Origin of the sequence: Paenarthrobacter sp. NPDC058040 (genome assembly GCF_042885775.1) — a bacterium.
Lineage (GTDB): Bacteria > Actinomycetota > Actinomycetes > Actinomycetales > Micrococcaceae > Arthrobacter.
Genome location: NZ_JBHVRN010000013.1, coordinates 111,328 through 167,084, shown reverse-complemented (window position 1 = coordinate 167,084; position 55,757 = coordinate 111,328). Strand labels below are relative to the sequence as shown.

54 protein-coding genes and 1 tRNA gene (2 of these 55 only partly in view) are annotated in these 55,757 nt (G+C 63.7%); 35 read left to right on the top strand and 20 right to left on the bottom strand.

What is annotated here, in order from left to right; translation table 11 throughout:
- The 3 genes in view from ACFVSJ_RS18655 to ACFVSJ_RS18645 are tightly spaced (at most 32 nt apart) and all read right to left on the bottom strand, a layout consistent with a single transcriptional unit that may run on beyond the window.
- On the bottom strand, positions 1-59 hold the 5' end (the start) of the coding sequence (locus tag ACFVSJ_RS18655; protein ID WP_387438447.1) for a heme A synthase. 886 nt of this gene lie to the left of the window's left edge; 59 of the gene's 945 nt are visible here — the first part of the coding sequence; it begins with the start codon at positions 57-59; its stop codon lies off the left edge, out of view.
- A 32-nt stretch (positions 60-91) separates the two neighbouring features.
- Positions 92-856: an ABC transporter permease gene (locus ACFVSJ_RS18650; protein WP_387438445.1), complete on the bottom strand. Its 765-nt coding sequence runs from the start codon at positions 854-856 to the stop codon at positions 92-94.
- The gene (locus tag ACFVSJ_RS18645) at positions 853-1,812 is read right to left on the bottom strand and encodes an ABC transporter ATP-binding protein (protein ID WP_387438444.1); all 960 of its coding nucleotides are present in this window, start codon (positions 1,810-1,812) and stop codon (positions 853-855) included. The genes ACFVSJ_RS18650 and ACFVSJ_RS18645 overlap by 4 nt, the downstream gene beginning before the upstream one ends.
- A gap of 110 nt (positions 1,813-1,922) precedes the next feature.
- Here ACFVSJ_RS18645 and ACFVSJ_RS18640 point away from each other — a divergent pair, with 110 nt between their 5' ends.
- The 6 genes from ACFVSJ_RS18640 to ACFVSJ_RS18615 are packed head-to-tail and all read left to right on the top strand — an operon-like array spanning position 1,923 to position 7,093.
- Positions 1,923-2,744 carry a helix-turn-helix transcriptional regulator gene (locus ACFVSJ_RS18640; protein WP_387438443.1) on the top strand — a complete coding sequence of 274 codons (822 nt, stop codon included), beginning with the start codon at positions 1,923-1,925 and terminating at the stop codon, positions 2,742-2,744.
- Positions 2,744-4,219, top strand: coding sequence for a Fe-S cluster assembly protein SufB (sufB, locus tag ACFVSJ_RS18635; RefSeq protein ID WP_144658782.1), 1,476 nt, complete (start codon positions 2,744-2,746; stop codon positions 4,217-4,219). The genes ACFVSJ_RS18640 and sufB overlap by 1 nt, the downstream gene beginning before the upstream one ends.
- A 2-nt stretch (positions 4,220-4,221) precedes the next feature.
- Positions 4,222-5,523, top strand: coding sequence for a Fe-S cluster assembly protein SufD (sufD, locus tag ACFVSJ_RS18630; RefSeq protein WP_387438441.1), 1,302 nt, complete (start codon positions 4,222-4,224; stop codon positions 5,521-5,523).
- Positions 5,524-5,560: 37 nt separating this feature from the next.
- Positions 5,561-5,917: a non-heme iron oxygenase ferredoxin subunit gene (locus tag ACFVSJ_RS18625; RefSeq protein ID WP_387438439.1), complete on the top strand. Its 357-nt coding sequence runs from the start codon at positions 5,561-5,563 to the stop codon at positions 5,915-5,917.
- A 44-nt stretch (positions 5,918-5,961) separates the two neighbouring features.
- Complete coding sequence (sufC, locus tag ACFVSJ_RS18620; RefSeq protein WP_387438438.1) at positions 5,962-6,747, top strand: Fe-S cluster assembly ATPase SufC; 786 nt, start codon at positions 5,962-5,964, stop codon at positions 6,745-6,747.
- A gap of 13 nt (positions 6,748-6,760) precedes the next feature.
- Positions 6,761-7,093 carry a metal-sulfur cluster assembly factor gene (locus tag ACFVSJ_RS18615; protein WP_144658786.1) on the top strand — a complete coding sequence of 111 codons (333 nt, stop codon included), beginning with the start codon at positions 6,761-6,763 and terminating at the stop codon, positions 7,091-7,093.
- 82 nt (positions 7,094-7,175) lie between these two features.
- Here ACFVSJ_RS18615 and ACFVSJ_RS18610 read toward each other — a convergent pair whose 3' ends face one another.
- Complete coding sequence (locus tag ACFVSJ_RS18610) at positions 7,176-8,081, bottom strand: neutral zinc metallopeptidase (RefSeq protein WP_387438436.1); 906 nt, start codon at positions 8,079-8,081, stop codon at positions 7,176-7,178.
- Positions 8,082-8,142: 61 nt separating this feature from the next.
- On the opposite strand from ACFVSJ_RS18610, the gene ACFVSJ_RS18605 reads away from it, so the two are divergent.
- Positions 8,143-9,534 (top strand): class I adenylate-forming enzyme family protein, encoded by a 1,392-nt coding sequence (locus ACFVSJ_RS18605; RefSeq protein WP_387438435.1) that lies wholly within the window; start codon positions 8,143-8,145, stop codon positions 9,532-9,534.
- Positions 9,527-10,729 carry a thiolase family protein gene (locus ACFVSJ_RS18600; RefSeq protein ID WP_387438434.1) on the top strand — a complete coding sequence of 401 codons (1,203 nt, stop codon included), beginning with the start codon at positions 9,527-9,529 and terminating at the stop codon, positions 10,727-10,729. The genes ACFVSJ_RS18605 and ACFVSJ_RS18600 overlap by 8 nt, the downstream gene beginning before the upstream one ends.
- Here ACFVSJ_RS18600 and ACFVSJ_RS18595 read toward each other — a convergent pair.
- The 3 genes from ACFVSJ_RS18595 to ACFVSJ_RS18585 are packed head-to-tail and all read right to left on the bottom strand — an operon-like array spanning position 10,726 to position 12,736.
- Positions 10,726-11,364 (bottom strand): energy-coupling factor transporter transmembrane component T family protein, encoded by a 639-nt coding sequence (locus ACFVSJ_RS18595; RefSeq protein ID WP_387438432.1) that lies wholly within the window; start codon positions 11,362-11,364, stop codon positions 10,726-10,728. The genes ACFVSJ_RS18600 and ACFVSJ_RS18595 overlap by 4 nt on opposite strands.
- Positions 11,361-12,113, bottom strand: coding sequence for an energy-coupling factor ABC transporter ATP-binding protein (locus ACFVSJ_RS18590; protein ID WP_387438431.1), 753 nt, complete (start codon positions 12,111-12,113; stop codon positions 11,361-11,363). Before ACFVSJ_RS18590 ends, ACFVSJ_RS18595 begins: the two co-directional genes overlap by 4 nt.
- Positions 12,113-12,736 carry a biotin transporter BioY gene (locus tag ACFVSJ_RS18585; RefSeq protein ID WP_387438429.1) on the bottom strand — a complete coding sequence of 208 codons (624 nt, stop codon included), beginning with the start codon at positions 12,734-12,736 and terminating at the stop codon, positions 12,113-12,115. The genes ACFVSJ_RS18590 and ACFVSJ_RS18585 overlap by 1 nt, the downstream gene beginning before the upstream one ends.
- Before the next feature lie 252 nt (positions 12,737-12,988).
- Between ACFVSJ_RS18585 and ACFVSJ_RS18580 the strand changes: the two genes are divergently transcribed.
- Entirely contained in the window at positions 12,989-14,587 is a 1,599-nt protein-coding gene (locus ACFVSJ_RS18580; RefSeq protein WP_387438428.1) for an ABC-F family ATP-binding cassette domain-containing protein, read from the top strand.
- An 88-nt stretch (positions 14,588-14,675) separates the two neighbouring features.
- Here ACFVSJ_RS18580 and ACFVSJ_RS18575 read toward each other — a convergent pair whose 3' ends face one another.
- From ACFVSJ_RS18575 to ACFVSJ_RS18560, 4 genes are read right to left on the bottom strand one after another with little or no spacing between them, the layout of a single operon-like run.
- Positions 14,676-15,188 carry a YbaK/EbsC family protein gene (locus ACFVSJ_RS18575; protein ID WP_387438427.1) on the bottom strand — a complete coding sequence of 171 codons (513 nt, stop codon included), beginning with the start codon at positions 15,186-15,188 and terminating at the stop codon, positions 14,676-14,678.
- Positions 15,172-16,038 (bottom strand): SURF1 family protein, encoded by an 867-nt coding sequence (locus ACFVSJ_RS18570; protein ID WP_387438425.1) that lies wholly within the window; start codon positions 16,036-16,038, stop codon positions 15,172-15,174. Before ACFVSJ_RS18570 ends, ACFVSJ_RS18575 begins: the two co-directional genes overlap by 17 nt.
- On the bottom strand, positions 16,039-16,308 hold the full coding sequence (locus ACFVSJ_RS18565) for a hypothetical protein (protein WP_387438424.1): 270 nt from the start codon (positions 16,306-16,308) through the stop codon (positions 16,039-16,041). It abuts the gene before it with no gap.
- Positions 16,305-16,817 carry a DUF3099 domain-containing protein gene (locus tag ACFVSJ_RS18560; RefSeq protein WP_387438423.1) on the bottom strand — a complete coding sequence of 171 codons (513 nt, stop codon included), beginning with the start codon at positions 16,815-16,817 and terminating at the stop codon, positions 16,305-16,307. Before ACFVSJ_RS18560 ends, ACFVSJ_RS18565 begins: the two co-directional genes overlap by 4 nt.
- Before the next feature lie 154 nt (positions 16,818-16,971).
- Between ACFVSJ_RS18560 and ACFVSJ_RS18555 the strand changes: the two genes are divergently transcribed.
- The 3 genes from ACFVSJ_RS18555 to ACFVSJ_RS18545 all read left to right on the top strand — a co-directional run bounded on the left by ACFVSJ_RS18555 (position 16,972) and on the right by ACFVSJ_RS18545 (position 20,405).
- Positions 16,972-17,697: a beta-ketoacyl-ACP reductase gene (locus ACFVSJ_RS18555; RefSeq protein WP_387438421.1), complete on the top strand. Its 726-nt coding sequence runs from the start codon at positions 16,972-16,974 to the stop codon at positions 17,695-17,697.
- 133 nt (positions 17,698-17,830) lie between these two features.
- Positions 17,831-18,583, top strand: a complete 753-nt coding sequence (locus tag ACFVSJ_RS18550; protein WP_387438420.1) for an SDR family oxidoreductase — start codon at positions 17,831-17,833, stop codon at positions 18,581-18,583.
- 316 nt (positions 18,584-18,899) lie between these two features.
- Positions 18,900-20,405: an ATP-binding cassette domain-containing protein gene (locus tag ACFVSJ_RS18545; RefSeq protein WP_387438419.1), complete on the top strand. Its 1,506-nt coding sequence runs from the start codon at positions 18,900-18,902 to the stop codon at positions 20,403-20,405.
- Positions 20,406-20,471: 66 nt separating this feature from the next.
- Here the strand turns inward: ACFVSJ_RS18545 and ACFVSJ_RS18540 are convergent, their stop codons facing one another.
- Both ACFVSJ_RS18540 and serB read right to left on the bottom strand, forming a co-directional pair.
- Positions 20,472-21,086 carry a hypothetical protein gene (locus ACFVSJ_RS18540; RefSeq protein ID WP_387438417.1) on the bottom strand — a complete coding sequence of 205 codons (615 nt, stop codon included), beginning with the start codon at positions 21,084-21,086 and terminating at the stop codon, positions 20,472-20,474.
- 249 nt (positions 21,087-21,335) lie between these two features.
- On the bottom strand, positions 21,336-22,229 hold the full coding sequence (gene serB, locus ACFVSJ_RS18535) for a phosphoserine phosphatase SerB (protein ID WP_387438416.1): 894 nt from the start codon (positions 22,227-22,229) through the stop codon (positions 21,336-21,338).
- Between the two features lie 110 nt (positions 22,230-22,339).
- On the opposite strand from serB, the gene ACFVSJ_RS18530 reads away from it, so the two are divergent.
- From ACFVSJ_RS18530 to ACFVSJ_RS18510, 5 genes are all read left to right on the top strand, one after another.
- Positions 22,340-23,125, top strand: coding sequence for an ABC transporter ATP-binding protein (locus ACFVSJ_RS18530; RefSeq protein WP_387438415.1), 786 nt, complete (start codon positions 22,340-22,342; stop codon positions 23,123-23,125).
- Positions 23,126-23,144: 19 nt separating this feature from the next.
- Positions 23,145-23,930, top strand: a complete 786-nt coding sequence (locus ACFVSJ_RS18525; protein ID WP_387438414.1) for a sulfite exporter TauE/SafE family protein — start codon at positions 23,145-23,147, stop codon at positions 23,928-23,930.
- Positions 23,931-23,936: 6 nt separating this feature from the next.
- On the top strand, positions 23,937-24,746 hold the full coding sequence (locus ACFVSJ_RS18520; RefSeq protein ID WP_387438413.1) for a TrmH family RNA methyltransferase: 810 nt from the start codon (positions 23,937-23,939) through the stop codon (positions 24,744-24,746).
- A 141-nt stretch (positions 24,747-24,887) separates the two neighbouring features.
- The gene (locus ACFVSJ_RS18515) at positions 24,888-25,145 is read left to right on the top strand and encodes a type B 50S ribosomal protein L31 (RefSeq protein ID WP_009358283.1); all 258 of its coding nucleotides are present in this window, start codon (positions 24,888-24,890) and stop codon (positions 25,143-25,145) included.
- 86 nt (positions 25,146-25,231) lie between these two features.
- A complete protein-coding gene (locus ACFVSJ_RS18510) occupies positions 25,232-26,326 on the top strand; it encodes a biotin/lipoate A/B protein ligase family protein (RefSeq protein WP_387438412.1) in 1,095 nt (364 codons plus the stop codon).
- Between the two features lie 31 nt (positions 26,327-26,357).
- Here ACFVSJ_RS18510 and pepN read toward each other — a convergent pair whose 3' ends face one another.
- Positions 26,358-28,961: an aminopeptidase N gene (gene pepN, locus ACFVSJ_RS18505; protein ID WP_387438411.1), complete on the bottom strand. Its 2,604-nt coding sequence runs from the start codon at positions 28,959-28,961 to the stop codon at positions 26,358-26,360.
- Between the two features lie 111 nt (positions 28,962-29,072).
- On the opposite strand from pepN, the gene ACFVSJ_RS18500 reads away from it, so the two are divergent.
- The 3 genes from ACFVSJ_RS18500 (at position 29,073) to ACFVSJ_RS18490 (ending at position 32,468) form a co-directional block, all read left to right on the top strand.
- Entirely contained in the window at positions 29,073-30,629 is a 1,557-nt protein-coding gene (locus tag ACFVSJ_RS18500; RefSeq protein WP_387438409.1) for a circularly permuted type 2 ATP-grasp protein, read from the top strand.
- A 64-nt stretch (positions 30,630-30,693) separates the two neighbouring features.
- The gene (locus tag ACFVSJ_RS18495) at positions 30,694-31,620 is read left to right on the top strand and encodes an alpha-E domain-containing protein (RefSeq protein WP_387438408.1); all 927 of its coding nucleotides are present in this window, start codon (positions 30,694-30,696) and stop codon (positions 31,618-31,620) included.
- On the top strand, positions 31,617-32,468 hold the full coding sequence (locus ACFVSJ_RS18490) for a transglutaminase N-terminal domain-containing protein (protein ID WP_387438406.1): 852 nt from the start codon (positions 31,617-31,619) through the stop codon (positions 32,466-32,468). Before ACFVSJ_RS18495 ends, ACFVSJ_RS18490 begins: the two co-directional genes overlap by 4 nt.
- Positions 32,469-32,471: 3 nt before the next feature.
- Here the strand turns inward: ACFVSJ_RS18490 and ACFVSJ_RS18485 are convergent, their stop codons facing one another.
- Together ACFVSJ_RS18485 and glgC are read right to left on the bottom strand one after the other, a co-directional pair.
- On the bottom strand, positions 32,472-33,923 hold the full coding sequence (locus ACFVSJ_RS18485; RefSeq protein WP_387438405.1) for an SDR family NAD(P)-dependent oxidoreductase: 1,452 nt from the start codon (positions 33,921-33,923) through the stop codon (positions 32,472-32,474).
- A 60-nt stretch (positions 33,924-33,983) separates the two neighbouring features.
- Positions 33,984-35,390, bottom strand: coding sequence for a glucose-1-phosphate adenylyltransferase (glgC, locus tag ACFVSJ_RS18480; RefSeq protein WP_387438404.1), 1,407 nt, complete (start codon positions 35,388-35,390; stop codon positions 33,984-33,986).
- Positions 35,391-35,489: 99 nt separating this feature from the next.
- On the opposite strand from glgC, the gene glgA reads away from it, so the two are divergent.
- Positions 35,490-36,686, top strand: coding sequence for a glycogen synthase (gene glgA, locus ACFVSJ_RS18475; RefSeq protein WP_387438403.1), 1,197 nt, complete (start codon positions 35,490-35,492; stop codon positions 36,684-36,686).
- Positions 36,687-36,802: 116 nt separating this feature from the next.
- Here glgA and ACFVSJ_RS18470 read toward each other — a convergent pair whose 3' ends face one another.
- Together ACFVSJ_RS18470 and ACFVSJ_RS18465 are read right to left on the bottom strand one after the other, a co-directional pair.
- Complete coding sequence (locus ACFVSJ_RS18470; protein ID WP_387438402.1) at positions 36,803-38,902, bottom strand: acyl-CoA dehydrogenase; 2,100 nt, start codon at positions 38,900-38,902, stop codon at positions 36,803-36,805.
- A 47-nt stretch (positions 38,903-38,949) separates the two neighbouring features.
- Entirely contained in the window at positions 38,950-39,585 is a 636-nt protein-coding gene (locus ACFVSJ_RS18465) for a TetR family transcriptional regulator (protein WP_387438454.1), read from the bottom strand.
- A 162-nt stretch (positions 39,586-39,747) separates the two neighbouring features.
- On the opposite strand from ACFVSJ_RS18465, the gene ACFVSJ_RS18460 reads away from it, so the two are divergent.
- Genes ACFVSJ_RS18460 through ACFVSJ_RS18450 form a run of 3 tightly spaced genes read left to right on the top strand, consistent with a single transcriptional unit; the run spans position 39,748 to position 43,354 of the window.
- Entirely contained in the window at positions 39,748-41,088 is a 1,341-nt protein-coding gene (locus ACFVSJ_RS18460; protein ID WP_387438401.1) for an acetyl-CoA C-acetyltransferase, read from the top strand.
- Between the two features lie 8 nt (positions 41,089-41,096).
- Positions 41,097-42,437 (top strand): 3-oxoacyl-ACP reductase, encoded by a 1,341-nt coding sequence (locus ACFVSJ_RS18455; RefSeq protein WP_387438400.1) that lies wholly within the window; start codon positions 41,097-41,099, stop codon positions 42,435-42,437.
- Positions 42,434-43,354: a MaoC family dehydratase gene (locus tag ACFVSJ_RS18450; protein ID WP_387438399.1), complete on the top strand. Its 921-nt coding sequence runs from the start codon at positions 42,434-42,436 to the stop codon at positions 43,352-43,354. Before ACFVSJ_RS18455 ends, ACFVSJ_RS18450 begins: the two co-directional genes overlap by 4 nt.
- A 200-nt stretch (positions 43,355-43,554) precedes the next feature.
- Here the strand turns inward: ACFVSJ_RS18450 and ACFVSJ_RS18445 are convergent.
- Positions 43,555-43,640 (bottom strand) — tRNA-Leu (locus ACFVSJ_RS18445).
- A gap of 267 nt (positions 43,641-43,907) precedes the next feature.
- On the opposite strand from ACFVSJ_RS18445, the gene ACFVSJ_RS18440 reads away from it, so the two are divergent.
- Complete coding sequence (locus ACFVSJ_RS18440; RefSeq protein ID WP_387438398.1) at positions 43,908-45,212, top strand: M20/M25/M40 family metallo-hydrolase; 1,305 nt, start codon at positions 43,908-43,910, stop codon at positions 45,210-45,212.
- 13 nt (positions 45,213-45,225) lie between these two features.
- Positions 45,226-46,386 (top strand): acyl-CoA dehydrogenase family protein, encoded by a 1,161-nt coding sequence (locus ACFVSJ_RS18435; protein WP_387438397.1) that lies wholly within the window; start codon positions 45,226-45,228, stop codon positions 46,384-46,386.
- Positions 46,387-46,394: 8 nt separating this feature from the next.
- On the opposite strand, the gene ACFVSJ_RS18430 is transcribed toward ACFVSJ_RS18435, so the two are convergent.
- Positions 46,395-46,628, bottom strand: coding sequence for a DUF5703 family protein (locus ACFVSJ_RS18430; protein WP_387438396.1), 234 nt, complete (start codon positions 46,626-46,628; stop codon positions 46,395-46,397).
- Positions 46,629-46,667: 39 nt separating this feature from the next.
- On the opposite strand from ACFVSJ_RS18430, the gene ACFVSJ_RS18425 reads away from it, so the two are divergent.
- The 9 genes from ACFVSJ_RS18425 to ACFVSJ_RS18385 all read left to right on the top strand — a co-directional run.
- Entirely contained in the window at positions 46,668-46,925 is a 258-nt protein-coding gene (locus tag ACFVSJ_RS18425; protein WP_387438395.1) for a hypothetical protein, read from the top strand.
- A gap of 269 nt (positions 46,926-47,194) precedes the next feature.
- Positions 47,195-48,868, top strand: a complete 1,674-nt coding sequence (locus tag ACFVSJ_RS18420; RefSeq protein ID WP_387438394.1) for a sugar transferase — start codon at positions 47,195-47,197, stop codon at positions 48,866-48,868.
- 41 nt (positions 48,869-48,909) lie between these two features.
- Positions 48,910-50,019 (top strand): Gfo/Idh/MocA family protein, encoded by a 1,110-nt coding sequence (locus ACFVSJ_RS18415; RefSeq protein WP_387438393.1) that lies wholly within the window; start codon positions 48,910-48,912, stop codon positions 50,017-50,019.
- The gene (locus ACFVSJ_RS18410; protein ID WP_387438392.1) at positions 50,016-51,035 is read left to right on the top strand and encodes an NAD-dependent epimerase/dehydratase family protein; all 1,020 of its coding nucleotides are present in this window, start codon (positions 50,016-50,018) and stop codon (positions 51,033-51,035) included. Before ACFVSJ_RS18415 ends, ACFVSJ_RS18410 begins: the two co-directional genes overlap by 4 nt.
- Positions 51,032-52,198: a DegT/DnrJ/EryC1/StrS family aminotransferase gene (locus ACFVSJ_RS18405; RefSeq protein ID WP_387438391.1), complete on the top strand. Its 1,167-nt coding sequence runs from the start codon at positions 51,032-51,034 to the stop codon at positions 52,196-52,198. Before ACFVSJ_RS18410 ends, ACFVSJ_RS18405 begins: the two co-directional genes overlap by 4 nt.
- On the top strand, positions 52,195-52,857 hold the full coding sequence (locus tag ACFVSJ_RS18400) for an acetyltransferase (protein WP_387438390.1): 663 nt from the start codon (positions 52,195-52,197) through the stop codon (positions 52,855-52,857). Before ACFVSJ_RS18405 ends, ACFVSJ_RS18400 begins: the two co-directional genes overlap by 4 nt.
- On the top strand, positions 52,854-54,320 hold the full coding sequence (locus ACFVSJ_RS18395) for an oligosaccharide flippase family protein (protein ID WP_387438389.1): 1,467 nt from the start codon (positions 52,854-52,856) through the stop codon (positions 54,318-54,320). Before ACFVSJ_RS18400 ends, ACFVSJ_RS18395 begins: the two co-directional genes overlap by 4 nt.
- Positions 54,317-55,582, top strand: a complete 1,266-nt coding sequence (locus ACFVSJ_RS18390) for a glycosyltransferase family 4 protein (protein WP_387438388.1) — start codon at positions 54,317-54,319, stop codon at positions 55,580-55,582. The genes ACFVSJ_RS18395 and ACFVSJ_RS18390 overlap by 4 nt, the downstream gene beginning before the upstream one ends.
- Positions 55,579-55,757: the start of a glycosyltransferase gene (locus ACFVSJ_RS18385; protein ID WP_387438387.1), read on the top strand. It continues 985 nt past the right edge of the window; only the first 179 of its 1,164 coding nucleotides appear in the window; it begins with the start codon at positions 55,579-55,581; its stop codon lies off the right edge, out of view. Before ACFVSJ_RS18390 ends, ACFVSJ_RS18385 begins: the two co-directional genes overlap by 4 nt.

Genomic DNA, 55,757 nt, shown 5'->3' with positions numbered 1-55,757 from the left:
GTCGGCAGCTTGGCTGTCAGCCGCTGGACGGTCTTGGGGAGGCGCGATGCCGTGCTCACAGGTTTCTCGTTTCTCAGTTCTTGTTGGGTGGTCAGTTCCACTTGAACCAGCGGATGGCGGCGGCGCCTGCTACGAGCGTCCACAGCAGGAGGACCAGGACGGCGGGCCAAGCCACCACGCCTTGGAGGAATGCGTCGCGAAGTGCCTGGCCCAGTGCTCCGGAAGGCAGGAAGTGCACAATGTTCTGCGCCAAGGCGGGCAGGCGTTCAGCCGGAACCACAATGCCCCCAAGGGCACCGAGGAGGATCCACAAGAGGTTTGTAATGGCCAAGGTGGCTTCCGGACGAACCGTTCCCGCCACCAGGAGCCCCAGGGCCGTGAATGACGCTGCCCCCAGGACCAGCAGCAGAAGACCAGGCAGCCAACCCCCGGCGTGGGGATGCCACCCCAGGAAGCCGGCCACCACGGCGACCACCACCACCTGCAGGGAAAGCACCACCAGGACGGCAAGGATCTTCCCGGCGATCAGGCCACCGCGTCCCAGCGGAGTGGTGGACAGGAAGCGCAGCACGCCGTAACGGCGATCGAATCCGGTGGCGATGCCTTGCCCCGTGAAGGCAGTGGACATGGCGCACAGGGCCAGGATGCCCGGTGTGGCGATGTCCACGCGGGAGCCACCAAGGCCGTCCAGCAGGGGAGTTACAGCCAAGCCGATGAGTGCCATGAGCGGCAACACAATGGCGAGGATGAGTTGTTCCCCGTTTCGCAGCATGGTGACGGTCTCGTACTTGCCCTGTTGAAGGATTCGGCGGGACAGGGAGGCCGGACCTGCGTTGGGCGCCAGGAGCTTGCTCATCGGAGGTCCCTTCCGGAGATGTCCAGGAATACATCCTCGAGGCTGCGGGCCTCGAGACGAAGCGAGGCCGGCATGATGTTGCGCTCGGCCCACCAGGCTGTGAGTGCCGCCAGGTCCGCCGGGGTCAGGGCTCCGCTGACCGAATAGCTTCCGGCGCGCGTCTCCGTGACCTGGAGTCCTGCCCGGAGAACTGCGCCGAAATCCAGCCCGGCGGGTCCGTCAAAGAACAGCGTCCTGTCGGCGATGTCCGCCGAATGGTCGTGGGCCAGGAGCTCGGCGACGGTTCCTTCGGCGACGTTGTGGCCGCCGTCGATGATGTAGACGTAATCAGCCAGCCGCTCGGCGTCGTCCATCAGGTGGGTTGTGAGCACGATGCCCATCCCGGCGTCGCGCAGTTCGGCGATGAGGTCGAAGACGATCTGCCGCGACTGCGGATCAAGCCCGGCGCTTGGCTCGTCCAGGAAGAGGATTTCGGGGTTGCCAACCAGCGCCGCAGCCAAAGCCAGGCGCTGCTTCTGCCCGCCGGACAGGCGGCGTACGCTGGTCCGGCTGAACTGGTTGATGCCCAACCGCTCCACCAGCACCTCAAGGTCCATGGGGTTCCGGTACATGCCCGCCACATGGCGCAGCAAGGGAAGGGGACGGGCCGACGGCGGCAGCCCGCCGTCCTGGAGCATCACGCCGACGCGTGAACGCAGCTCCGCGCCTGCGGTATCGGGATCTTCGCCGAGGAGCGAGATGGTTCCCCCGGTCCGCTTCTGGAGACCCTGGGCACACTCGAGGGTGGTGGTCTTGCCGGCACCGTTGGCACCCAGGAGCGCGGTGATTTGTCCGCGCTCCGCCACCAGGGAAAGGCCACTCACAACCCTGAGCATTTTGCCATCAAGGGAGGCCAGGGGGCCCACATCCTTGATGAGTCCGTCTATGGTGAGGACAGGGGAGTCGGTGGATCGCACCAAAGTATTCTACGCGAAGTAGTACGGTCATATGCGGCTGCTAAGGCAAGGTCAGTCTTGCCTTACTGGAGGCCGGAATGAAATTACGACATGATTGTGTTGTGTATTCCATGAGCACTCCAGTTTCCATGCCCTCAAAGCGGCATGCTGCAGCGGCCGAGCCCCTTGCGGCTGTGCCGGCGCTGCCGGATGCTGAAGACAGGACTCGTGACCGCGTCTTGGGTGCAGTCTTGGAAAACGGTCCAGTGAGCGCGGCAGAACTCGGCGATCTGCTTGGATTCACGCCAGCTGCCGTACGCCGGCACTTGGACCACCTTGAACGAAACGGCGTCATCGAAGTCAAACGGGTAGCGAAAGCAGGGGCCGGAGCCGGTCGCCCCGCCCGGAGGTACGTACTTAGCTCCCAGGGGCAGTCCAAGCTCGGCGACGACTATCTGAATATTGCAACTTCCGCCTTGCGGCGCCTCCAGGACATCGCAGGGGAAGACGCCATCCGCGCTTACGCGGAGGAACGCTTCTCCGAATTGGAACAGCGCTACGCACCTGAAGTCTCAGCCGCCGGTGAGGATATCACGGCGCGGGCCGCAGCCCTGTCAAAGGCGTTGAGCCGTGATGGTTACGTCGCCTCCGCCCACTCCATCGAGGCCAAGGCCCCACTGCCTGCGGAATTCTCCAGCGTGCAGCTCTGCCAGGGCCACTGCCCCATCCAGCAACTCGCGGCCGAGTTCCCTGTGTTCTGTGATGCCGAGACCGCAGTGTTCTCCCGGCTGGTGGGCGTCGATGTGCGGCGACTCTCCACCCTGGCGCAAGGCGGCCACGTCTGCACCACCCACATACCTACCGGGCGACCGGCGGCCACGGTGCTCCCAGGCACTGAAGCGCACGCCGGGAACCTGTCCAAGGAATCAAACAACCAGCAAGAAAGGCCGTGATGACGGGTCAATTAGCTGAAGGAACAGCAGAGAAGGCGGTAGCTGACGGCACTGTGATCTCGGAGATTCTGGAAAAGAATCCCGAGCTGCATGGCATCGGCAACTACGAGTACGGCTGGGCCGACAAGAACGACGTTGGCGCCAACGCCCGTCGTGGCCTCGACGAGGAGGTTGTCCGTGACATCTCCGACAAGAAGAGCGAGCCCGAATGGATGCTCGATCTCCGCCTTAAGGGTCTGAAGTACTTCGACCGCAAGCCCATGCCCACGTGGGGTGCAGACCTCTCGGGTATCGACTTCGACAACATCAAGTACTTCGTGCGCTCCACGGAGAAGCAGGCTGCCACGTGGGAAGACCTGCCCGAGGACATCCGGAACACCTACGAAAAGCTGGGTATTCCGGAAGCTGAGCGCAGCCGCCTCGTTTCGGGCGTTGCTGCCCAGTACGAGTCCGAAGTGGTCTACCACCAGATCCGCGAGGACCTCGAAGCCCAGGGCGTGATCTTCCTGGACACGGACACCGCGTTGAAGGAACACCCTGAGATCTTCCAGGAGTACTTCGGCACGGTCATTCCCGTGGGCGACAACAAGTTCGCTTCCCTGAACACGGCCGTATGGTCCGGCGGTTCGTTCGTCTACGTGCCCAAGGGTGTCCACGTGGACATTCCCCTGCAGGCCTACTTCCGTATCAACACGGAAAACATGGGCCAGTTCGAGCGCACGCTGATCATCGCCGACGAAGACTCGTACGTGCACTACATCGAAGGCTGCACGGCTCCGATCTACACCTCGGACTCCCTGCACTCGGCAGTTGTGGAAATCATCGTGAAGAAGGGCGCCCGCGTCCGCTACACCACCATCCAGAACTGGTCCAACAACGTGTACAACCTGGTCACCAAGCGCGCTATCTGCGAAGAGGGCGCCACCATGGAATGGGTCGATGGCAACATCGGTTCCAAGGTGACCATGAAGTACCCGGCCGTCTACCTCGTGGGCGAGCACGCCAAGGGTGAGACGTTGTCCATCGCCTTCGCCGGCGAGGGCCAGCACCAGGACACCGGATCCAAGATGGTGCACATCGCACCGAACACCAAGAGCTCCATCATTTCCAAGTCAGTGGCGCGCGGAGGCGGACGCGCTGCTTACCGCGGCTTGGTCCAGGTCCGTGAAGGTGCCAAGCACTCGGCCAACACGGTCCGCTGTGACGCTCTCCTGGTCGACACCATTTCCCGCTCGGATACGTACCCGTACATCGACATCCGCGAGGATGACGTCGTACTGGGCCACGAGGCTACCGTTTCCCGCGTCAGCGAAGAGCAGCTCTTCTATCTGATGTCCCGCGGCATGCCGGAGGACGAGGCCATGGCCATGATCGTGCGCGGCTTCATCGAGCCGATCGCCCGCGAGCTGCCCATGGAATACGCCCTCGAGCTCAACCGCTTGATTGAACTTCAGATGGAAGGATCCGTCGGTTAACAATGACTGATATCACTACTGAAAAGGCACGCATCGGCGCGCCCTCAGCACAGCCCTTTATCGACGGCTTCACCGAGGAAGGCGAGAACCTTTCGCCGATCAATGCAGGTTCGACGACGGAGCAGCCTTCCGCTGGACCTCTCGCCGGCGCTTCGGCCAAAGGCCACTCGCACGGCGGCGGCGTCGGCGTCCCCGACAGCTCGCGCGCCGGTCGCCTGACCTCATACGACGTTGAGGATTTCAAGGCACTGACGGGCTTGGAAGAGGACTGGCGCTTCACCCCGCTGCGCCGCCTTCGGGGCCTGCACAGCGAAGCCCTGACCGGTGCTGCTCCGTCTGTTTCGGTCAACGCCCCTGCCGGCGTAACGGTTGAGACTGTAGGCCGCGAAGACCAGCGCATCGGCCAGGCGGGTATTCCCGAGGACCGCGTCTCCGCGAACGCCTGGGCGAACTTCAAGGAAGCCACCGTCATCACGGTTCCCTCGGAGACGTCCCTCGAGTCGGAAATCACTGTATCCCTCACGGGTGCCGGCACGGATGCCTCGGCGCAGCACGTGGTTGTTGTGGCGGAGAAGTTCTCCAAGGCCGTCCTGGTCCTCGGTCACGAAGGCACCGCTGTTGTGTCCGAGAACGTGGAGATCATCCTTGAGGACGGCGCAGAGCTCACGGTCGTCTCGCTGCAGGAGTGGAACGACGATTCCGTCCACGCTTCCTCACAGCAGGCAAAGATCGGCCGCGACGCCAAGTTCAAGCACATCGTGGTCAGCCTCGGTGGCGACCTGGTCCGCGTGACGCCGACCGCCCGTTTTGCTGCCCCCGGCGGCGAGGTGGAACTCTTCGGGTTGTACTTCGCCGACGCCGGCCAGCACCTTGAGCACCGCACCTACGTTGACCACGGCCAGCCCAACTGCGTCTCCAACGTGCTTTACAAGGGCGCGCTGCAGGGCAAGGGCGCACACACCGTGTGGGTTGGCGATGTCCTTATCCAGAAGAACGCCGAAGGCACTGACAGCTACGAGAAGAACCAGAACCTGGTGCTGACCGACGGCTGCCGCGCCGACTCCGTGCCGAACCTGGAAATCGAGACTGGCCTTATCGAAGGTGCGGGCCACGCCAGCGCCACGGGCCGTTTCGATGACGAGCACCTGTTCTACCTGATGGCACGCGGTATTCCGGAAGACGTTGCCCGCAGGCTCGTGGTCCGTGGCTTCCTCAACGAGATCATCCAGAAGATCAAGGTTCCGGCCATCGAGGACCGACTGACCGAAGCCGTTGAGCGCGAGCTCGCCGCAACCGACAACTAACGTCTACCAACAACCAGGACAGGCCAACAGGACAACCATGAGTGATCACATCAAGGGCGAACTCGTGTGCAACGCCAACGACATCAAGGTCAAGCAGGCGTTGCGCGTCCTGATCGATGACTACCCCGTAGCCATCGTGAAGGACTCGATGGGCGAAATCCACGCCGTCGGAGACACGTGCTCGCACGCTGACATCTCGTTGTCCGAGGGAGAAATCGAAGGTTGCGCGATCGAATGCTGGGGACACGGTTCCCAGTTCGACCTGCGCAGCGGCCAACCCCTGCAGTTGCCTGCCTATGACCCCGTCCCTGTTTTCGCCGTCACCATCGATGGCGACGACGTCTACGTGGACGTGACCAATGTTGTGAACGGCGCCCCGGTAAACAACTACTGAGCGCCCAGTACCGCCAGACTTTACGAACGGAAAGAAAGAAGAGCATGTCTACTCTTGAGATCAAGGACCTGCACGTCAGCATCGAGACGGAGCAGGGCACCAAGGAGATCCTGAAGGGCGTCAGCCTGACCATCAAGACCGGCGAAACGCACGCCATCATGGGTCCCAACGGCTCGGGCAAGTCCACCCTTGCTTCCACCATTGCCGGCCACCCGCGCTACACGGTGACCAGCGGCAGCATCACCCTGGACGGCGAAGACGTCCTGGAAATGAGCGTCGACGAGCGCGCCCGTGCTGGCGTCTTCCTGGCCATGCAGTACCCGGTAGAGGTTCCGGGTGTCACCATGACCAACTTCCTGCGCACCGCCAAGACGGCCATCGACGGTGAGGCACCCGCCCTCCGCACGTGGACCAAGGACGTCAAGGCAGCCATGCAGCAGCTGCGCATCGATGCCGACTTTGCCCAGCGCAATGTCAACGAGGGCTTCTCCGGTGGCGAAAAGAAGCGGGTGGAGATCCTCCAGCTCGAGCTTTTCAAGCCGAAGTTTGCTGTCCTGGACGAGACCGACTCGGGCCTCGACGTCGACGCACTGAAGGTCGTTTCCGAAGGCGTCAACCGTGCACACGCACAGGGCAACATGGGCACGCTGCTCATCACTCACTACACCCGCATCCTGCGCTACATCAAGCCTGACTTCGTCCACGTTTTCGTTGACGGCAAGGTTGTCGAAGAGGGCGGCCCCGAGCTCGCGGACCGCCTTGAAGAAGAAGGCTACGACCGTTACGCCAGTGGTGCCGGCGTCGCTGTTGCTCCTGCCGCGCAGGCCTAGTTAGGATCACCTTATGACCGAAATCAACGCTGCGCGCACCAGCCTCGAGGATGTCGAGGAAGCGCTCAAGGACGTCATCGACCCCGAGCTTGGGGTCAACGTCGTCGACCTGGGCCTGCTCTACGGGCTGAAGTACTCGGACGACGACGGTGCCCTCCTGATCGACATGACACTCACCACGGCGGCTTGCCCCCTGACGGACGTGTTGGAAGAGCAGGTTGGCAAGTCTTTGGACGGCATCGTCGATGACTGGCGCCTGAACTGGGTATGGATGCCGCCATGGGGTCCGGAACGGATCACCGACGACGGCAAGGACCAGATGAGGGCCCTCGGCTTTAACATCTGATCACGCTTGGCCCCGCGCAAAACGGGGCAAAGATAAATGGTTCCGGACCTTGTGTCCGGAACCATTTTTCGTTAAGCGTTCATCAGGGGGCAGCCACACTGAAGGTGTCGCACTTGTTGATGTCTCCGGTGGAGTATCCCTGCGAGAACCACTTCTGCCGCTGAGCGCTGGATCCGTGGGTCCACGATTCGGGGGAGACGCGGCCGGTGGCAGCCTTCTGGATCCGGTCGTCGCCAACTGCCGATGCTGCAGACAGGGCGTCCTGCAGGTCTTGCTGGGTGATGGGGTCCAGGAACGGCTTGCCCGTGGCCGGGTCGGCTTGGGAAGAGGCGTAGCGCACCCACAGGCCCGCATAGCAGTCCGCCTGCAACTCCACCCTCACACCGCCCGACTCCGGTCCCTGGGGATCCTGCTGCGCGCGGTCAAGGTTGCCCAGGATGTTCTGGATGTGGTGGCCGAATTCGTGGGCCACCACGTACTCCTGTGCCAAGGGTCCACCTGAGGAACCAAAGCGCGTAACGAGTTCGTCAAAGAACCCGGGATCGAAGTAGGCCTTGACGTCGGCCGGGCAGTAGAAGGGGCCAACAGCCGTAGTGGCCTGTCCGCAGCCGGTGTTGGTTGCTTGGTCGAAAATGACCGTTCCCGGACGTGAGTACTTCACGTTGTAATCAGCCAGGTACGCGGGCCAAAACGCATTCAAACTGTTGACCGTTCCCGTGATGCGGCAGTCGAGGCGCTTGTCGGCGTCGGCCCCTGTTTGGCATTCCTGGACGCCGCCACTGGCGCTGCCGCCCCCGACAGCGGGTGGCTGGCTGCCGCCCCCGGTGAGGTCTCCGAGGATGTTGGGATTCACGCCGAGCAGCACGAGAAGCAGTGCGACGATGCCACCGCCGATCCCGCCACCGATCTTGGTTCCACGGCCCAATCCGCTACCGCGCCGGTCTTCTACTTGGGATGGGTCAAGTTGCGCACCGTCATTGAAACTCATACAGCCAGAATAGACGTCACCATTGATGCCCGCGTGCGAACACTGCCGTAAAATTGCGGGGATGCCTTTCCTGGACAAACTTCAGCTCTGGGCCGACGAACGTCCACACGACACCGCCGTCGTTGTGGGCCGGAACCGGCTCTCCTGGTCGGAACTTCGCGACGCGGCAACCGGCCTTCTCAGCCATGCATCCGCTACCACGGTCCTCGCCGAGCCCAACTCGGCTGCCTTCGTTTCCCGCTACGTCGCTGCCGTGGCCGGGGAACGACGTTGCGCGGTCCTGGATCCCCACTGGCCTTCGGCAATGATCGACGAAGTGACCAAGCGGATCTCCGGCTCCGAGTCAGCGGGCGGCGGAGACCTTACGGATGGCGGGCCTTCCTCCACCTTCCTCATTGGCCTCACGTCCGGGACCACCTCCGTCCCCAAAGCTTTCACGCGCTCGAGGCGTTCCTGGCAGGTCTCCTTCGAAGCCTCCATCGAGTTCTTCGGGTTGACGCAGGACGACCGCACCCTGGCAGCAGGTCCGCTTTCCTCCAGCCTCAACCTGTACGCCTTGTCCGAATGCCTGTATGCGGGGGCGGCATTCCTGACGCTGGAGTCGTTCGACGTCGGCGACGCGCACGCGGCGATCAGCCACGACCACATCACCCGGCTGGTCCTGACGCCCACCATGCTCCGCCTGCTCAGCGAACGTGGCCTCGTGGGCGACGTGGACGCATCCGGGATCCGCAGCATCATCTGTGCCGGTTCAAAGCTCGATGGCCGGACCTTGGAGGCAGCACGGCGCTGGGCTCCCAACGCCGCCATTTTCGAGTACTACGGCGCGTCGGAGTTGAGCTTCGTTTCCGGCACCCGGCTCGCCGCCGGAGAGCCCTTGGACGTTGGCGGCACTGGAATCGGGCAGCCCTTCCCCGGCGTGGAATTGAAGATCCTCGATGACGCCGGACATCCCTTGGCGGACGGGGAACATGGGAACATCAGCATCCGCAGCGGAATGGTCAGCAACGGCTACCTTTGGGGTGATGACGGCCAAGCCCTGCGCTCCCTGAATGGCTGGTACACCGTGGGGGACCAGGGCTACCTCGACCACGGGACCCTGCACATCCTGGGTCGCCGCTCCGACATGATCATCACCGCCGGCAAGAACGTCTATCCACACGAGGTCGAGCTGGCCCTCGCCTCCGTTCCCGGCATCGAAACCGCAGTGGCCGCGGGGGCGCCGGACGACATACGAGGACAAAAGGTGATTGCCGCCGTCGTGCCCGCTTACGGTGCTGTCACCGCAACCCAACTGCGCACCGGACTGGATGGACTGCTGGCCAGGGACAAATGGCCGTTGCAGTACTACACCCTTTCCGAGCTCCCCATCACGGATCGCGGCAAAGTGAGCCGCTCAGTCCTCCTGGACTGGATCAAGAACCACGATTCCAGGGTGCAACCCCTTGGTTGAGGCCGGCACGCCATGGGACGTCGGGACGGAGGAGCGCCAGCCCGTGATCATCGCGGCGCTCCGGTCACCAATCTGCCGCGCCAACGGGCAGCTCAAGCACCTTCGTGCCGCGGACTTGTTGGCCCCCGTGATCGGATCCCTCCTCCGGTCCACGGGCGTGAACCCTGACGGCGTTGACGACGTCATCGTGGGCAATGCGGTGGGCGGTGGCGGGAACGTTGCCCGCTTCGCCGCACTCCAGGCGGGCCTCCCGGTGACGGTCCCGGGCCTCACCGTCGACCGGCAGTGCGGTTCGGGCCTGGATGCCATTGCCTTGGCAGCCAGATTGGTGGCCGCGGGAGGCGATCCCCTCTATGTGGCCGGCGGCGTAGAAAGCATCAGTACCGCTCCTGCCCGGGCCACGAGGCACGACGACGGCGGACTGGACTTCTACTCCCGGGCCGCCTTTGTGCCACCCGGTTTTGGCGATCCGGCCATGGGCGTGGCCGCCGAGAATGTGGCAAGGGAATGCGGAATCACCAGGGAGCGGCAGGACGAGTACGCCCTCCGCAGCCACCACCGCGCCCTCGCTTCCGCCGCCGCTGGCCGTTTCGAGGCCGAAATAGTGCCGTTGGACTGGAACGGATCGGTGGTGGATACCGACGACGGTCCCAAAACGTCGCTGCGGCCCGCCTTGATGGGGCGGTTCCCGGCGGCATTCGTTCCCGGTGGTACCGTCACCGCGGCGAACTCCTGTTTTGACGCGGACGCAGCCTCCGCCGTCGTCATCACGTCGCTCAAGCGCGCCCGCGAGCTGGGCGCGGTGGACGGTTTGCTGGTGCTCGGATGCGATACCGCGGGCGTGGATCCGGAATTCCTGGGCATCGGTGCGGCCCACGCGGCGCAGCGGCTCCTGGGACAGTACGGTGTTGCCGCCGAAGATGTTGACCTTGTGGAGTTCAATGAGGCGTTCGCCGCCCAAACGCTGGCCTGCCTGGATCATCTTGGCGTCGACCCGGCCCGGGCCAACCTGGACGGCGGGGCGTTGGCACTTGGCCATGGCTACGGCGCTTCCGGAGCTGTCCTGGTGACGCGGTTAATGGCCCAGGCGCGGGACCGGTACCTCACCGAAGGCCTCCACTCCTTGGGCCTGGCGATGATCAGCATTGCCGGCGGGATGGGCACTGCGGCGCTGCTGCGGTACGCGCGTCTCTAACGAGGCGAGTCATCATCCTCGGGTTCGCCGAGTCCACGGGCAGCCAGGGCGTCTCCCGTTTGGCGTGCATACGCGACCGTGGTGATGAAGACCGGCAGGACCAGGGCGCGGGGATTACGTTCGAGGCCCCTGGCCCGTGCCGCATCCCGAACGTCGGAGAAGGCCCCGGCGATGAAGGGAATGCTCCGAAGCATCACGGCTATGGTCAGGGCGAAACGCTCCGGGTCCGCACCCCAGCGCTGGAACGGCTTGGCGAGCGAGACCACACCATCCAAAAGCTCCTGGACGGGTGTGGTGGCAGTCAACACCGACGCTGCGACAACACACACGAGGACGTTAAGGACAATCCGGGCCGCAGTGGGTCCGCCAAGTTGCCACCACTGGAACAGGCCGATGGCCGCCAGGATGGGCGTCACCATCCAGAGAGTGCGAAGCAGGCGGCGCACTCCGGCGCCGCTGAGCAGGAAGATCCCGCACATCACCAGGAACACCAGCAGCGAGACAACCCAGTCGACAATGAGGAACGACGCCGTCCCGCAGGCAGCCACCAGCAGGAACTTGAGCCACAGGGGAGTGCGGTGCACTAAGGAGTGCCCGCGCACGTAGTTGGCAATCAGGAAGCCGTGCCCCCTCACGGCTGGCGCCCATCCATGTTGGCGGTGTTCACGGTGGCGTTGTTCACGCTGGCCGCGCACAGCGCTCGGTACTGGGCGATGGCTTCGGACGCGCCGCCGTCGAACACTATCCGTCCCGCGTCCACCACGAGCACGCGGTCCATGTCCTCAGCGAGTTCCAGATCGTGGGTGGACATGATGACCTGCTGGTCGAGGCCGGCGATGGTACGCCGCAGCAGCTCCCGGTTGCGGAGATCCAGCAGGGTTGACGGTTCGTCCAGGACCAAAACGCGGGGATTGACGGCCAGCACGGCAGCGAGGGCCAGCAACTGGCGTTCGCCGCCGGAGAGCTCGTAGATACTTTGGTCGGCCAGGTGCACAATGCCGAACCGGTCGAGGACTGCCTCGGCCCGGGCGCTGCGTTCCCGGCCGTTCTTGATGGTCCTGCGCAGGGAGAGCTCCACGTCCTCACGGCCCGTGGGCATCACCAGCTGGGACAGCGGATCAGTGAAGACGAAGCCGACGTTGGCGCGAACCTTCCGCACCGCTCCCACAGTGTCATCGCCGTGGACCACAACGGAGCCTTCACTGGGCTCAACCAGGCCGTTGACCAAACGCAGGAGGGTGGACTTGCCGGAACCATTGGCGCCGATGACGCCAATGCGCCGCTCCGCCAGTTCCAAGGAAACATCCTGCAGCAGGACCTTGGCGGCGTCGCTGCCGTCGACGGCGACGCGGACCGAGACCCTGCTGAAGTTGATGGAGTTCATTAGCCTGCCTGTTTGACCCGGCGCACCAAAACGTCCGGGAATGCCTTGTGGAGGGCCACCGCGATAAGGACTGCGAGGACATTCTTGAGGATATCGCCCGGGTAGTACGGCAGGTCGGCGATGAACGCCTTGGTGAATTCAAGCTTGCCGTTGACCATCATGCCGAGGACACCCAATCCGTGGATGATCACGATGCTGCTGGCCATGGTGGCTGCGAACAGCAGCAGGGAACGGAAGCGAACGGTTTTCCGGATGATCAACGCTGCAAAATAGCCGGTTGCGGCAGCGGCAAGGGGGAAAGCAATGATGTAGCCGGCAGAAGGAGTCGCCAGGATGCCCAGGCCGCTGCGGCCACCGCTGAAGATCGGCAGTCCGGCCAGCCCAAGAAGTACGTAAAGCCCGACGGCGGCAAAACCGCGCCCGGGGCCAAGAACCAATCCGCTGAGCATGACGGTCAGGGTCACCAGCGTGATGGGCACGCCCAGGGCGCCCACCGGGATGCCCGGGATGATCGAGGATGCTGCCACCAGTGCTGCAAAGACAGCGATGAGGCCGAGGTCTGTGGCTGTCCACCGCTTGCGCGCAGCAGTGCGTGCCGTAGTGGCGGAGTTGGTTTGAGTCATCGGGGGGTCCTTAGGGGATGCGGAGACGGTGGGTTGGGGCCCACCATTCGAGGATACGTAGCCTTGATGGGAGCGATTTTGGAGCCTCTCCACAAATGGGCTGGCCCATTCTTGGGGGACGGCACAGTTTCGTGCGATGTCCGGCCCGTCCCGGGCTGCCGGTAGACTTGAACAGGCTGTTCGCACGGCCGTCCCCGCCGCCACCGGCCCGCCGGTGCCGCAGGCGTTCTCCGTTGAAAGGCATCACCCGAATTGATTACCGTCCAGGAACTCGAACTCCGCGCCGGCGCACGCCTGCTGATGGACCAGGTCAACTTCAGGGTGGACAAAGGGGACAAGATCGGGCTCGTCGGCCGTAACGGCGCCGGAAAGACGACGCTTACCCGCGTGCTCGCCGGCGAAGGGCTTCCGGCCGGCGGCAAAGTGACGCGCAGCGGTGAGATCGGTTACCTGCCGCAGGATCCACGGACGCCGGACATGGAGCAGTTGGCCCGCGACCGGATTCTCTCCGCCCGCGGCCTGGACGTTGTGCTTGGCAAGCTGAAGAAGGCTCAGGCGGAGATGTCGAGCGAGGACGCCGCCGTCCAGCGCAAGGCCATGAACCGCTACGACCGACTCGAAGCGGAGTTCCTCGCCGGCGGCGGATATGCCGCAGAGGCTGAGGCTGCCGCTATTTCGTCCAACCTCGCCTTGCCTGAGCGCATCCTCAACCAGCCGCTCAAGACGCTCTCCGGTGGGCAGCGTCGACGCGTGGAGCTTGCCCGGATCCTGTATTCCTCGGCCGAGACACTTCTCTTGGACGAACCGACAAACCACCTCGACGCCGACTCCATCACCTGGTTGCGCGACTTCCTGAAGAACCATCAGGGCGGGCTCATTGTGATCAGCCACGATGTTGAGCTGCTCGAAGCCACGGTCAACAAGGTCTACCACCTCGACGCCAACCGCGCCCAGATCGATTACTACAACATGGGTTGGAAGCGTTACCTGCAGCAGCGCGAGACTGACGAGCGGGCACGCCGCCGTGAACGCGCCAATGCCGAAAAGAAGGCACAGGTGCTTTTGGACCAGGCCAACAAGATGCGCGCCAAGGCAACCAAGGCCGTGGCAGCGCAGAACATGGCCAAGCGGGCCGAGCGGCTCCTCAGCGGCCTGGAAGCCGTGCGCGAGCAGGACCGCGTGGCAGCATTGCGTTTCCCTGACCCCTCACCCTGCGGCAAGACCCCTTTGACCGCCGAAGGCCTCAGCAAGTCCTACGGCTCGTTGGAAATCTTCACCGACGTGGACCTCGCGATCGACCGCGGCTCCAAGGTGGTCATTCTTGGCCTGAACGGTGCCGGCAAGACCACGCTGCTTCGGATGCTCGCGGGAGTGGACGCTCCGGATACGGGCGACATCATCCCCGGACACGGACTGAAGGTGGGCTACTACGCCCAGGAGCACGAAACCCTGGACCACGACCGGACCGTACTGGAAAACATGCGCTCTTCGGCACCGGACATGAAGGATGCCGAAGTCCGTGGAATCCTTGGATCTTTCCTGTTCTCCGGTGATGACGTCGACAAGCCTGCCGGTGTGCTCTCCGGTGGTGAGAAGACGCGCCTGGCACTGGCCACCATCGTTGCCTCCAGCGCCAATGTGCTGCTCCTGGACGAACCCACCAACAACCTGGACCCCGCCAGCCGCGCGGAAATCCTTGGTGCCTTGAAGAACTACTCCGGTGCCGTGGTGATGGTCAGCCACGATGAAGGCGCCGTGGCAGCCCTGAACCCGGAACGCGTCGTGTTGCTGCCCGATGGCGTGGAGGACCACTGGAATGAGGACTACCTGGACCTCATCACGCTGGCCTAGGTGTAGTTCCCACGGCAGGTTCCGCTGCGCGACGCGCTTGATTTACCGCGTGCTCGTTCGTTCCTCGCTTAGACGCACGCTCTGTAAATCAACCGCGTCGCTCCGCTCGCGGCTGCTGGCGTACTTGAAGTTCGGCCGCGTTCGTGATGCGTGCCAATTCCTCGTAGCCGATCGAGAACATGGAATTGTGGTTGCCGGCTCCCGCCCACAGGACGCCGTGTTCTTTGAGCGAGGTGTCCAGGACGGTCCTTATGGGCCGGGGGTGGCCGACGGGGGCCACTCCGCCCACTTCCTGTCCAGTGTGTTCAAGGACGAACTCCGGGGTGGCGCGGCGGATCTTGCCCGTCTCCAGTTGGCGGGCGACCAGTGTGGTGTCCACTTTCGCGGCGCCGCTCGCAAGGATCAGAAGAGGTTCGCCGTCCACTTCGAAAACGAGGCTGTTGGTAATGGCAGCGACCTCACAGCCCAGTACGGAAGCTGCTGCCGCGGCTGTTGGGACTTTCTCTTCGAAGACGAGGACCGTGTCCACGGCTCCAAGCGCAGTCAGCGCCGCCTTGACGTTGCGGACGGGCTCGGGAAGTGTCTCAGTAGCCTTGGGCATCCAGGATCGCGTCTTCCTCTTCTTCGGACGTTCGGCGTTTGTTCTTGCGCGGCGCGGGCACGGGACGTTTGCGAGGGCCTGCTGCCGACATGAATTCGTCGTCGTCCTCATCTTCGGCATCGATCGCCGCGTTCCGTGCCTGCTGCCTGGCGGCGTAGCCGAAACCGATGAACATCAACACCCCAAAGGCAAACCACTGGAGCGAGTAGGAAAGATGGGTGCCCTCTTCGGTTGCGGGCTTCGGGAACGGCGTGGGCATGGGCTGTACGGCCGGTGTTTCGCTGGCCAATTGCCCGTAGGCACCGGTTTCGATCGTGTAGGGCAATTCGCCCGCGAAGCCCGGCAGGTCTATCGACGCCAGCTGCCCTTCGACGGCACCCCGGTCCAGCTTCGGTTCTGAAGGCTTGAGGCGGGCAACCACCGTGACCTCACCTGCGGGCGGCGCCGGGACGACGTCGGGCCTTCCCGGGGTGTTGTTACCGATCGGCAACCAGCCGCGGTCGATGACCACAGCCTCACCGGTGGTCAAGCGGAAGGGAACCACGACGTCGTAGCCTGGCTGGCCGTTCAGCGGCCGGTTGCGTACCACGCGCTGTCCGTCAAGATCGTAGGTGCCGCGCAGTTCCACCTGGGTCCATTCGCGCTCCGGATCGAGCTGGCGGAACTCGTCCTTGACGTCTGCGAACGGCACTGGGGTGGCCGAATAGTTGCTGACCACGCGGTTGATCTCAGCGAGCGTTTCCGCGCGCCGGTCCATTTGCCAACGTCCCAGGAACACGCAGGCCGTGGCGAAGATGGCGGCCAGGACAAAATAGCCCAGCCACTTGCTGGAGAACAGGAAGCGGTACATTCAGCTGGCCCCGCCTACGGACGCGTCATCGGCCTCAAACGGCACGGTTTCCTTCCACAGCCCGCGGGTTTGCAGATAGTCCTCAAGCCACCCCCGGTGGTCATCGCACGACAACCAGATCTTTCGGCGCTCCGGCGTATGGATGCGTGGATTGTTCCACAGGAGTTGCCAATCCGCGCCCCCACGGCAACCCTTGCGGGAACACAGCGCCTTTTCCGGTGCCGCTTCCTGGTCGCCCTGGCCAAGGCCGCCGAGGGTGAAGATATTCATGAAGCCGCCCGTTCGTCGCCGGAATTGCCGGCCTTCGTAGATGGTGTTGCGTCGGTGGAGCCTGCGTGCCCGGTGCCATCCTGGTCCGGCTCATCGTCCACCAGTTCTCCTTGGAGGACTGTGACTGGCTCCTCGGGCTCCTCTTCAGCCGGTTGCTGCGAGCCCTCGATTTCAGGTGTTGACACGTCATCGAGCAGGGCGTCGCTGTGGGCTTCCGCCATGTCGCTGCCGTTGGCGATTACCACGGCGATCCAGGGAAGGAAGACTGCGCCTGCCACCGCGATGATCTTGAACCAGCCATCCACCACAAAGATCAGGATGATGCAGACCATGCGGATGCCCATGGCCAAGGAGTATTTGATCATCCGTTGCCGCATGTCTTCGGAATGGGCGGTGGCGGCGTCCGTGATGCTGTGCACTTCGGGGTCGCTGGAAACAGGGTCCGGATCCCCGGGCACCTGCTGCAGGGGACTGTTCTCTCGTGTCACAGCTGAATCATCACGCTCCAAAGGCTCCTACCAATTCTCTCACCAACGTGGTACTGGCCCAAACCGCGCACGACGCCGGTTACCCGCGCGTTGCTGCACGTGGCGGCTAAGATCGAGGCAGGTAAAACCCCTCTTCACCGCGGCACACCCATGCCGCAGAACCTGGAGCGAACGAATGTCTGAAGCAGTATCCACCGGTCGCAGCGTCCTGGTCACGGGCGGCAACCGCGGCATAGGCCTGGCGATTGCGGAGTCCTTCCTGGCCAACGGTGACAAGGTCGCAGTGACCTACCGTAGCGAATCAGAACTCCCTGAAGGCATTCTGGGAGTCAAGGCCGACGTCACCGATGAGGCTTCGATCGATGCAGCTTTCAAAGCTGTCGAAGAAGCCCACGGCCCGGTGGAAGTGTTGGTGGCCAATGCCGGTATCACCAAGGACACTTTGCTCTTGCGGATGAGCGAAGATGATTTCACCTCGGTCCTCGACACGAACCTCACCGGCGCATTCCGCGTCATCAAGAGGGCTTCCAAGGGCATGATCCGCCTCCGCAAGGGTCGCGTGATCCTGATCTCCAGCGTGTCCGGCCTGTACGGTGCACCCGGGCAGATCAACTACTCCGCCTCCAAGGCAGGCATGGTGGGCATCGCCCGTTCCCTGACCCGGGAACTTGGGAGCCGCGGGATCACAGCGAACGTTGTGGCACCTGGATTCATCAACACCGACATGACGGCGGAGCTCCCCGAAGAAACCCAGAAGTCCTACCTCGCCAGCGTCCCTGCCGGCCGCTTTGCCGAGGCGTCCGAGGTAGCCAATGTGGTGCGTTGGGTGGCCAGCGACGAGGCAGCCTACATCTCGGGTGCTGTGATCCCTGTCGACGGCGGCCTCGGCATGGGCCACTAGCTGGCAGCGACCGTCTGAGAACTAGTCGATCAGGCAGTTTTTGTGGGGGCCCCACAAGCTGGTCTGCTGCAACCACTGGCATGATGGAAGCCGAGCCCACATTTTTTGGATGAAGTGAACAAAAGGAGCACGAATGGGAACGCTGGATAACAAGACCGCCATCGTCACGGGATCTTCCCGCGGCATCGGCGCCGAAGTTGCCAAGATCCTCGCGGGCGAGGGTGCCGCCGTCGTAGTCAATTACCGCCAGAAGGCGCCTCGCGCCAACAAGGTTGTTGCCGATATCCAGGCCGCAGGGGGCCGCGCCGCTGCCGTCGGCGCAGATCTGACGACGGATGAAGGCGTCCACGCCCTGGCCAGCACAGCCATGGAGGAGTTCGGTTCCCTCGACGTCCTGGTGCTCAATGCCTCCGGTGGCATGGAGTCCGGCATGGAAGAGGGCTATGCGTTGAAGCTCAACCGCGATGCCCAGATCAACATGCTGAACGCGGCAGTACCGCTCATGCCTGAGGGTTCCCGCGTTGTGTTCGTGACCAGCCACCAGGCCCACTTCGTTGAGACCGTACCCACCATGCCTGAGTACGAACCAGTTGCCAAGAGCAAGCGGGCCGGTGAAGATGCGCTTCGAGCACTGCTGCCCGATCTTGCCAACAAGGGCATTTCCTTGGTGGTTGTCTCCGGCGACATGATCGAGGGCACGGTCACCGCCACCCTTCTTGACCGTTCAAACCCGGGCGCCATCGAGGCGCGCCGTGCAGAGGCCGGAAAGCTCTACTCCGTGCAGGAGTTCGCCGCCGAGGTTGCCAAGATGGTCACGGCCGATGTCGAATCCGGCCACACGGAATACGTCGGCGGTGCCGACTACTTCGGTAAGAGCGAGCAGTAGCAGACCGCAGTTTGCAGCAAGGCCCGGGACGGTGTCCCGGGCCTTGCTGGTTTTGACGGGCCTTGCTGGTTTTAAAAGGGACCCACGGAGTGGGTGGACTGGAACAATTACGATTCCATAAAAAGATTCAATTCTTGCGTCATGATTTCCAAAGAACTGTTTCATCAAAGTTGTTTTGCATTATAGGTTGCCATCTGATTGACTCGGCACGGCGCCGTCTTTCGTTGTTGTGCGCCCCTTTATGCAATCTGTGACCTGCATTTATCGCTGTCATTTCGGCGAGCTGCAATGAATGCGCGCCAACTAGGAGCTTTTAATGGACCTGCTACTCCACGCCGACGATATCCGTGCATCCTACGACCAGCGACGCATCCTCAAAGGCGTCAGCTTCTCCTTGCACCGGGGCGAAATCCTGGGTTTGATCGGGACAAACGGGGCCGGCAAAACAACTCTCATGGGCGTGCTGGCCGGAGCCCACAAACACGATGGCGGCCGGATGAACCTTGCCGGAGAGAAATTCACTCCTGACTCGCTCGAGGAAGCCCAAGCCTGTGGCGTGGGCCTGATTCCGCAAAACTTTCGCGTGGATCCGGAATTGACCGTAGCCAAGGCAATATTCCGGGGGACCTTCCAAGCAGGAAAAGCGCACGAGGAACTAAAGGACCAGGCATCGAAGTTGATCCACGACATTGGAGTCGACCTGGATCCGGACACGAAAGTCGGTGCCCTGATCCGCGCCGAGCAAACCCTGGTGGAGGTTCTTCGAATGGTTGCCGAAGAAGCCCAGCTGGTCATCATGGACGAAGTTGCGGCATCGCTGCCGGACCACGACGTGGCCGTACTGCATAAAGTCCTGCGAATGCTCAACCAGCAGGGGAGGGCGATCATCTACATCACCCACAGGCTTGATGAAGTGCGTTCCATCGCGCACCGCATCGCAATCCTCCGTGATGGCCGGGTTCATCGCGTGGTTGACGCGAGCCAAACGGACGTCGACGAGCTCGCGTTCCTGCTGTTGCAGCAGAAGCTCGAACCCAACGCGCGGCCCGTGGAGCTGGCAACAGGTGAAGAGGCTCTCCGCGTGGTGGAACTGGGGGTGGGCGATTCCGTCCGCGACGTAACGTTCAACGTGGCCAAGGGCGAGATCTTTGGCCTCGTGGGCACCCACCGCTCCGGAATCTACGCCTTGATCGGCGCTCTTGTTGGCATCAACCCGAGCACTTCGGGCGGGATCTTCATGCACGGCGCCAAGGTGGAGATCAGGGAACAGCAGGATGCAAAGCGCTTGAAGATTGGCTTCCTGTCTGAGACGGACGACAACTTCGAATCGGGTGCCACGGTGGCCGACGGCCTTCAACACGGTGCCGACGACCAGGACGTGAGCCTCCAGGACGAGGTGATGCAGCTCCGGGGTGTCATTGAGCTGGTCCGACGCATGCGGATCAACACCACAAATATCCACGGAACCATCGCCACTCTGTCCGGCGGCGATCGGCAGAAGGTACAGCTCGCCAAATGGATGACCACCGATTGTGACGTCCTCATCCTCAGCCATCCCAGCCGGGGCATTGACATCGGTGCCAAGGAAATCGTGTACAAGATGCTTCACGAACTCAGCCAGACAGGTGTGGCCATCATCCTGCTGTCCTCGGACTTGTCTGAACTGGTGGGCTGGTGCCACCGTATCGGTGTGATGCGGGACGGCGAAATGGTGTCCATAGAGGCCAACGCGAACACCAATGAGGACGTGCTGGTCCACCACATGTTAGGAGACAAGTTCGAGGCCACGCCGCGGGAAGCCCGTCGCCACCAGGGTCAGTGATTGACTCAGGAGGAAATGAAGAAGGGGTGGTCCGTTTTCCGGATCACCCCTTCTTCATTCATGGCATTAGATGGTGATGCCCTTGGCAAGGTTCTTGAGCTTGTGGCGTGCCAAAGCCAGGTTCGCGTAGGTGCGGTCCAGCACCAGGTAGACGAACAGGCCCTTGGAACCGGCCGAATTCAGGACGTTGACCAAGTGGTACTGCGTATCGAGGGTAATGAGGATGTCCTCGATGTCACTCTCCAGGTTCAGGTCGGACATGGTGCGCAGCTTGGCGCTGACTACGTTGGAGTTGCCCGCAGCTGCGACGCCGAGGTCGAAGCCAGGGCTTCCGCCCTGGGCCAAAGCCATTCCGCTGGTGTAGTCGACCACGGCAGCACCCGTGGCTCCCTCGATGGACAACAATTGCTTTACGGCTTCGTCTAGTGAACTCATGTTCCGATCTTCCTGTTCTGTTTCCTTGTTGGAGGGTTGCGGGAAGGATTCCAGGACCGGGGCCCCATGAAGGCCCGGTTCGCGGGCCAAGGTCTTCCCAACGGGCGTGCCGGCCCCAAGGTCTTCGTTGAACATCTCGTCGAGGAACGAGGCCTGGCCTGGAGCGGAGTTCGGAGAACCGCCGTCCTGGTCATCTCCCGCGAGGCGTTTCTTCCACCATTTCCAGGTGCGCTGTGAACTTTCCACTTACCGTTCCTGAACCCGCACGATCCTGGCAGCCGCATGGGGCATTGCAGTCGTGAGGGTGTGGTTCATGACGCTCCTGGGTTCTCAAATAGACGCCCGTACGGCGCCTCATCGAAGGAACCGTCCCAACGAGCCGCCGGACCATGGCGGCCGGACACACTGGTTAAGTGGCGAGAACCGCGGTTCGTGACGGAGTTTTATGCATGCCGGGATCGTGGCGCCATCAGCCACCGCCCGCCGCGCCGGTCCTCACACGTTAGCGATAAACCGCACCGCGTCCAGGTACGGCATGTTGATTGCGGCGTCTGCAACAGCCCGGACTGCCGGCTTCGCATTGAAGGCAACACCGATCCCGGCTGCCCCGAGCATGTCGAGGTCGTTGGCGCCGTCACCCACGGCAACGGTGTGCTCAAGCTCGATTCCCTCGGCCGCAGCCCACTCGCGCAGGTACTTTTCCTTGGCCGCACGGTCGATGACCGCGCCCAGGACCTTGCCCGTCAGCGCGCCGTCGACAATCTCAAGCTCGTTGGCGATCCAGTAGTCCAGACCAAGCTCCTCGGCGATCGGTCCGAGGATCTGGTTGAAGCCACCCGAAACCACAGCCACCACGTGCCCGGCCGCCTTGAATGCAGCCACGAGTTCTGCCGCACCGAGGCTGAGGCGCACTTCCTCGCGTACGGACTGCACGACGTCGACCGGCAAGCCCGCGAGGACGGCGACCCGGGCGTGCAGGCTCTGCGCGAAGTCGAGCTCGCCACGCATCGCCGCCTCGGTGACTGCGGCGACTTCTTCACGTTTGCCGGCGTAGGCCGCGAGCAGTTCAATGACTTCCTGCTGGATGAGCGTGGAATCCACATCCATGATGAGCAGTTTTCGCGAAGCCTGGCGCAGGCCTTCAGGGACGACGGCGGTGTCGACTCCAGGAACGGTGGCATCGGCAACGCTGCGTCGCAGCGCTGCCAGATCGGCAGCGGTCCCGGTGGAGAACTCGAGGGCGGCGGTGCTGACTGCGTAACGATCGTCGCCGGAGTGTGATTCTGACGACACCGCGGCGCCGGCGCCGGCCAACGCCTTGCGGACACCCTCAAGGGATTCGGGGGACAAATTCACGCCATAGCTGACCGCAGCCAAGTTCGAAGTCATGGCCTCAATCCTATCGACGCGGCGAGGCGCACTCGAATCGGTTTCGCGCCGCGGGCAGGCACCTGTCTCGGTTATCAGTCACGTTCAGTTTTGTCCTAGTGTCTACTGCTATGAGTGATGTTCTGGAATTGGCTTCCGTCAGCGTTGTCCGAGGCAAGAAGACCCTGCTGGACAAGGTTGACTGGCAGGTCAACGAAGGCGAACGGTGGGTCATCCTCGGCCCCAATGGAGCCGGCAAGACCACGCTTCTGCAGATCGCCGCTGCCCGGCTGCATCCCAGCAGCGGCCAGGCCGGAATCCTTGACGAGATCCTGGGCCGCGTCGATGTGTTCGAGCTGCGCCCGCGCATCGGCCTTTCCTCCGCTGCACTCGCCACCCAAATCCCGGAACATGAGAACGTCCTCAACGTCGTGGTCACAGCAGCGTACGGCGTCACCGGCCGCTGGCGGGAAGGCTACGAGCGCGACGACGAACGCCGCGCCTTTGGCCTCCTGAACGACTGGGGGATGGGACCCCTGCTGAACAGGACCTTCGCCACGCTGTCCGAGGGCGAGCGTAAGCGTGTCCAGATCGCGCGCGCCCTCATGACGGATCCGGAACTCCTGCTCCTGGACGAACCCGCCGCCGGCCTTGATCTGGGCGGCCGCGAAGAATTGGTGCACAAGCTCGGCGAGTTGGCCCAGGACGAAGCCGCCCCGGCCATGGTCCTCGTAACCCACCACCTCGAAGAGGTGCCGCCCGGATTTACGCACGCGATGCTCCTGCGGGAAGGCGAAGTCGTCGCTGCAGGACCCATCAAGGACGTCCTCACCGACAAGCACCTCAGCAACACGTTCGGGCTTGCCTTGGACGTCACGGAAAACGCGGGCCGGTACACGGCTACCGCACGCCGCTAGGCCGGTAGGTTCGTCAACTGTGGAGATTCTTAGCAGCATCCTGATCTTTTTCGCTGGACTCTGGGCGGGCACCATCAATGCCGTCGTCGGCTCCGGCACCCTGGTCACCTTCCCCGTGCTCATCGCGCTGGGCGTGGCTCCGGTCGTCGCTTCCATGAGCAACGCCATGGGCCTTGTGGCGGGCACCGCGGCCGGTGCGTGGGGTTATCGGCGCGAATTGGCGGGCCGTGGCAGGCAATTGATGAAGCTCATGCCGGCCTCGCTGCTCGGCGGCATCACGGGGGCATGGCTGCTCCTGCATTTGCCCGAAAAAGTGTTCGGTTACGTCGCACCCGTGCTGCTGGTGGCGGCCCTGCTGATGGTACTGTTCCAACCCAAGCTGCAGGCGTGGATCCGCAACCGCGAGCAGAACCCGGAACACGCCCTCAAAGACAAGAGCCACGGAATCCTCCTGGTGGTCCTCATCTACCTCGCCGGAGTGTACGGCGGCTACTTCGTGGCGGCCCAGGGAATCCTTCTGGTAGGCATCCTCGGGGTGTTCCTGTCAGGGACCATGCAGAACGCCAACGCGATGAAGAACATCCTGACGTTGACGGTGAACATGGTGGCCGCGGTGTCCTACCTCATCTTTGCCTTCGACCGCATCAACTGGTTGGTGGTCCTGCTGATTGCCGTGAGCTCCACCATTGGCGGGCTGGTTGGCTCCAAAGTGGGCCGCAAACTCTCACCCAAGGTCCTCCGCAGCGTCATCTTCACCCTTGGCATCGTGGCCTTGGGCTTCATGATCGCCAACCTGCTGAAGTGATGGCGCGTGACGTTCCATTACCTTGAGTCGGCCGATGACCCCCGCGTCTCGGATTACACCACCCTGACGGATGTGCACCTTCGCAAGCTTCGCGAACCCGAGGAAGGAATGTACATCGCAGAATCCAGCAGGGTGCTGCGCCGGGCCCTCGCTGCGGGACACCAGCCACGTTCTTTCTTTCTGGCCGAGAAGTGGATCGAAGACCTCCGCGACGTCTTCGAGTCCTACCCTCATGTTCCGGTGTTTGTCGGCAAGGCTTCTTTGCTCGAAGAGATCACGGGCTTCCACCTCCATCGCGGAGCCATGGCAGCCATGCACAGGCCTGCCCCCGTTCCCCTCACGGAGTTGCTGGCCAACGCCCAACGGGTGGCGGTGCTCGAGGACATTGTTGACCACACGAATGTTGGGGCCATTTTCCGTTCAGCCGCGGCGCTGGGTGTTGACGCCGTACTCGTCTCGCCGCGCTGCGGCGATCCGCTGTACCGCCGCAGCGTCCGCGTCAGCATGGGCACGGTGTTCCAGGTTCCCTGGGCGCGCCTGGAGAGTTGGCCCGGCGGCCTCGCAGAGCTCCAGGAGCAGGGCTTCACGGTCGCCGCGATGGAACTGACGGATGATGCCCTGGACCTGGACGATCTGGCAGCCCGCCAGCTCCCCAAACTGGCCTTGGTGCTTGGCACCGAAGGCGCCGGCATGAGCGCTGACACGCTTGCCGCCGTCGACCTTGCCGTCAAGATTCCCATGCGCGCCGGCGTCGACTCGCTCAACGTCGCGGCCGCCTCGGCGGTAGCGTTCTGGGAGCTTCGGCCGCGCGACTAGGCCCGGTTCGTGCCACGCCAGCGTTTCGGGTATGATTGCTTGTTGGCCCGACCGCTGAAATCCCTGGATGGCAGCAAACGGACCACCTCCATTCATACCTGGCAGCTGGCAAAATCCAGCTGCGCGAACAAAGGTCCAATTATGAAGTCTGATATCCACCCGAAGTACGAAGCTGTTGTCTTCAACGACCTGGCTTCCGGCGTCAAGTTCTTGACCAAGTCCACCGTTTCTTCCTCGAAGACCATCGAGTGGGAAGACGGCAACACCTACCCGGTCATCGACGTCGAAATCTCCTCGGAGTCCCACCCGTTCTACACGGGCAAGCAGCGCATCATGGACTCCGCTGGCCGCGTCGAGCGCTTCAACGCTCGCTTCAAGGGCTTCGGCGGCAAGAAGTAACCCACTTCACCCCAAGTCTTCTCGAAGGCCCGCATCACCGGTTTCCGGCGATGCGGGCCTTTGCGTTTTCCGGCAAGATGGGAACCATGACTTCCCACCCGGCCCAGGAAACGCACGACGACGTCACTCACCTTCACGGGGAATACAAAGTTCCGGGCGGGAAGCTCGTCGTGGTTGACCTGGAGGTCAAAGACGGGACTTTCGCCCACGTCTCTGTCAGCGGTGATTTCTTCCTTGAGCCCGATGAAGCCTTGCTGGACATTAATGCTGCACTGACGGGGCTCCCCGCGGTTTCCTCCGCTGGCGATATTGCTGCAGCAGTTTCCGCCCGCCTGCCCGAAGGCACAGTGATGTTCGGCTTCTCGGCCGAAGCCGTGGCTGTCACGGTCCGGCGTGCCCTGTCCAAAGCCACAGGATGGGCGGACCACCAATGGGAAGTCATACCGCCGTCAGTTTTGCCAACGCCGGTCAATGTGGCCCTCGACGAAGTCCTGACGGAAGAGGTCGGCTCCGGACAACGCAAGCCCACGCTGCGTTTTTGGGACTGGGAGGAACCCTCGGTGGTGATCGGCAGCTTCCAGTCGGTCCGCAATGAAGTGGATCCCGAAGGCGTTAACCGGCACGGCATCACGGTGGTCCGCCGTATCAGCGGGGGCGGGGCCATGTTCATGGAGGCCGGCAACTGCATCACCTACTCCCTTTACGTTCCCCAGACCCTTGTGGACGGCATCAGCTTCGCCGACTCGTACGCCTTCCTGGACTCGTGGGTCATGGCCGCACTGGAGAAACTCGGCATCACTGCGTTCTATGTGCCGCTCAACGACATCGCCACGGATCAGGGAAAGATCGGGGGAGCAGCGCAGAAGCGACTCGCCAACGGCGGGATGCTGCACCACGTGACCATGAGCTACGACATCGACGCCGACAAGTTGGTGGAGGTGCTGCGGATCGGCAAGGAGAAGCTCTCCGATAAGGGAACGCGGAGCGCCAAGAAACGTGTTGACCCCTTGCGGCGGCAAACCGGGTTGGCGCGGGCGGCGATCATCGATGCCATGCAGGAAGTCTTCACCGAACGCTACGGCGCGGTTGAGTCCCGGTTGTCCGAGGCAGAACTTGCGGAAGCCAGGAAACGGGTTGAGTCCAAATTCGGTACCGAAGAATGGCTCAACCGCGTTCCCTAGCATCCCCTGGGCGGATGCCGCCGACGGACGGTCAGCCTGCCGCTTGGGCGTTCAACGCGCGGATCAGGTGGCTCCGCTGTTCCACAATGATGCGGCGCAGGGCACGCGGAGCATCCGGATGCTCACGCAGCCACAGGTCGGTGCGCAAGAGAACCGGATGGGAGTCCGGCCCGTAAGCGTCCCCGAGGTCCTGGGAAGCCGGGAAGAGCCCACGAACAATCCTTCCAGCGATCTCGATGGAGCGTTCATTCCACACGCGCTCCAGATTCTCGAAGTATGGTTCGATGTACGGTTCCAGCAGGGCTGCCGGGGCCGTCATGAATCCATTGATGGTGGCAGTCAGGATCTCGTTGGAGAGTTCCGAGCCAAGCACAGCGGCCTTCCAGGCGGACGCCTTGACATCGGCATCGGGGCGGGCAGCCACGGCCAAGGCGTACCCCTCATTGCCTGAGGCTGTCTTGTCAGTGGCGAGCTCGGCATCCAGCTGCTCCTGGGAGGCCTGCCCGTGGGCCGCCAGCGCCTGCCAAAGGCTCCAGCGCAGCTCGGCGTCCACGGAGAGGCCTTGGACCACCACGCTGCCGTCAAGGAGCCCCCGCACCAGGGCGAGCTCGCTGTCGCCGTGCCGGGAAACATCGGCCAGTACGCGTGCCCACGCCAGTTGCTGGTCCGAACCAGGCTCCGCGGCCTGGAGTTGCCGTGCGGAGGCCTCGAGGAAGCCGGCGCGGACCTTGTCCCGGTGCGTTGCGGGAACATAGCGTTCCGTTGCGAAGGCTGCATTGGCCAGGACGTTGAGGAGGACTCCGATGCCGGTCTCGGCCGGAGCGAACTGCTCGACGGCGGCAACGTAGAGCGCCGCCGGATTCACGCCGTCGCGGGCGGCGTCCCACAGGGCCGTCCAGCAGAGCGCCCGCGCCATCGGGTCCTGGATCCGGTGCAGCGATGTCCGGACCGTCCGCTCCGAAACGGCATCCAGGCGCACCTTGGCGTAACTGAGGTCGTCATCATTGACCAGCAGAAGGGCAGGGCGGCGCTTTCCCGAAAGTTCGCTGACCAGCGTCCGTGGTCCGGCGACGTCCACCTCGATGCTTTCCGTACGGACCAGGTTGCCGTCCTGGTCGGCGTCATAGAGGCCAAGCCGCATCCGGTGGGGCCGCAGTTCCTGGTCACCGGTCAGCGGGTCAACAGCGTCCTGTTGGAGCGTGACGGCCCCGAGGATTCCGTTGTCTTCAACGATCTCGGCGGAAATGGTGGAAATGCCCGAGGTCTGGAGCCACTGGCGGGCCCACACCGTGAGATCCCTGCCAGAGGCCGCGCTGAGTGCTCCCAGAAGGTCCTGCAGAGATGTGTTTCCGAACTCGTTGTCGCGGAAGTACTGCCGGGACCCGGCAATGAACGCCTCGAAGCCAACATAGGCCACCAGCTGCTTGAGGACGGAGGCTCCCTTGGCATACGTGATGCCGTCGAAATTCTGCTTGGCTGCCTCGAGGTCGGGGATGTCCGCGACGATGGGGTGGGTGGTGGGCAACTGGTCCTGGAGGTACGCCCAGGCCTTCCGCTTATTGGCAAAGTTGACCCAGGCGGTGTCCCAGTCGGTAGCACGGTCCACGCCCAAGGTTCCCATGTAGTCGGCGAAGGACTCCTTCAACCAGAGGTCGTCCCACCATGTCATGGTCACCAGGTCGCCGAACCACATATGCGCCATCTCATGCATCAGCGTGTTGGCCCGGGCTTGGTACTGGGCGTCAGTTGCGCGGGAGGCGTACACGTACTTCTCGGTAAACGTGACCAGTCCCGGGTTCTCCATGGCCCCGAGGTTGTACTCGGGCACGAAGGCTTGATCGTATTTGCCCCAGGGGTACGGATAATCGAACAGTTCGTTGAAGAAGGCCAAGCCGTTCTTGGTGAGCTTGAAGATCTCCGCGGCATCGAATGCCGCCGCCAACGACGCGCGGCAGTAAAGTGCCAGCGGAACGTCAAGGCGGGTGCCGTCGTCGAGCGTTGCTCCCCAGTGGTCCGTCGCTTTGAAGTACGGGCCGGCCAGAACCGTGGTGATATACGTGGACATCCTCTTGGTCGTGGCAAAATCCCAGCGGGCTGCGTCCGGGTCATCGGCGATGGGTGTACGCGCCACTTCCACTCCGTTGGAGGCCACTTCCCAGGCGGCCGGGGCAATCACATGGAACGTGAACCCGGCCTTCAGGTCCGGCTGTTCGAAGTTGGCAAAAACCCGGCGGCTGTCTGCGGGCTCATACTGCGTGTAGAGGTAGCACTGGCCGTCGGCGGGGTCGACGAAACGGTGCATCCCCTCGCCGGAACGGCTGTAGATTGCCGTTCCGGTAACGGTGACGACGTTCTCGGCGGCGAGGCCTTCCAGAATGATTCGGTCCTGGTCCACCACAGCATCGACGTCCAAGAGGCGGCCGTTCAGGACCACGGACTGCACGCCGCCACTGATGAAATCGAGGAACGTAGCTGAACCAGGCTCCGCGGAGAAGGTGATGGTGCTGCTGCTCGGGTATCCGGTGACTGCGGGGTCTGCCGCGTCGCGGACATCGAGGGTGACATCGTAGGAGTGGGTGGTGATCAGGGCTGAGCGGGTAGCGGCTTCATCGCGCGACAAATTGTGATTCGACACACGGCCATCTAATCATGCGGGCGCTTGGCAACCCGACCCGGGAGGCCCGCGAAACCGCGACACAATGAACGCGAAATGCGCTCGACCCAAAAAGGTGATTGTCTATTTCCCATGTCTGACCTCTTCCAGGATTACTCCGAGGCCGCCGCACGAAGCGGTGCCTATGACGAGATGTTTGCCAGCGGCCACGTCGCCAGAAAATCCTACGGTCAGGTTGCCGGTGCCCTGCAGGAGCTCTCCCTGGCGGATGTCACTGCCAGGGCTGACTCCATGGCCCGCAGCTTCCTCGACCGTGGCGTGACCTTTGACTATGCGGGGGAGGAGCGGCCGTTCCCGCTGGACATTGTTCCGAGGGTCATTCCGGCGGATGAATGGGACGTGCTGGAGCGCGGTGTGGCCCAGCGCGTCAAGGCACTGGAAGCCTTCCTCAACGACGTCTACGGGCGGATGGCAGTGGTGGCCGATGGTGTCATTCCGCGCCAGCTCGTGACCACCAGTGCGCACTTCCACCGCGCCGTGCACGGCTTTGAGCCCTCCGGGGGTGTGCGCGTACACGTCTCCGGCATCGACGTCGTCCGGGACGCCGCGGGAACCTTCCGGGTCCTGGAGGACAATGTTCGCGTGCCCTCCGGCGTCAGCTACGTCCTGGAGAACCGCCAGGCCATGGCCAAGGGGCTGCCCGAGGCGTTCGGCCAGCAACACATCCGTCCGGTGGAGGAATACCCTCGCAGGCTGCTCTCTGCCCTGCGCAAGACCGCACCCGCGGGCGTGGACGATCCCACCGTCGTCGTCCTGACACCGGGTGTCTTCAACAGCGCCTACTTCGAACACACCCTCTTGGCAGGCCTCATGGGCGTGGAACTGGTGGAAGGCCGCGACCTCATCTGCCGCGGCAATCGCGTGTACATGCGGACCACCGCCGGTGAGCAGCGCGTCGACGTCATCTACAAGCGGATCGACGACGACTTCCTGGACCCTCTCCAGTTCCGTTCCGATTCCATGCTGGGATGCCCGGGACTGGTCAATGCCGCCCGGGCCGGCGGAGTGACCATCGCCAACGCCGTGGGCAACGGCGTCGCGGATGACAAGCTCGTGTACAGTTACGTCCCTGACCTGATCCGTTACTACCTGCATGAAGAGCCGATCATTGCGAACGTGGATACTTTCCGGCTTGAGGAAAAGGAAGCCAGGGAGCATGTTTTGGACCGTCTTGAGGAGCTGGTGGTCAAGCCCGTGGACGGTTCCGGCGGCAAGGGGCTGGTCATCGGCCCCGATGCTTCCAAGGAAGAACTTGATGCCTTGCGCAAACGTGTGATCGCCGATCCCCGCGGCTGGATCGCGCAGCCCGTGCTGCAGCTGTCCACCGTCCCGACGTTGTCAGGTGACAAGTTCGGTCCACGGCACGTGGACTTGCGCCCGTTTGCAGTGAACGACGGCGACGACGTCTGGGTCCTCCCCGGGGGACTCACGCGGGTGGCCCTCAAGGAAGGGTCGCTGATTGTGAACTCCAGCCAGGGCGGCGGCTCCAAGGACACGTGGGTACTGGCCAATTCGCCTCAGATGCCCTCCGAATTCATCCCACGGCAATCAGTGACGGTCCGCGAGCAGGTTTCCGTGTGGCCCGTAGAGAGCAACTGGCGGGACCGGCAAACGGAACAACAGCAGTGAGTACGGTTCCGTTCCTTCCAACCCCTGAACTTCGACATGCACCACGCGAAGGAGGCACAGTCGCATGCTGAGCCGTATTGCCGAGTCACTCTTCTGGATTGGCCGCTACGTTGAGCGCGCCGATGGCACCGCCAGGATCCTGGACGTGCACCTGGAGCGCCTGAACCACCTGCCCCTCGAGGAACAACGGACTGTGGCCAGGGACCTTCTGGCCGTCATGGGCGCCAAGCCGCAGAACGAAGATTTCGGACTTCCTGAGTTGCTTCACGCCCTGGCGTACGACAAGCAGAGCGCCTCCTCCATTGCAGGCTCGCTTGGCGCGGCCCGCGAGAACGCCCGCAGGGCCCGTGAAACGGTGTCCCAGTCGCTCTGGGAAAGTCTCAACACCACCTACTACGGGCTCAACCAGCACCGCAAGGACGTGGTGGGCACCTACCGTTTCTGCAACTGGGTCCTGGAACGCACCGCCATGGTTCGCGGCCTCGCCGACACCACGGTGAGCCACGACGAAAGCTGGCTCTTCATGGTCCTGGGCCGTTCCCTTGAACGCGCCGACATGACAGCGCGCATGCTCTCCACAAGGGACGTACAGTCTGCCGGGATGTCCTGGGTCAACATGCTGCGTTGCGCCGGAGCCTACGAGTCGTTCATCCGGACGCGCAGGGCTGCTTTCGGAGACCAGCACGCAGCCGAGTTCCTGCTCCTGGACCGCTTGTTCCCCCGCTCGATCGTCTACGCCCTGCGGGACGCTGACGAGTGCCTTGCCAAGCTCGATCCATCCGCGCAACGGGTGGGCTTCATCAACGATGCGCGCCGGATCGTGGGCCAGGCCAGGACCTTCCTTGAGTTCCACCGGACGGATGACCTGATGTCCGAACTTCCTGAGCACATGGAACGCGTGCAGAAGGCAGTGACCCAGGCTTCGGACGCGATTTCCCGTAAGTACTTCAATCAGGCTGATGAACACGCCTGGGTGGGAGAAGTTTCATGACCCGGCTGAGCATCGTCCACAAGACGGCGTACAAGTACAACCGCCGCGTGACCTTGAGCTACAACGAGGCCCGGATGACCCCGCTGACGGACGGCCAGCAGGTTGTCCTGGAGTCTTCGCTGAAGGTTTCCCCCAACCAGGCCTCGGTCAGCACGTATCGGGACTATTGGGGTACGCGCGTCACCGCCTTCGACATGCAGATGCCCCATGAAAACCTCGAAGTCCTGGCCACCGCCACCGTCGAGGTACACCGGACCGAGCGCGTCGCCAACGAAGACGACATCGTTGGCTGGGACATTATCCGCTCGATGAAGATCCAGGATGAGTTCAGCGACTGGCTGCCCCAGTCGCGCCTCAGCGGACCGGGCGAGGAAGTCCTCAGCCTCATCCCCGGCGTCGTCGACGGCAAGAACCCGCACGAGGCGGCACTGGCCGTCTTCGCCTGGATGGCCGGCGAAATGACGTACATGAAGGGCACCACGGGAGTCACCACCAATGCTGAGCAGGCGTGGACCCAGCGCCAAGGCGTTTGCCAGGACCTCGCGCACCTGGCCATTGGAGCGCTGCGCAGCTGCGGCATTCCGGCCAGGTATGTGTCCGGCTATATCCACCCCCGGTCCTCGGCCGATATCGGTGAAACCGTGGCAGGCCAGTCCCATGCGTGGCTGGAGTGGTGGGACGGCGAGTGGCGGAGCTGGGATCCGACCAACCACAAGCCGGCGGGCGACTACCACGTGACAGTGGCCAAGGGCCGCGACTACCGGGATGTACCGCCCCTCAAGGGCATCCTGTCAGGAGGCGGCGGCTCCGGGCTGTCCGTTTCGGTGGAGATCACCCGCCTGGCGTAGGGCTTACCAGGGCGAGGGCTTGTAGTCCTTGAGGAAGACGCCGTACTGGTCCTCGCCCTGCTCACCCATGACGATCGGATCGTAGACCCGGGCCGCGCCGTCAACGAGGTCCAGCGGCGCGTGGAATCCTTCCTCCATGAGCCTGACCTTGGTGTAATGCGGCCGCTCGTCGGTGATCCAACCGGTATCCACCGCGGTCATGAGGATCCCATCGGAGTCCAGCATTTCCTGGGCGCTGGTGCGCGTCATCATGTTCAACGCGGCCTTGGCCATGTTGGTGTGCGGATGGCCGGGTCCCTTGTAGGCGCGGGAGAACTGCCCTTCCATGGCGGACACGTTCACAATGTACTTCCGCCGGGCCGTGGAGCGCTTCATGGCACCCCTGAGCCGGCTGACCAACAGGAACGGCGCCGTGACGTTGCACAACTGGACCTCGAGCATCTCCAGGGGATCCACTTCGTCCACTACCTGGGTCCAGCTGTTGATGGTTGCCAGGTCCGGGACCAGTCCGCCGGCGTCGATCGCCGTTCCGGATTCGATCCTTGCAAGGGACGCCGAGCCCGTCGAGAGTGCCAGCGAAGTGATGGCGTCGCCGGCGAGGACAGGGTGTTCGGTGACACTGCTGGCCAACGCCAGCGGGTGCTTGTCATGGGCATGCCCGAACGTCACCAGCTCCGGCCCGCCGTTGGCAGCTTCCAAAGCAGCCGGCAGTGGCTCGTCCTCGGCGTCGACCAGTGGCTTATAGGCGTTCCCCGAGCGGCGGACTGTCTGTGCCGCGTTGTTGATGATGATGTCCAAGGGGCCGGCCTCATTCAGCGAGTCGGTCAGGGCCATCACCTGGGCGGGATCCCGAAGGTCGATTCCGACGATCCGCAGCCTGTGCAGCCAGTCGGCGCTGTCGTCCATGGCGGCAAACCGGCGTGCGGCGTCCTTGGGGAACCGCGTGGTGATCGTGGTGTGGGCGCCGTCCCGCAGCAACCGGAGCGCGATATACATGCCGATCTTGGCCCGGCCACCCGTCAGCAGGGCGCGTCGCCCTGCCAGATCGGTCCGGGCATCCCGCTTGCTGTGGCTGAACGCCGCGCATTCCGGGCACAACTGGTGGTAGAAGGCGTCCACCTGGGTGTAGTGCTGCTTGCAGATGTAGCAAGGACGGGACCGGATGAGGTGCCCGGCGATCTCACCCGTTGCCGATGGCGCCAGCTTGTTTCCGCGGGTTTCGTCGTCGATGCGGTCAGGGGCGGCGGTCGCGGTGAGGGCCAGGACAGCCCTGTCTGCTTCGGCAATCGAATCGCGCTTGGTGACCCGGCGGTGCCGTTTGACGGCCTTGAACATCTTGCCGGTGGCCCGCCGGACCGCAATGTAGTCCGGATGCTCCTCGTCATAGGCATGGATGGTGGTTAAAACCTTGAGGCAGGCCTGGATCTCCTCAGGCGTCAGGTTGGTGGAGCTCATTGACCTGATTTTACAGCCTTGGGACCCTGCGGCCTGCCTCTGGTTGGGACGCGGTGGTTGCTAGCGCGCGGCGCCTTGCGAAGCGGCATCGACCACGCGTGCTTGGATTCCGGCGGCGACCTTCTCGGCAGAATCCCGAATCGCTGGATCGCCCTGCGTGGCAGCCTTGAGGGCTTCCGGAAGGCTGCGGCGGTACTCGGCGGAGAGCGCAAGCTCCTCTTGACCCGGTTCCGGAACTACTTGGCCCTTGGCCAGCACCGTAATGCCGGACTCGGTGACCTTGTACCCCCGGGCCTTGTCCAATGCGGGATCCACGCCAATGGCCGCACCTGCGGGCACCTTGACGTTCTTGTCCAGGATGGCCCGTTTGATGACGGCGCCCTCTCCCACCCGAACCTTGTCCATGAGTACGGAATCCTGGACCCGGCTGCCGGCTTCGACGAAGACGTCGTTGGACAGCACCGAACCTTCAACAACGCCACCCGAGATGACGGCGCCGCTGGCAACGATGGAGTCGAGGGCTGTACCTACGGTGTTGTTTCCGCCGCGGACAAACTTGGCCGGCGGGGAAATGCTCTGGCGGGTGTAGATCGGCCATTCGGAGTTATACAGGTTGAAGACCGGAACCGGGGAGATGAGGTCCATGTGCGCGTCGTAGAAGGAGTCGATGGTACCGACGTCGCGCCAGTAGGTGCGGTCCCGTTCGGTAGCCCCGGGAATGTCGTTGAGCGTGAAGTCGTAAACCCCGGCCTCACCCTTGTCCACGAAGTAGGGGATGATGTCGCCGCCCATGTCGTGCTTGGTGTCGAGCCGTTCGGCGTCCACGTGCAGTGCCTCGACCAAAGCGTCGGCGTTGAAGACGTAGTTGCCCATGGACGCGAGGAACTGATCCGGAGCGGCTGCGAGTCCCGGTGTGCTGGCAGGCTTCTCCACGAAGGCTGCAATCTTTTGGGGGTCGTTCTGGTCCACTTCGATAACGCCGAACTGGTTGGCCATGTTAAGCGGCTGGCGCACGGCTGCAACAGTGGCCTTCGCACCGCTGGCGATGTGCTGTTCCACCATCTGCGAGAAGTCCATGCGGTACACGTGGTCCGCGCCGACAACCACCACAATGTCCGGAGCGTCGTCGTGGATCAGGTTCAAGGACTGGTAGATGGCGTTGGCGCTGCCCAGGAACCAGCTCTTGCCCACACGCTGCTGTGCGGGCACGGATGCGACATAACGCCCCAACTGCGTGGACATGCGCCACGTCTCGGAGATATGGCGGTCGAGGCTGTGCGATTTGTACTGGGTTAACACAACAATTCGCAAATATCCCGAATTGACCAGATTCGATAGTGCAAAGTCAATAAGCCGGTACCCGCCGGCAAACGGTACAGCTGGCTTGGCACGGTCCGCTGTCAGCGGCATCAGGCGGTTGCCCTCCCCGCCGGCCAGAACGATTGCCAAAACTTTCTTCAACGCCATGGTTACAGCTCCCCGTACGTCTTCGTAGCCCCCAAAAGTCCGATTTTCCGGACTCTTTCACACTAGAACACATACGGCTGAACGACTACGTTGGTTAGCGTGCGAATAGACATTGTGACTAAAGAATTCCCTCCGGAAATTTATGGCGGTGCCGGTGTCCACGTTGCCGAGCTCAGCCGCGTGCTGGCGAAGCACGTTGACTTGCACGTGCGGGCCTTTGGTGCCGCACGTGAAGCTGACTACCACGGTGCAACGGTTGACTCCTACGGAACGCCCGAGGATCTTGGCGGCGCGAACGCCGCCGTCCAGACCCTGGGCGTCGATCTGCGGATCGTTCCGGACGTTGCGGGAGCGGACGTCGTCCACTCGCACACCTGGTACGCCAACATGGCAGGCCATCTGGCGTCCTTGCTGCATGGCATCCCCCATGTTCTCAGCGCCCACAGCCTTGAGCCGTTGCGGCCCTGGAAAGCCGAGCAGCTGGGCGGCGGCTACGCGCTCTCATCGTGGGTGGAAAAGACCGCCTACGAGGCCGCAGCCGCGATCATCGCCGTGTCGGAAGGCATGCGCCAGGACATCCTGCGCAGCTACCCCAACGTGGATCCCGCCAAGGTGCGCGTGGTGCACAACGGCATCGACGTCTCGTTGTGGGAGCGGGACGAGGAAGAGGACGCGGTCCGTGCGTTGGGCATCGATCCGGCCAAGCCAAGCGTTGTCTTCGTCGGGCGTAACACGCGGCAAAAGGGTGTGCCGTATCTCTTGCGCGCGGCGTCGAGCCTGCCTGCCGATGTCCAGTTGGTCCTTTGCCTTGGCGCTGCCGACACCCCTGAACTCGCCGCCGAAACGGCGAAGCTCATCGAGGAACTGCAGAGCAAGCGTGAAGGCGTCATCCTCATTGAACGGATGCTTCCCCGCCGTGAGCTCATCCAGGTGTTGAGCCACGCAACAGCGTTTGCTTGCCCGTCGATTTATGAGCCGCTCGGCATCGTCAACCTGGAAGCGATGGCCTGCGGTGCGGCCGTGGTGGCCAGCGCAACGGGCGGCATACCCGAGGTGGTTGAGCACGGAAAGACCGGCCTGCTGGTTGAACTTGAGCAAGTAACCGACGGCACAGGCACGCCGCTGGATCCCGAAAAGTTCGTCCGTGATTTCGCGGCCGCACTGAACGAGGTCGTCTCGGATCCCGCCCGTGCCCGGGACATGGGCGCGGCCGGCCGCCGCCGCGCCGAAGATCACTTCTCGTGGGAATCCATTACCGAAACAACCCTTGAGGTCTACCGCTCGGTCCTCGCCTAGGCGTCACTGAAGCAGCCCGAACGACGACGGCGCCGCCCCCTTAAGCGGGGGCGGCGCCGTCGTTCGTGGAAAAGCTTCCGCAAGTGTTCACCAAATGGTTTAACAGGGCTGCTAGCTCAGCGCGATGCGGCCGCCTTGAGGGCCAGGAGCGACTTTTCATCGGCCGGGGCGCTGCCGCTGGCACGCTCATGCCGGAAGTACTGGCGCGCCTCGTCCTGCCGGGTTGCCTCAGCCCCGGTGGCTATGGCCGCCCTCAAGTGCTCGGGACCGTAGCCAAACGCTTCCACGAGGCCCAGGGCATGCGGGCGGATCTTGACGAGCAGCCGGTTGATATAGGTGCCCACGGTGCGGGCACGCTGCATGGAGAGACGGCCGTTCATGAGGTACCAGGAGAGGTGCTTCTCGATCAGGGAGAGTCCAAAGAGGTCACGCAGCCAGGTGAGTACCTGCTTGGTTCCGGCATCCCCGACCTGACCCAGTGCCTCCGTGAAGGCCTCCCATTGGAGCAGCTCCGCGTGGGCTTGCGCGGCTTCAATGAGTTCGTGCTGGTGCTGGTTGAACAGCGCCGCAGCCTGGTGTTGCGGGAGTTTGTTGGCACCCTTCAGAGCCGCACCCACTTCAGCCACCATGGACTGGACCCGGTCGGTGAGCAGCGTGCGCTGGCCCGCCTCGTCGCGAAGCGCCAGGGCGGCCTTTTGGACGGATCCGGAGTCGGCCACGAATTGGGCCACTTGGCGCAGGCCTGTGCGGTGGAAAGCCACGTCAGCGGCCTGATCCACTACATACCGGGCCAGCACACCGAAGTCTGCACTGCGGAACTCCTTGGCGTAATCGGCCAGGAGGCGCTTGGCCACCAACTGCAGGAGCACAGTGTTGTCGCCTTCAAAGGTCACGTACACATCGAGGTCGGCGCGCAGTGACGCAAAGCGGTTCTCGATGAGGAAGCCTGCGCCGCCGCATGCCTCGCGGCATTCCTGCAGGGTGTCCAAGGCGTGCCACGTGCTGAGCGGCTTCAACGCCGCGGCGAGCGTTTCCAGGTCCTGGCGGTCGGCGTCGGTATCGTGCGCGCCCGAAAACACGTCGTCGAACTTCCGGAGCAGCTGCTCGTGCGCAAAGCTGGCCGCATACGTCGTAGCCAAGCGGGTGAAGAGGCGGCGCTGGTGGCGCTGGTAGTCCAGCAGTACTTCCTCGTCCGTGGCCGAAGAGGCGTTGAACTGCCGCCGTTCCGTGGCGTACTGGATGGCGGTCTGCAGGGCCACCTTGCTCGCAGCCACCGCGGCGCCGTCCAGGGAGACCCGGCCCTGAACGAGCGTACCGAGCATGGTGAAGAATCTGCGGCCCGGGCTTTCAATACTGGAAGAGTACGTTCCGTCCGGGGCTACGTTGCCGTAACGGTTCAGGAGGTTGGCGCGGGGGACCCGGACGCCGGTGAAGTGCAGGCGGCCGTTGTCGATGCCGTTGAGGCCGCCCTTGATGCCGTCGTCCTCGCCCCCGATGCCCGGAAGGAATTCTTTTGTCGCCGGGTCGCGCAGCTCCACATAGAACGCGTGCACGCCGTGGTTGACCTTCCGGGTGATGAGCTGGGCGAACACCACGGCAGCCAGGCCGTCATTGGCGGCGTTGCCGATGTAGTCCTTCCACGCCGCCCTGAATGGCGTGTTGATGACGAATTCCTGGCTCGACTCGTCATAGGTGGCCGTTGTGGCGATGCTGGCAACGTCGGAGCCGTGGCCCGTTTCCGTCATGGCGAAGCAGCCCGGGATGTCCAGGCTCATGATGCCCGGAAGCCACTGGTCATGGTGTTCCTTGGTCCCCAAATGCATGACTGCCGAGCCGAAGAGTCCCCATTGCACTCCCGCCTTGATTTGCAGTGAGGGGTCGGCCGTCACCAGTTCCTCGAAGCCGGCGATATTTCCGCCGTGATCGTCGGAACCGCCCAGCCGCTCAGGAAAGGCGCGATGTACAGCGTTGTTGTCCACGAGGTACTTCAGCTGCCCGAACACGCGGTCGCGATGGTCTGTATGCGTCAGGCCTTCGATCTTCCGGACCTCCGCGCGGCCGGCCAGGTCGCGGGCGTGGCGCCGGACGTCGGCCCATGCGCCCAGGAGCTGTTCGCCCAGTGCGGCAACGTCAACCACTGGTTCAGCGTGGCCGGCGGCCGCGCCGCCCGCTCCGGTTTGCGGGGCTGATGATTCGAGATCCACTACGTCAGTCATGCTTCTTCCTTCTTTGGTTCCGGACAACTAAGGCGTCTTTGCTGGTGTCAGGTGGTGGTTTTGAGCTGTGGCGCTATGCCGAGGCACAGCCAATCGGTGATGTTTGCGGCCATCGTCGCTTGATCGGGCTTGCCGGGTGAAGCCGGGCTTCCCAGCCACATTTCACCGGCATTCCGGACCAGGCCAATCGCGGCTGTGGGCCAGTACTCGATCATGGATTCCTTGTCCGGTCCGAGGTACTGGCGCATGGGCGTGGCTATCATGCCGGTGATTTGCTCGAAGAAGTTGCCCAGCGCCCCGGAGGCCGCGATGGCATCCTGTGCCGACGCTTCTCCCGGCGTGATCCTCGTGATGAAGGCGTAGACGTTCGGGCTGGATTCGGCCATCTGGAGGTAGGCGGACACCATGGCGTACAGCCCCTCGCGCGGAGTCTGGGCCGACTGCGCCGCGTCCTTCATTCGCCTCTGCATCTGCCCAAGCACCACTTCGCCCATGGCCTGCTGCAGTCCGGCTTTGTCCCCGAAATAGCGGTAGTAGACAGACTTGGAGGTTCCCGCAGCGCCTGCGATGTCCTCCATGGACGCATCGCTGCCGAGTGCGTGGACTGCCTTCCTGGCTGTCTTGATCAGTGCCCGCCGCCTTTCTTCGCGGTGGGACTGCCAGCGGGCCGTCCGGCCATCCACTGCAGCTTCGGCCTCAACGACGGCGGCAGGGGAGTGCTGCCCGCCGGCCCGGCCGGTGCCCTTGGGGGCAGGAGGGAAATCTGTGGGGCCACTGTTCACGATACCCAGCGTATCAGGTACGCTGGGTATCAGTAACCGGCAACTTTTCCGAAGGAGACAAAGATGGCTTCAGCAGGCGTGGCAACGGGTGCGGCCCGGGAACCCGGGCAGGTACGGGCAGCGGTGATTGTGGGCGGAAACCGGATCCCGTTCGCCCGCACGGGCGGGGCCTACGTGAAGTCGTCCAACCAGGACATGCTCACTGCCGCATTGGATGGGCTGATCGCACGGTTTGGCCTGCAGGACGAGAGAATCGGCGAGGTCGCGGCCGGGGCGGTCCTGAAACACTCCCGGGACTTCAACCTCACCCGCGAGGCGGTCCTGGGATCGGCACTGTCCCCGGAGACCCCTGCCTACGACCTGCAGCAGGCCTGCGCCACTGGCTTGGAGACGGTCCTCGGCCTGGCCAACAAGATCAAGTTGGGCCAGATCGATTCCGGCATCGCAGGGGGCGTCGACTCCGCATCCGACGCACCCATCGCGGTCAGCGAAGGTTTGCGCGAGATCCTCCTGGACCTGAACCGTGCCAAGACTCCCGTGCAGAAGTTGCGCATCCTGGGCAAGATCCGCCCGAAGGACCTCGCTCCCGATGCACCCAGCACGGGCGAACCCCGCACTGGCCTGTCCATGGGCGAACACCAGGCCCTGACCACGGCACAGTGGAAGATCTCCCGGGAAGCCCAGGACGAACTGGCATTCAACAGCCACCACAACCTGGCTGCCGCCTACGACCGCGGCTTCTTCGACGACCTCATCACTCCCTACCGTGGCCTCAACCGCGACTCGAACCTGCGCCCGGACACCTCCTTGGAGAAGCTCGCCGCACTCAAACCGGTGTTCGGCAAGAACCTGGGGTCCCAGGCCACCATGACCGCGGGCAACTCGACGCCGCTGACCGATGGTGCTTCCACGGTCCTCCTCGCCAGTGACGAGTGGGCGGACAACCATGGCCTGCCCAAGCTGGCCACCGTGGTGGATGGAGAAGCCGCCGCCGTCGACTTTGTCCACGGCAAGGACGGACTCCTCATGGCGCCCGTATTCGCTGTTCCACGGCTCCTGGCCCGCCATGGACTCACCTTCGAAGACATCGATTTCTTCGAAATCCACGAGGCCTTCGCCGGGACCGTGCTCAGCACCCTGGCGGCCTGGGAGGACGAGGACTTTGGCCGCACCCGCCTGGGCCTGGAAGGAGCCCTGGGCAAAGTGGACCGGGCCAAGCTCAATGTCAACGGATCGTCCCTCGCTGCAGGCCATCCCTTTGCGGCAACCGGCGGCAGGATTGTTGCTTCGCTGGCCAAAATGCTGCATGAGAAGGGCACAGTCGACGGCCGCCCGGCCCGGGGACTCATCTCCGTCTGTGCCGCGGGCGGCCAGGGTGTCGTCGCAATCCTGGAAGCTGCGTAGGGGGACAAGTGACGGACAAATACACGCAATTCGTCAGCCAGGGAATGGGCAAGGACCTGGCCAAGCGCCTCGGCCTGCCGCAGCCCGTCGTGTTGCGCCGCTACCAGCCCGGGGCGCCCCTCGTTACAGGGCCGGTCCTGGTCAATGGGGACAGCGCCGGGGCCGATGACCTTGCCACCACCCTCCTTGGCTGGGGCTTGGACGTACGCCGGAACGCCCTTCCCAAGGAGAAGCTCGGTGCCATCGTCCTGGTGCTGGATTCCGTGCAGCACCCCGAGGATCTCGGGAAGCCGGTCCTCACAATGGGCGCTTCCCTGCGGGAACTGGCGTCCAACGGCCGGGTCATCACGGTGTCCCGGGCGGCACAGGGAACGGCTTCTCCGGCAGCAGCCGCGGCGCGCCAGGGCATAGACGGCCTGCTGCGTTCGTTGGCGAAGGAACTGCGTTCGGGTGCCACCGCGAACGGGATCCTGCTCGCGGAAGATCTCGCCACCACCAGCCCGTCCGTCCTCGGAGCCCTCCGGTTCTTCCTGTCTGGCCGCTCGGCCTATGTGGACGGTCAGTTCATTTCGGTGTCGTCGGCAGCGGGGCGCCTGCCGGCAGCCGCCGACAAGCCGCTTGCCGGCAAGGTTGCCGTCGTCACCGGCGCCGCGCGGGGTATCGGCGCCGCGATTGCCCGTACCTTGCACCGGGATGGGGCGAAAGTGGTGCTCGTGGACATTCCCGCCGCCGGAGACCATTTGGCTGAGGTGGCCAACCAAGTGCGCGGCACGGCGTTGCAGCTGGACATCAGCCGCGCCGATGCCGGGCAGCGGATCATCGAACACGCACTGGAGCGCCACGGCAACCTGGACATCGTGGTGCACAACGCGGGAATCACCCGGGACCGTCTCCTGGCCAACATGGACCAGGGTCGCTGGCAGTCGGTCATCGCGGTGAACATCGCGGCACAACTTCGGATCAACGAGGCCCTCCTGGCATCGGAACATTTCAAGGACTCTCCCCGGATCGTCTCCGTGGCCTCAACCAGTGGAATCGCGGGCAACCGCGGACAAACCAACTACGGAGCCTCCAAGGGCGGCGTGATTGGCATGGTGCGTTCAACGGCGCCCCTGATGGCTTCGTTTGGCGGCACCATCAACGCCGTAGCTCCGGGTTTCATCGAAACGGAGATGACTGCCCGGATGCCCATGGCCATCAGGGAGGCGGCGCGCCGGCTTAACTCCCTCAAACAGGGCGGCCAGCCCACGGACGTGGCGGAAGCCATTGCCTTCCTCGCAAGCGACTCTGCCGGAGGCATTTCCGGGGAGGTACTTCGCGTCTGCGGTCAGCAACTGGTGGGCGCATGATCGAAGCCCAGCCCATTATCCTTGGCGAGTTGCCGTCGCTGTCCAAGCTCTACGTCAATGCTGCTGCAACGGCAGCGCGGCGGCGCGTCCTGGGAACCACGCCGGACAAAAAACTCCCTGATGTCAGCCATGAGGTCAGGGGAGCGAAGGCGGACGTGGAGAACCTCACGTCCTACCAGCATTTCCTTGGCGAGACAGCCAGTGACATCCTTCCTGCGGGGTTCGTCCATGCCTTGGCGTTCCCGGTGGCCATGAGCGTCATGAACCGTGACGACTTTCCCTTGCCGCTGCTCGGGATGATCCACCTCAGGAACCACGTGGAGCAGTACAGCTCCATTGCGTTCACGCAAGCGTTGGATATCAGGGCGTGGGCTGAGAACCTCGCCGGTCATCGCGCAGGGACGCAAGTGGATGTGGTTGCGGAGGTCCGTTCCCACCAGTCGGGTTCGGTGATGTGGAGGGGGGTGTCCACGTACTTGGCCAAAGGCGTCTTCTTGCCGGGAATCGACAAGCCCGGGCACTCCAACGGTGCCGCGAAGGAGGATTTTTCTCCGCCCTTCCCCACGGCCCTCTGGCAGCTTGGGGTGGATACCGGACGCAGTTACGCTGCGGTTTCCGGGGACTTCAATCCCATCCACTTGAGCGTTCTCTCGGCCAAAGCATTGGGCCTACGGGGATCGATTGCCCACGGCATGTACCTGGCTTCCAGGGCCCTGGCCGACGTAGGCGCCGTGAAGGCCGAGGCGTTCATCTGGGATGTGGCCTTCGAGGCTCCGGTGTTCCTGCCTGCCCGGGTGGCTTTGGACATTTCCACCACGCAGGCCGCGTCCGGCGCGTGGGAGCGGTCCGACTATGTTGCCTGGAATCCGCGCAGCGGCCGGCGGCATTTCACCGGCAGCGTTGCGGTGCTGGGCTAGGTCTGCAGGCAGACCTTGGCGCACGACGACGGCGGCAGTCACCAGTGGTGACTGCCGCCGTCGTCGTTAATCTGCAAAAGGCAATTTCGGCAGATGAACGAGCCCGCAACAAATGTGAGCAAACTCGCAACCATGTAGTTATGCGTCGATAGGGGGTTAAACAAACAAGGCCCGGAATCCGAAGATTCCGGGCCTTGAGTTGGTGCGCGGAGGGGGACTTGAACCCCCACCCCCTTTCGAGGACTAGCACCTCAAGCTAGCGCGTCTGCCATTCCGCCACCCGCGCAGGTGGTTTTCGAAGCGGGATTTTGCGCCGTTCGGCACTTCACTTCCCTTCGAAGCAGCGAGAAAAACTCTAACACGGTTTGGGGGAACACAAAAATCGGACCCTCGGTGCTGAAATGCCCCGACCAAGCCGGAGTGGGCTGCCGGCCGAATGTCTCCATCCGCGTCCATTCGATGAGTAGGCTGAGGGGACACGGGACACCACGGTGGCGGAATCCGCACCGCGCGTCACCGGAACCTGCAGCCCAGCCACGCAAGGAGAAATTCCATGTCTGTCATCCGTCCCGAGGACGAAGTAGTCCGGATCTGCCAAGAGCTCATTCGCATTGACTCGTCCAACTTCGGCGATGGCACCGGGCCGGGGGAGCGTGCGGCCGCTGAGTACACCGCTGGCCTGATCAGCGAGGTTGGCCTGGACGTGGAGATCTTCGAATCGGAACCGGGCCGTGCCAGCGTGGTCACGCGCATGGCCGGAGAAGACCCTTCGAAGGATGCCTTGGTGGTCCACGGACACCTGGACGTGGTCCCGGCCCTCAAGGACCAGTGGAGCGTTGACCCGTTCAGCGGCGAATTGAAGGACGGCCTCATCTGGGGCCGTGGAGCGGTGGACATGAAGGACATGGACGCCATGATCCTTTCGGTCCTGCGTGACTTTGCCAGGACGGGCCGCAAGCCCAAGCGGGACATTATCTTCGCCTTCTTTGCCGACGAGGAAGCCGGCGGCACCTACGGGGCCCGGTACGCCGTCGAGCACCGACGCGAACTGTTCGACGGCGCAACTGAAGCCATCTCCGAGGTGGGGGGCTTTTCGGCCAACATCGGCGGCCAGCGCACCTATCTCCTGCAGACCGCGGAAAAGGGCATCTCCTGGCTGCGCCTGGTTGCCCATGGGCGCGCCGGCCACGGCTCGCAAATCAACACGGACAACGCCGTAACCCGCTTGGCGGCTGCTGTTACGAGGATCGGCGAATACAAGTGGCCCATCGAACTGACGCCCACCACGCGTCAGTTCCTGGACGGCGTCACGGAACTGACCGGCGTCGAGTTCGATGCCGGCAACCCGGACATCCTCCTCAAGGAACTCGGGACCGTTGCCCGCTTCGTGGGCGCCACCCTGCAGAACACTTCAAACCCCACCCTGCTGCGGTCGGGATACAAGCACAATGTCATCCCCGAGTCGGCCGAAGCCTTCGTTGACTGCCGTACCCTCCCCGGACAGCAGGAGCTGGTCTTTGAGACCATCAAGGAGCTGGCCGGCGAAGGCATCGACATCAGCTACGTGAACAAGGACGTTTCCTTGGAAGTCCCGTTCGCCGGAAACCTGGTGGACTCCATGATCGACGCCCTGCATTCCGAGGACCCCGGCGCCAAGGTGCTCCCCTACACGCTCTCGGGCGGTACGGACAACAAATCCTTGAGCAAGATCGGCATCACCGGTTATGGCTTCGCTCCACTCATGCTGCCGGACGAGCTCGATTTCACCGGGATGTTCCATGGCGTCGACGAGCGCGTTCCCGCCGAATCGCTGAAGTTCGGTGCCCGGGTCCTCAACAGGCTGCTCACCAACTACTAGGAAGGTTGCGGCGATGGTTCCCGAGGACATCCTGCCCGATGAATTGCTGGAGCGGATCCGTGGACGGGCAGCCGGCTACGACCGGGACAATGCGTTCTTCCACGAAGACCTCGTGGACCTCGCCGATGCCGGCTACCTGAAGGCTTTTGTTCCGGAGTCCGACGGCGGCCTGGGGCTTGGGCTCGAAGCGGTAGCCGCGCTTCAGCGCAGGCTCGCCACGGCGGCCCCGGCCACGGCACTGGGCGTGAACATGCACCTGGTGTGGACCGGCGTCGCGCAGGTGATGAACGCCCGGGGCGACGACTCGCTGGCCTTTGTTCTGAAGGAAGCCGGGCAGGGTGAGGTTTTTGCCTTCGGCATTTCGGAAGCCGGCAACGATTCCATGCTGTTCGATTCCGGGACAGTGGCCGAGCCGCTGCCGGACGGAAGCTACCGATTTACCGGACGGAAGATCTTCACAAGCCTGTCCCGTGGCTGGACCCGGCTGGGTACGTTCGGCAAGGACTCCGCTGCCCGCAACGGTGACGGCGAATTGGTGTTCGGTTTCCTGCGCCGCGAGGATCCCGGCCACCAGACCCTTGATGATTGGGACACCTTGGGCATGCGGGCCAGCGCGTCCAACAGCACCTTGCTGGAGGGCGCCGTGGTGCCGCCTGAGCGCATCTTCCGGAAGCTGCCAGTGGGGCCAAACCGGGATCTGTTGATCTTCGCGATATTTGCCTGCTTCGAAACCCTGCTCGCCGCCGTTTACACCGGGCTCGCGGAGCGCGCGTTGGCCGTGGGAGTGGAGAATGTGAAACGCCGCGTCTCGGCGAAATACGGGGGACGCAGTTTTGCCCAGGACCCCGATATCCGCTGGAAGATCGCCGACGCCGCCATGGCGCTGGACGGTATCTACCCACAGCTCGCCGCGACAGCACGGGATGTGGACGGGCTGGTGGATCACGGGCCGCAATGGTTCCCGAAGCTGGTGGGCCTGAAATCCCGGGCGACGGAAAACGCCCGCTACGTGGTTGACCTGGCCCTCAGGGTATCCGGGGGAGCGGGCTACTTCCGGGGCTCGGAGCTTGAGCGGCTCTACCGCGATGTGCTGGCCGGCATTTACCACCCGTCCAACGACGAATCCGCACACAATACTGTGGCAAACGCCTGGCTGGGGCCCTTGGAAAGCTAACCCAAGGACTACACCGTTCGCTGGACGGAGTACACCTTGCGGCGAAGCCAGAACCGTCTGCCCCCGCCCATGTAGAGGCGGCTGCGTTCCAACTCCCACTTGCCGTACTCGGAATGCTCGGCCAGCCGACGGCGGGCCTCCGGAAGTGAATCCTCAGGTCCAACCGTCAGGACGAGGTACTCGTACTGACGTGCATAGTCTCTTTGGCGCTCAACGGAGCCGCCTTGAAATTGTTCCTTCATCCCTCTCCATTTTGGTCCTTTTCGGGCTAACGTGAAGGCATGAGCATCGATCCGCGTGTCGCGCTTCAGTCACTGACTGCTGCCTTCGAAGAGCATTTGGCCGCTGCCTCCGCCCGGCGCGGGGAGGGTGATCCCACCGTCGAGGCGGCCTTCTTCGCCGTCGCCGATGCGTTCGAGGTTTACGAAGACGCACTGTACGAGGCCTATTCCGAGGTTACTCCCCTCCAAGTGTTCGACGAGGATGAAGAGGACGGGGACGAGGTCCTGGACGAGGACCTCGAAAGCCTGGAGGACTAACCAACCGCTGAACCGGCCACCCACTGGGGTGGCCGGTTTTTTGTGCCGTCTTTTGGCTGTTTTGTGCTGCGACAGCTGCGGATTCACGGGGATTTCCGCGTAGGCGGCCCAGGCCCGGCCACGTAGTCCCAAGCGGCGAAGCTAGGTACTCGCGAGTATGCCCAAGGGGCAAACCTGCGCAAAGTTGAGTACCGACTACTGGTGCGCCCTCCACAGGCCACAGCTTCACTGGGTTGTAGGCAATGGCAGGTCTGCAAAAGAAGGCTGACATGGTACGAGTTCCGGTAGTGCGCCAAGGCAAGGCGGCTGCACCAAAGAGTGCGAACCATGCCCCCACGGCATTCGAATTGCAACCGGCTGTTGCCCACGTCAATCCGCCGGCGTCTCCCTGGATTGACAAGTCCGTTGCTGCACAACGGACTGAAAAGGCGGGACTGGCGGCACTGAGGACGGATGTCACCCTGGACCTCGTGCCGCCAGTCACCCATCGCCGTGCGCACGCCGTGCCACAGCGCGCGGAACGTTCCTCCTGGACCCGTTTACTCACCAATGCCCTGCGGCTCTCTGACACAGTCCTGGTGGCGGTTGCGGTCTTTGCCGGGTACCTGTTGAACACCGACGGCCTCGCCGCGGCTCCGGCCGGAAGCGGATACACGAGGCAGACCATCCTCGGCCTGGTTATCGGGCTGGCGTGGGTGGGCGCCTTGGAGGTTTACCGCACGCGGGACTCCAAGGTCCTGGGCGTCGGCCCGGAGGAATACAAGCGGGTCCTCTCCGCCAGCCTGCGCGTGTTTGGCTTCCTGGGTGTTGCGGCGGTGGTCTTCAGAATCGAGTCCGTCAGCACCTTTGTCCTGGTTTCACTGCCGCTCGGAGTGGCAGCACTGACCCTCAACCGCTGGGGTTTCCGGCGCTGGCTGGGCCGCCAGAAGGCGCGCGGTCTTTGCCTTTCCAGGGCCATCGTGGTGGGTGAGCCGGAAGACGTCAGGTACGTGATCAAACAAATCAACCGGCGGTCCGGAGCGCCTTACCACATCGTGGGTGCCTGCCTCCCGGGCGCACGCCGGGGAGCCTCCCTCGTGGTGGACGAGCGCCGGGTTCCCGTCCTCGCTTCCATCTATGGAGTGGCCCGGACTGTCCGCCAAACAAGGGCCAACGCGGTCATCGTGGCCGGGCCGGTTCCGGGCGGCAACCAGTTCATCCGTGAGTTGGGGTGGCGGCTCGAGGAAGACGCTGCAGAACTGGTCCTGGCGGCCACGCTGACCAACGTCGCCGGTCCGCGCATCCACTGGCGCCCGGTGGAAGGCCTCCCGCTGATGCACGTTGACATACCCCACTATTCCGGAGGCAAACACACGCTCAAACGGGCCATGGACATTGTCGTTGCCGGAACGGCACTCCTGGTTCTGTCGCCTGTACTGCTGGTCCTGGGCCTCATCGTCAGGTCCGACAGCCCGGGCCCCGTCCTGTTCAAGCAGGAACGGATCGGCAAGCGCGGAACCACCTTCCAGATGCTCAAGTTCCGGTCCATGGTGATGGACGCCGAGGCAAAGCTGGAAGAACTCAGCACCAAGGACGAAGGAGCCGGCGTGCTGTTCAAAATCAAGGGCGACCCGCGCATCACCAAGTGCGGCCGGTGGATGCGGAAATACTCCCTGGACGAATTGCCACAGTTCTGGAACGTCCTGATGGGCACCATGAGCCTGGTTGGCCCCCGTCCGCCCCTGCTGCGCGAAGTGAACGGATACGAGCAGCACACCCACCGAAGGCTCCTGATCAAGCCCGGCATCACAGGCCTGTGGCAAATCAATGGCCGGTCCGACCTGCCGTGGGACGAGGCGGTACGGCTGGACCTCTATTACGTCGAGAACTGGTCCATCGCCGGGGACCTCATCATCATGTGGCGGACCTTCCGGGCCATGACACGGCCCGCCGGAGCTTACTGAACCCCTTCAACCGAGTCACCATCACAGAATCCGAGTGGAAAATGAGCATAGGAACCATTCCATCAGGCCAACTGAATGGCCACGGGCTGCGGCCAAAACTGCGGATCGCCGTGGTGGGGGCGGGCTACTGGGGACCCAACCTCGCCCGGAACCTGAAAGCGAGCCCGGATTGGGAACTCGTGGCCATCTGCGACCTGGATGTCGAACGGGGCCTTCGCCTGGCCGAAACGGTGGGTGGGGTGGCCGTCGTCGAATCCCTCGATGAGCTGCTGGACACCTACAACCTCGACGCTGTCGCCGTGGCGACGCCGGCCCACACCCATCACGGCGTGGTGATGACGGCCCTGCGGGCAGGCAAGCACGTGCTGGTGGAGAAGCCGCTCGCGGACAGTCGGGCCAAAGGACTTGAGATGGTTGAAGAGGCCAAAGCCCGTGGTTTGGTCCTGATGGCGGACCACACCTACTGCTTTACGCCGGCTGTCCAGAAAATCCAGGAGCTGGTCAGCAGCGGCGCGCTGGGCGACATCCTGTACGTCGACTCCGTGCGCATCAATCTTGGCCTGGTCCAGCCGGACGTGAACGTGTTCTGGGACCTCGCCCCACACGATCTGTCCATCCTCGATTTCATCCTCCCCGGTGGACTGCACCCGACGGAGATCTCCGCGCACGGAGCAGATCCCCTGGGTACCGGGCGGGACTGCGTGGGCCACCTCACCTTCGGGTTGCCGAACGATGCCATGGTACACATCCACGTGAACTGGCTCAGTCCCACCAAGATCAGGCAAATGATCATCGGCGGTTCCAAGCGGACCCTGGTGTGGGACGACTTGAATCCCCAGCAGCGCCTGAGCGTCTACGACCGCGGCGTCAGCCTGGAACACCAGCCCCGCTCGGCCGCGGACAAGAAAGCGACCGCGATTTCCTACCGCCTCGGCGATACGTGGTCCCCGGCGCTGCAGGAGCGCGAGCCCCTGACGCAGGTAGTCGCCGAACTGGCCTCCTCCATCCGCAACCGTTCGACTCCCCGAACCAGCGGCGAGTCCGGCCTGCGCGTCCTTTCCGTCCTGGAAGCTGTCACGCAGAGCCTCGGCACCGATGGACAGTCCGCCGTTGTGGCCGGGAACGGAGCTTCCCTCCAGGTTGCGCAATGAACGCCCTCTTCGGCGCCACCGTGCTGGTCACCGGCGGTGCAGGCACCATCGGCTCCACCTTGGTGGACCAGTTGCTCGACGCCGGAGTGGCCCAGGTGGACATCCTGGACAATCTGGTCCGGGGCCGCAAAGCCAACCTGGACGATGCCATGGCATCCGGACGTGTCCGCCTGGTCGAAGGGGACATCCGCGAGCGCGACCTGGTCCACGACCTGACAGCAGGAAAGGACCTGGTCTTCCACCAGGCGGCAATCCGCATCACACAGTGCGCGGAGGAACCACGGCTCGCCCTGGAAGTACTGGTGGACGGTACGTTCAACGTTCTTGAAGCCGCGGTCGAGCACAACGTCACCAAGCTGATCGCGGCTTCCAGCGCCTCCGTGTACGGGATGGCCGAGGATTTCCCCACGACGGAACGGCACCACCACCACAACAACGACACGTTCTACGGCGCGGCCAAGTCGTTCAACGAAGGCATGGCCAGGAGCTTCAGGGCCATGTCCGGCCTGGATTACGTCCTGCTGCGGTACTTCAACGTCTACGGACCCCGCATGGACGTCCACGGCCTCTACACCGAAGTGCTGGTCCGGTGGATGGAAAGGATCGTCGATGGACTGCCTCCCCTGATCTTCGGCAGTGGCGAGCAGACCATGGACTTCGTGCACACGGCCGACGTCGCTCGGGCCAATGTCCTGGCTGCCGCAAGCACCGTGAACGAGGGCGTCTACAACGTAGCCAGCGGCAGTGAGACCAGCCTGGCTGAACTCGCACGCACCCTGCTGCACGTCATGAATTCGCCGTTGCACCTGGAACACGGACCGGAACGGGCAGTGAACGGCGTGGTCCGCCGCCTCGCTGACACCACCCTTGCCCGGCGGGACCTGGGTTTCGAAGCTGCCGTCGGGCTTGAGGACGGACTGCGGTCACTCGTCGATTGGTGGCGGCCCCTTCGGGAGGAAATCGCCGCCGCCAGGCTCGCCTCCCGGTCGGAATCACCGGCAGTAGGTGCACGATGACCACGTCGGAGACCTCACTGGCGCGCATCGACGTCATGAAACCGTGGCTTGGCGCCGAAGAGGCCCAGGCGGTCGCAGAGGTCATCGCATCCGGATGGGTAGCCCAAGGACCCAAGGTCCGCCAATTCGAGGAGGCGTTCGCGCGGGAGCAACAGACAGCCTATGCCGTTGCCGTCTCCAGTTGCACCTCGGCGCTGCACCTGGCCCTTGCCGTTGCCGGTGTTGGTCCGGGCGATGATGTGGTGGTTCCATCGTTGTCCTTCATCGCCACCGCCAACGCTCCATCGTACGTGGGCGCCCGGCCGGTGTTTGCCGACGTCGACCGGGTCACCGGGTGCGTGACGGCTGAAACCGTAGCTGCTGCACTCACGCCGCGGACCCGTGCCGTCATTGCAGTGGACCAAGGGGGAATCCCTGTGGACCTGGACCCCATTCGTGCTCTGTGTGACCCCCTGGGCATTGTTGTGGTCGAAGATGCGGCGTGCGCCATTGGATCGCGGTACCGAGGGCGGCCGGTGGGCTTCGGCGCCGAGGTGGCCGCGTGGTCTTTCCACCCCCGCAAGATCCTCACCACGGGGGAGGGCGGGATGCTCTCGACACCCAGGCAGGACTTTGGCGACCGTGCCCGCAGGCTCCGGGAACACGCGATGAGCGTCTCTGCCGCCGACCGGCATGCCAGCATCCTTGCTCCCGCGGAGGAGTACCTCGAGGTGGGGTTCAACTACCGCATGACCGACCTTCAGGCCGCCGTCGGACTCGTCCAACTGGGCCGGCTCGCCCAAGCCGTGCGCCGCCGTCGTGAACTTGCTGCCAATTACGCGGAGGCGTTCGCCGGCGTCGAAGGACTGCGGCTCGTTGACGATCCCGTGTACGGTGCGGGCAATTACCAGTCGTGCTGGTTGGAGATCGGCGACGCCTTCCCCCTGGACCGTGACCGGCTGATGATCCGCCTCGCCGAGGACGGAATCTCGGCCCGGCGCGGCATCATGGCCGCGCACCGCCAGCCGGCTTATGCGGCCAGGGACACCGGCCGTGCGGCGCTGGACGCCACCGAATGGCTCACGGACCACACACTGATCCTGCCCCTTTACCACCAGCTCACGTTGGCCGACCAGGTCCGCGTCATCGATTCAGTGCTTCGGGCGGCAGGGCGGGGACGATGAGCGAGCTGCTCCTGATCGCCGCGAGCGGCCTGGCCCGGGAGGTCCTGGCCATGGTCCGCAGCAGCGGGCCGTTCGACGTCATCGGCATTCTCGACGACGACGAGGACAAGCTCGGGCGCGTGGTGGATGGAGCCCACGTGCTTGGCCCCATCCGGGATGCCTTGAAGTTCCCGCATGCGATGCTGCTGGTCTGCATTGGCTCGGGCAGCGGAAGGGAAAGCGTGGTGATGAGGCTCCGGTCCCTCGGATTGGCAGAGGACCGGTATGCCACGGCCATCGACCCTTCGGTCCACGTCCCTGAAGGGTGCCGCATCGGCCCGGGCAGTATCATCCTTGCTCATGTGAGCATGACGGCTGCCGTGACGCTTGGCAGCCATGTGGTGGCCATGCCAGGGGTGACGTTTACGCACGATGATGTGGTCAGCGATTTCGCAACCTTTGCCGCTGGTGTCTCCTTGGGGGGCAGCGTCCACATTGGCAGGTCGGCGTACATCGGCATGAACGCGAGCGTCCGCGAGCGCCGTTCCGTCGGTGCGGGCGCGACGATCGGCATGGGGGCCGCGGTCCTGAGTGACGTCCCCGAGGACGAGACCTGGGCGGGTGTCCCTGCCCGGATCATCCGGCGCGGAAGCCTGCCCGCGTTGGAGGGGATCTTGTGACACTCCAGAAGCAAGTGGCGACCCGACGCCGGCCGACGCCTTCCCGGGCGTTCGTGCTGAGCGTCATCAATGCGTTCGTCACACGCCTGGGGACGATTGGGATTGGCATTGCCCTCGCCCGTTTGCTGGGACCGGAAGAGTTCGGCACGTATGCGGTGGCGTTCGTAGCGCTGATCGCCGTGCTGAGCTTCAACGAATTGGGGGTGAGCCTGGCCATTGTCCGGTGGCCGGGGGACCCGAAGCATATTGCCGCGACCGTAACCACGATTTCCACGGCCTGCAGCGTGCTTCTTTTCGCTGCATCGTACGCCGGAGCGCCCTTCTTTGCTGCCGCGATGGGCAACGAGGCCGCTACCGACGTTGTGAGGCTTCTGGCCACCTGCATCGTCTTCAACGGCCTCGTGGCGACCCCCGCGGCCCTCTTGCAGAGGAATTTCCGGCAAGGGCAGCGCATGGCCATCGACCAGGTGAACGTTTGGCTGGGGGCCGGTGTTTCGCTGGTGTTGGTTATCGCCGGCATGGGGGCCATGAGCCTTGCTGTCGGCAGGGTCGCGGCGAGCGTGGTGTCTGCCGTGCTTTTCGTGGTCTTTTCGCCACTGCCGTACAGGTTCGGCTTTTCCCTCACATTGGCCCGTCAACTGTTGTCCTTCGGGTTGCCGTTGGCCGGGGCGAGCCTTGTGGTGTTCAGCGTTGGCTACGTGGACCAGTTGCTGGCCGGCAAGATGCTCGGTCCTGTGACGCTTGGCCTCTACGTCATGGCGTTCAACATGGCCGGATGGCCCGCTGCGCTCCTGTCACAGCCATTGCGGAGCGTCGCCCCGGCCATGTTTGCCCGGCTGCAGGACAAACCGGAAGACATGCGCGCAGCGCTGCTGTCCTTGCTGGGTGCGCTATCAGCGGTGCTGCTTCCTGTGTGCGCCGTGATGATGGGCTGCGCCGTGGCCCTGGTGACGCTGGTGTACGGGGATGCATGGTCTTTGGCGGGCCTGGCCCTGGTGTGGCTCGCGCCATTGACGGCATTGCGCATCCTCCACGAACTGCTCTATGACTACCTGGTGGTCCTTGGCTTGTCGATGTCCATCTTCAGCGTGCAACTGGTTGCCTTGGTTGTCTTGGTTCCCGGACTTATCGCCGGGGCAGCACTCGGGGGTATGCCCGGGCTGGCCATGGCCCCGGTGGGGGTCGCGCTGCTGGTAACAACTCCCATGTACCTCAGGACGCTGCAACGGGCCAACGTTGGGCTGCGCGATGTCTTCGGTCGCGTGGCGGTACCACTGGCATCCGCGGCCGCAACCGGGTGTGCATCCTGGCTGGTGTCGCAGGCGCTGCACTCGCCGTTGCCAGCCGTTCTGGCCTCCACGGGCATCGGTCTTGTGGCAGTGGGCGCCACGCTCGCGCTGAGGCGGTCCGACGTCGCCGATATCCGGCGCTGGGGCCGCGGCCGCGAGGAGGTGGCCACGTGAAGATCGTTGTCTACCCGCATGACCTGGGCCTTGGCGGGAGCCAGTTGAACGCCATCGAGTTGGGTGCTGCCGTCCAAAGCCTGGGACACGAAGTGATTCTCTTCGGCCAACCGGGCCCGTTGACGCGCAGGGCCCTGGAACTTGGCCTCGAGTATGTCGAAGCGCCGATTCCAGGGAAGCGTCCCTCACCGGCAGTGATCCGCGCGTTGGTACGCCTGGTCCGCGAGCGCGGCGTGGACATCATCCATGGCTACGAGTGGCCCCCGGCGTTGGAATGCCTCGTCGCCAGCAAGGTGGCACGTGGTTCCGACGCCGTGGCGACGGTCATGTCCATGGCCGTGGCACCCTTTATTCCGCATTCCATGCCCCTCATGGTGGGAACTGAACAAATCCGCCGCTGCGAGGAGAAGGCCGGGCGGACCATGGTCCACCTGATGGAACCTCCCGTCGACACCGCTGCCAACAGTCCGGACGCAGGATCCGATGCGCTCGGTTTCAGGGAACAGTGGGGCCTCGCGCCGGGTGCCATGGATATTGTGTGTGTTTCGCGGCTGTCCCATGAGCTGAAGCTGGAGGGGATTCTGGCGGCGCTGGATGCCGTGAAGTCCTTGACCAGCGAAAAGGCCGTGCGCTTGGTGATTGTGGGATCCGGTCCCGCCGAGGCAATAATCCGTGAACGCGCGCGGCGCACCAATGCCGAAGCAGGACGGACCGTGGTGGTCCTGACGGGAGAACTTGAGGATCCCCGGCCTGCGTATGCCGCGGCCGACGTCGTTTTGGGCATGGGGGGCTCCGCCTTGCGGGGGATGTCCTTTGCCAAGCCGTTGGTGGTCCAGGGTGAACGCGGCTTCTGGGAGCTTCTGACCCCGGAATCGCTTCCGACGTTCCTGTGGCAGGGCTGGTACGGCTCAGGGTCCGGCAAAGCGGGCGGAAGCAGCGCGCTCGCGACCATCCTGGCGCGCCTCCTGCACGACCAGGCTTTGCGGGAAGCGCTCGGGGCCTTCGGCCGGCGCTTGGTTGTGGACCGGTTCTCCTTGGCAGTGTCAGCGCAACGTCAACTGGACCTGTACAAGAAAGTCGCAGCCTCCAGGAAACGGCAGGTCCCGCTCGCACCGGCTGAAGCCTTCGCGCTGGCGCGCTACTCCGCTTACGTTGCCCGCCGGCGATGGCTGAGGATCCGCGGCAAGGCAGCCCTGGATGATTTCAATGCCCGCCCTGTCGCGTCGTTGCCGGCTCCGGTCCCTGCGGAGGTGCGGCCGTGAAACGGACCATCATGTACATCTCGGGAGGACGCTGGGACGGCGTTCAGGGCACGGACCGGCTGTTGGCCGAGGCGCTGTCCTCCACGATGGACGTCTTGTGGGTGGACCAGCCTGTCTCCATCCACCGGCACGCTGACGTCCGGCGCGACGCGTTGCGGAGCCTCAACGGGTTCCC

Coding starts and splice junctions, on each gene's coding strand:
- ACFVSJ_RS18650 (WP_387438445.1), bottom strand. CDS start 856: ATGAGCAAGCTCCTGGCGCCCAACGCAGGTCCGGCCTCCCTGTCCCGC.
- ACFVSJ_RS18640 (WP_387438443.1), top strand. CDS start 1,923: ATGAGCACTCCAGTTTCCATGCCCTCAAAGCGGCATGCTGCAGCGGCC.
- sufB (WP_144658782.1), top strand. CDS start 2,744: ATGACGGGTCAATTAGCTGAAGGAACAGCAGAGAAGGCGGTAGCTGAC.
- sufD (WP_387438441.1), top strand. CDS start 4,222: ATGACTGATATCACTACTGAAAAGGCACGCATCGGCGCGCCCTCAGCA.
- ACFVSJ_RS18625 (WP_387438439.1), top strand. CDS start 5,561: ATGAGTGATCACATCAAGGGCGAACTCGTGTGCAACGCCAACGACATC.
- sufC (WP_387438438.1), top strand. CDS start 5,962: ATGTCTACTCTTGAGATCAAGGACCTGCACGTCAGCATCGAGACGGAG.
- ACFVSJ_RS18615 (WP_144658786.1), top strand. CDS start 6,761: ATGACCGAAATCAACGCTGCGCGCACCAGCCTCGAGGATGTCGAGGAA.
- ACFVSJ_RS18610 (WP_387438436.1), bottom strand. CDS start 8,081: ATGAGTTTCAATGACGGTGCGCAACTTGACCCATCCCAAGTAGAAGAC.
- ACFVSJ_RS18605 (WP_387438435.1), top strand. CDS start 8,143: ATGCCTTTCCTGGACAAACTTCAGCTCTGGGCCGACGAACGTCCACAC.
- ACFVSJ_RS18590 (WP_387438431.1), bottom strand. CDS start 12,113: ATGAACTCCATCAACTTCAGCAGGGTCTCGGTCCGCGTCGCCGTCGAC.
- ACFVSJ_RS18585 (WP_387438429.1), bottom strand. CDS start 12,736: ATGACTCAAACCAACTCCGCCACTACGGCACGCACTGCTGCGCGCAAG.
- ACFVSJ_RS18575 (WP_387438427.1), bottom strand. CDS start 15,188: ATGCCCAAGGCTACTGAGACACTTCCCGAGCCCGTCCGCAACGTCAAG.
- ACFVSJ_RS18570 (WP_387438425.1), bottom strand. CDS start 16,038: ATGTACCGCTTCCTGTTCTCCAGCAAGTGGCTGGGCTATTTTGTCCTG.
- ACFVSJ_RS18565 (WP_387438424.1), bottom strand. CDS start 16,308: ATGAATATCTTCACCCTCGGCGGCCTTGGCCAGGGCGACCAGGAAGCG.
- ACFVSJ_RS18555 (WP_387438421.1), top strand. CDS start 16,972: ATGTCTGAAGCAGTATCCACCGGTCGCAGCGTCCTGGTCACGGGCGGC.
- ACFVSJ_RS18550 (WP_387438420.1), top strand. CDS start 17,831: ATGGGAACGCTGGATAACAAGACCGCCATCGTCACGGGATCTTCCCGC.
- ACFVSJ_RS18545 (WP_387438419.1), top strand. CDS start 18,900: ATGGACCTGCTACTCCACGCCGACGATATCCGTGCATCCTACGACCAG.
- serB (WP_387438416.1), bottom strand. CDS start 22,229: ATGACTTCGAACTTGGCTGCGGTCAGCTATGGCGTGAATTTGTCCCCC.
- ACFVSJ_RS18530 (WP_387438415.1), top strand. CDS start 22,340: ATGAGTGATGTTCTGGAATTGGCTTCCGTCAGCGTTGTCCGAGGCAAG.
- ACFVSJ_RS18515 (WP_009358283.1), top strand. CDS start 24,888: ATGAAGTCTGATATCCACCCGAAGTACGAAGCTGTTGTCTTCAACGAC.
- ACFVSJ_RS18510 (WP_387438412.1), top strand. CDS start 25,232: ATGACTTCCCACCCGGCCCAGGAAACGCACGACGACGTCACTCACCTT.
- ACFVSJ_RS18500 (WP_387438409.1), top strand. CDS start 29,073: ATGTCTGACCTCTTCCAGGATTACTCCGAGGCCGCCGCACGAAGCGGT.
- ACFVSJ_RS18495 (WP_387438408.1), top strand. CDS start 30,694: ATGCTGAGCCGTATTGCCGAGTCACTCTTCTGGATTGGCCGCTACGTT.
- ACFVSJ_RS18490 (WP_387438406.1), top strand. CDS start 31,617: ATGACCCGGCTGAGCATCGTCCACAAGACGGCGTACAAGTACAACCGC.
- ACFVSJ_RS18485 (WP_387438405.1), bottom strand. CDS start 33,923: ATGAGCTCCACCAACCTGACGCCTGAGGAGATCCAGGCCTGCCTCAAG.
- glgC (WP_387438404.1), bottom strand. CDS start 35,390: ATGGCGTTGAAGAAAGTTTTGGCAATCGTTCTGGCCGGCGGGGAGGGC.
- ACFVSJ_RS18470 (WP_387438402.1), bottom strand. CDS start 38,902: ATGACTGACGTAGTGGATCTCGAATCATCAGCCCCGCAAACCGGAGCG.
- ACFVSJ_RS18460 (WP_387438401.1), top strand. CDS start 39,748: ATGGCTTCAGCAGGCGTGGCAACGGGTGCGGCCCGGGAACCCGGGCAG.
- ACFVSJ_RS18450 (WP_387438399.1), top strand. CDS start 42,434: ATGATCGAAGCCCAGCCCATTATCCTTGGCGAGTTGCCGTCGCTGTCC.
- ACFVSJ_RS18440 (WP_387438398.1), top strand. CDS start 43,908: ATGTCTGTCATCCGTCCCGAGGACGAAGTAGTCCGGATCTGCCAAGAG.
- ACFVSJ_RS18435 (WP_387438397.1), top strand. CDS start 45,226: ATGGTTCCCGAGGACATCCTGCCCGATGAATTGCTGGAGCGGATCCGT.
- ACFVSJ_RS18430 (WP_387438396.1), bottom strand. CDS start 46,628: ATGAAGGAACAATTTCAAGGCGGCTCCGTTGAGCGCCAAAGAGACTAT.
- ACFVSJ_RS18425 (WP_387438395.1), top strand. CDS start 46,668: ATGAGCATCGATCCGCGTGTCGCGCTTCAGTCACTGACTGCTGCCTTC.
- ACFVSJ_RS18420 (WP_387438394.1), top strand. CDS start 47,195: ATGGTACGAGTTCCGGTAGTGCGCCAAGGCAAGGCGGCTGCACCAAAG.
- ACFVSJ_RS18415 (WP_387438393.1), top strand. CDS start 48,910: ATGAGCATAGGAACCATTCCATCAGGCCAACTGAATGGCCACGGGCTG.
- ACFVSJ_RS18410 (WP_387438392.1), top strand. CDS start 50,016: ATGAACGCCCTCTTCGGCGCCACCGTGCTGGTCACCGGCGGTGCAGGC.
- ACFVSJ_RS18405 (WP_387438391.1), top strand. CDS start 51,032: ATGACCACGTCGGAGACCTCACTGGCGCGCATCGACGTCATGAAACCG.
- ACFVSJ_RS18400 (WP_387438390.1), top strand. CDS start 52,195: ATGAGCGAGCTGCTCCTGATCGCCGCGAGCGGCCTGGCCCGGGAGGTC.